Annotated in this window: 73 protein-coding genes and 2 pseudogenes (1 of these 75 running past the window's edge); 37 read left to right on the forward strand and 38 right to left on the reverse strand. The window is 30.8% G+C overall.

Annotation, left to right across the window (positions count from 1 at the left end; genetic code table 11):
• Both HA146_RS05315 and HA146_RS05320 read right to left on the reverse strand, forming a co-directional pair.
• A pseudogene (locus HA146_RS05315) lies at nt 1-335 on the reverse strand (cell surface protein); the annotation flags it as partial.
• 47 nt (nt 336-382) lie between these two features.
• On the reverse strand, nt 383-775 hold the full coding sequence (locus HA146_RS05320) for a hypothetical protein (RefSeq protein ID WP_209108544.1): 393 nt from the start codon (nt 773-775) through the stop codon (nt 383-385).
• A 175-nt stretch (nt 776-950) separates the two neighbouring features.
• Between HA146_RS05320 and dusB the strand changes: the two genes are divergently transcribed.
• Together dusB and HA146_RS05330 are read left to right on the forward strand one after the other, a co-directional pair.
• Nucleotides 951-1,958, forward strand: coding sequence for a tRNA dihydrouridine synthase DusB (gene dusB / locus HA146_RS05325; RefSeq protein ID WP_209108545.1), 1,008 nt, complete (start codon nt 951-953; stop codon nt 1,956-1,958).
• An 18-nt stretch (nt 1,959-1,976) separates the two neighbouring features.
• Nucleotides 1,977-2,231: a DUF2470 domain-containing protein gene (locus tag HA146_RS05330; protein ID WP_209108546.1), complete on the forward strand. Its 255-nt coding sequence runs from the start codon at nt 1,977-1,979 to the stop codon at nt 2,229-2,231.
• A 26-nt stretch (nt 2,232-2,257) separates the two neighbouring features.
• On the opposite strand, the gene HA146_RS05335 is transcribed toward HA146_RS05330, so the two are convergent.
• Both HA146_RS05335 and HA146_RS05340 read right to left on the reverse strand, forming a co-directional pair.
• Nucleotides 2,258-2,479: a hypothetical protein gene (locus HA146_RS05335; protein ID WP_209108703.1), complete on the reverse strand. Its 222-nt coding sequence runs from the start codon at nt 2,477-2,479 to the stop codon at nt 2,258-2,260.
• Nucleotides 2,466-2,705: a hypothetical protein gene (locus tag HA146_RS05340; RefSeq protein ID WP_209108547.1), complete on the reverse strand. Its 240-nt coding sequence runs from the start codon at nt 2,703-2,705 to the stop codon at nt 2,466-2,468. Before HA146_RS05340 ends, HA146_RS05335 begins: the two co-directional genes overlap by 14 nt.
• A 445-nt stretch (nt 2,706-3,150) precedes the next feature.
• Between HA146_RS05340 and HA146_RS05345 the strand changes: the two genes are divergently transcribed.
• From HA146_RS05345 to HA146_RS05360, 4 genes are read left to right on the forward strand one after another with little or no spacing between them, the layout of a single operon-like run.
• Entirely contained in the window at nt 3,151-3,570 is a 420-nt protein-coding gene (locus HA146_RS05345) for an acyl-CoA thioesterase (protein ID WP_209108548.1), read from the forward strand.
• 42 nt (nt 3,571-3,612) lie between these two features.
• The gene (locus HA146_RS05350) at nt 3,613-3,810 is read left to right on the forward strand and encodes a hypothetical protein (protein ID WP_012007830.1); all 198 of its coding nucleotides are present in this window, start codon (nt 3,613-3,615) and stop codon (nt 3,808-3,810) included.
• A gap of 40 nt (nt 3,811-3,850) precedes the next feature.
• On the forward strand, nt 3,851-4,102 hold the full coding sequence (locus tag HA146_RS05355) for a hypothetical protein (protein ID WP_011818540.1): 252 nt from the start codon (nt 3,851-3,853) through the stop codon (nt 4,100-4,102).
• Nucleotides 4,103-4,122: 20 nt separating this feature from the next.
• Entirely contained in the window at nt 4,123-4,992 is an 870-nt protein-coding gene (locus tag HA146_RS05360) for a restriction endonuclease (RefSeq protein WP_209108549.1), read from the forward strand.
• Nucleotides 4,993-4,997: 5 nt separating this feature from the next.
• On the opposite strand, the gene HA146_RS05365 is transcribed toward HA146_RS05360, so the two are convergent.
• On the reverse strand, nt 4,998-5,402 hold the full coding sequence (locus HA146_RS05365) for an MAPEG family protein (RefSeq protein ID WP_209108550.1): 405 nt from the start codon (nt 5,400-5,402) through the stop codon (nt 4,998-5,000).
• Nucleotides 5,403-6,296: 894 nt separating this feature from the next.
• Between HA146_RS05365 and HA146_RS05370 the strand changes: the two genes are divergently transcribed.
• On the forward strand, nt 6,297-6,677 hold the full coding sequence (locus tag HA146_RS05370; protein WP_374027179.1) for a DUF1330 domain-containing protein: 381 nt from the start codon (nt 6,297-6,299) through the stop codon (nt 6,675-6,677).
• 136 nt (nt 6,678-6,813) lie between these two features.
• Nucleotides 6,814-6,993, forward strand: a complete 180-nt coding sequence (locus HA146_RS05375; protein WP_209108551.1) for a hypothetical protein — start codon at nt 6,814-6,816, stop codon at nt 6,991-6,993.
• A 4-nt stretch (nt 6,994-6,997) separates the two neighbouring features.
• Here the strand turns inward: HA146_RS05375 and HA146_RS05380 are convergent, their stop codons facing one another.
• The 4 genes from HA146_RS05380 to HA146_RS05390 all read right to left on the reverse strand — a co-directional run bounded on the left by HA146_RS05380 (nt 6,998) and on the right by HA146_RS05390 (nt 8,244).
• Nucleotides 6,998-7,177 (reverse strand): hypothetical protein, encoded by a 180-nt coding sequence (locus HA146_RS05380; protein ID WP_011818547.1) that lies wholly within the window; start codon nt 7,175-7,177, stop codon nt 6,998-7,000.
• Nucleotides 7,178-7,262: 85 nt separating this feature from the next.
• On the reverse strand, nt 7,263-7,397 hold the full coding sequence (locus tag HA146_RS09645) for a hypothetical protein (protein WP_257469857.1): 135 nt from the start codon (nt 7,395-7,397) through the stop codon (nt 7,263-7,265).
• A gap of 384 nt (nt 7,398-7,781) precedes the next feature.
• Nucleotides 7,782-7,967 (reverse strand): hypothetical protein, encoded by a 186-nt coding sequence (locus HA146_RS05385; protein ID WP_209108552.1) that lies wholly within the window; start codon nt 7,965-7,967, stop codon nt 7,782-7,784.
• A 76-nt stretch (nt 7,968-8,043) separates the two neighbouring features.
• Complete coding sequence (locus HA146_RS05390; RefSeq protein WP_209108704.1) at nt 8,044-8,244, reverse strand: hypothetical protein; 201 nt, start codon at nt 8,242-8,244, stop codon at nt 8,044-8,046.
• A gap of 213 nt (nt 8,245-8,457) precedes the next feature.
• Between HA146_RS05390 and HA146_RS05395 the strand changes: the two genes are divergently transcribed.
• The 3 genes from HA146_RS05395 (at nt 8,458) to HA146_RS05405 (ending at nt 9,948) form a co-directional block, all read left to right on the forward strand.
• Nucleotides 8,458-8,640, forward strand: a complete 183-nt coding sequence (locus HA146_RS05395; RefSeq protein ID WP_209108553.1) for a Nif11 family protein — start codon at nt 8,458-8,460, stop codon at nt 8,638-8,640.
• Between the two features lie 86 nt (nt 8,641-8,726).
• Nucleotides 8,727-9,497, forward strand: a complete 771-nt coding sequence (locus tag HA146_RS05400) for a PAP/fibrillin family protein (protein WP_209108554.1) — start codon at nt 8,727-8,729, stop codon at nt 9,495-9,497.
• Nucleotides 9,498-9,633: 136 nt separating this feature from the next.
• Nucleotides 9,634-9,948, forward strand: coding sequence for a hypothetical protein (locus HA146_RS05405; RefSeq protein ID WP_209108555.1), 315 nt, complete (start codon nt 9,634-9,636; stop codon nt 9,946-9,948).
• Nucleotides 9,949-9,966: 18 nt separating this feature from the next.
• Here the strand turns inward: HA146_RS05405 and HA146_RS05410 are convergent, their stop codons facing one another.
• A complete protein-coding gene (locus HA146_RS05410; RefSeq protein WP_209108556.1) occupies nt 9,967-10,128 on the reverse strand; it encodes a hypothetical protein in 162 nt (53 codons plus the stop codon).
• Nucleotides 10,129-10,224: 96 nt separating this feature from the next.
• Nucleotides 10,225-10,599 carry a hypothetical protein gene (locus HA146_RS05415; protein ID WP_209108557.1) on the reverse strand — a complete coding sequence of 125 codons (375 nt, stop codon included), beginning with the start codon at nt 10,597-10,599 and terminating at the stop codon, nt 10,225-10,227.
• A 179-nt stretch (nt 10,600-10,778) separates the two neighbouring features.
• Between HA146_RS05415 and HA146_RS05420 the strand changes: the two genes are divergently transcribed.
• The 3 genes from HA146_RS05420 to HA146_RS05430 all read left to right on the forward strand — a co-directional run bounded on the left by HA146_RS05420 (nt 10,779) and on the right by HA146_RS05430 (nt 12,046).
• Nucleotides 10,779-10,985, forward strand: a complete 207-nt coding sequence (locus HA146_RS05420) for a hypothetical protein (RefSeq protein ID WP_209108558.1) — start codon at nt 10,779-10,781, stop codon at nt 10,983-10,985.
• A gap of 282 nt (nt 10,986-11,267) precedes the next feature.
• Nucleotides 11,268-11,510, forward strand: coding sequence for a hypothetical protein (locus HA146_RS05425; protein WP_209108559.1), 243 nt, complete (start codon nt 11,268-11,270; stop codon nt 11,508-11,510).
• A gap of 128 nt (nt 11,511-11,638) precedes the next feature.
• On the forward strand, nt 11,639-12,046 hold the full coding sequence (locus tag HA146_RS05430) for an OsmC family protein (protein WP_209108560.1): 408 nt from the start codon (nt 11,639-11,641) through the stop codon (nt 12,044-12,046).
• A 638-nt stretch (nt 12,047-12,684) separates the two neighbouring features.
• Here HA146_RS05430 and HA146_RS05435 read toward each other — a convergent pair.
• Complete coding sequence (locus HA146_RS05435) at nt 12,685-13,068, reverse strand: DUF1499 domain-containing protein (RefSeq protein WP_209108561.1); 384 nt, start codon at nt 13,066-13,068, stop codon at nt 12,685-12,687.
• A 702-nt stretch (nt 13,069-13,770) separates the two neighbouring features.
• On the opposite strand from HA146_RS05435, the gene HA146_RS05440 reads away from it, so the two are divergent.
• The 3 genes from HA146_RS05440 to HA146_RS05450 all read left to right on the forward strand — a co-directional run bounded on the left by HA146_RS05440 (nt 13,771) and on the right by HA146_RS05450 (nt 14,405).
• The gene (locus tag HA146_RS05440) at nt 13,771-13,914 is read left to right on the forward strand and encodes a hypothetical protein (RefSeq protein ID WP_209108562.1); all 144 of its coding nucleotides are present in this window, start codon (nt 13,771-13,773) and stop codon (nt 13,912-13,914) included.
• Between the two features lie 9 nt (nt 13,915-13,923).
• Nucleotides 13,924-14,172, forward strand: a complete 249-nt coding sequence (locus tag HA146_RS05445) for a hypothetical protein (protein ID WP_025952871.1) — start codon at nt 13,924-13,926, stop codon at nt 14,170-14,172.
• Nucleotides 14,173-14,258: 86 nt separating this feature from the next.
• A complete protein-coding gene (locus HA146_RS05450; RefSeq protein WP_209108563.1) occupies nt 14,259-14,405 on the forward strand; it encodes a hypothetical protein in 147 nt (48 codons plus the stop codon).
• Here HA146_RS05450 and HA146_RS05455 read toward each other — a convergent pair whose 3' ends face one another.
• Nucleotides 14,406-15,191, reverse strand: a complete 786-nt coding sequence (locus HA146_RS05455) for a metal ABC transporter permease (RefSeq protein WP_209108564.1) — start codon at nt 15,189-15,191, stop codon at nt 14,406-14,408.
• A 17-nt stretch (nt 15,192-15,208) separates the two neighbouring features.
• Between HA146_RS05455 and HA146_RS05460 the strand changes: the two genes are divergently transcribed.
• A complete protein-coding gene (locus HA146_RS05460) occupies nt 15,209-15,643 on the forward strand; it encodes a Fur family transcriptional regulator (protein WP_209108565.1) in 435 nt (144 codons plus the stop codon).
• Nucleotides 15,644-15,657: 14 nt separating this feature from the next.
• On the opposite strand, the gene HA146_RS05465 is transcribed toward HA146_RS05460, so the two are convergent.
• Nucleotides 15,658-16,428 (reverse strand): ABC transporter ATP-binding protein, encoded by a 771-nt coding sequence (locus tag HA146_RS05465; protein WP_209108566.1) that lies wholly within the window; start codon nt 16,426-16,428, stop codon nt 15,658-15,660.
• A gap of 135 nt (nt 16,429-16,563) precedes the next feature.
• Here HA146_RS05465 and HA146_RS05470 point away from each other — a divergent pair, with 135 nt between their 5' ends.
• The 3 genes from HA146_RS05470 (at nt 16,564) to HA146_RS05480 (ending at nt 20,512) form a co-directional block, all read left to right on the forward strand.
• Entirely contained in the window at nt 16,564-18,024 is a 1,461-nt protein-coding gene (locus HA146_RS05470) for a metal ABC transporter solute-binding protein, Zn/Mn family (RefSeq protein ID WP_209108567.1), read from the forward strand.
• 77 nt (nt 18,025-18,101) lie between these two features.
• Nucleotides 18,102-19,451, forward strand: a complete 1,350-nt coding sequence (locus tag HA146_RS05475; RefSeq protein ID WP_209108568.1) for a CobW family GTP-binding protein — start codon at nt 18,102-18,104, stop codon at nt 19,449-19,451.
• On the forward strand, nt 19,439-20,512 hold the full coding sequence (locus HA146_RS05480) for a WD40 repeat domain-containing protein (RefSeq protein ID WP_209108569.1): 1,074 nt from the start codon (nt 19,439-19,441) through the stop codon (nt 20,510-20,512). The genes HA146_RS05475 and HA146_RS05480 overlap by 13 nt, the downstream gene beginning before the upstream one ends.
• An 18-nt stretch (nt 20,513-20,530) precedes the next feature.
• Here the strand turns inward: HA146_RS05480 and HA146_RS05485 are convergent, their stop codons facing one another.
• Nucleotides 20,531-20,686: a hypothetical protein gene (locus tag HA146_RS05485; protein WP_209108570.1), complete on the reverse strand. Its 156-nt coding sequence runs from the start codon at nt 20,684-20,686 to the stop codon at nt 20,531-20,533.
• A gap of 566 nt (nt 20,687-21,252) precedes the next feature.
• Here HA146_RS05485 and HA146_RS05490 point away from each other — a divergent pair.
• Entirely contained in the window at nt 21,253-21,528 is a 276-nt protein-coding gene (locus tag HA146_RS05490; RefSeq protein ID WP_209108571.1) for a DNA gyrase, read from the forward strand.
• 25 nt (nt 21,529-21,553) lie between these two features.
• On the opposite strand, the gene HA146_RS05495 is transcribed toward HA146_RS05490, so the two are convergent.
• Nucleotides 21,554-21,787, reverse strand: coding sequence for a hypothetical protein (locus HA146_RS05495; RefSeq protein ID WP_209108572.1), 234 nt, complete (start codon nt 21,785-21,787; stop codon nt 21,554-21,556).
• A gap of 31 nt (nt 21,788-21,818) precedes the next feature.
• Nucleotides 21,819-22,055 carry a hypothetical protein gene (locus tag HA146_RS05500; protein WP_209108573.1) on the reverse strand — a complete coding sequence of 79 codons (237 nt, stop codon included), beginning with the start codon at nt 22,053-22,055 and terminating at the stop codon, nt 21,819-21,821.
• 127 nt (nt 22,056-22,182) lie between these two features.
• On the opposite strand from HA146_RS05500, the gene HA146_RS05505 reads away from it, so the two are divergent.
• The 5 genes from HA146_RS05505 to HA146_RS05525 all read left to right on the forward strand — a co-directional run bounded on the left by HA146_RS05505 (nt 22,183) and on the right by HA146_RS05525 (nt 26,699).
• Nucleotides 22,183-23,625, forward strand: coding sequence for a circularly permuted type 2 ATP-grasp protein (locus HA146_RS05505; RefSeq protein ID WP_209108574.1), 1,443 nt, complete (start codon nt 22,183-22,185; stop codon nt 23,623-23,625).
• 1 nt (nt 23,626) lies between these two features.
• Nucleotides 23,627-24,568: an alpha-E domain-containing protein gene (locus HA146_RS05510; RefSeq protein WP_209108575.1), complete on the forward strand. Its 942-nt coding sequence runs from the start codon at nt 23,627-23,629 to the stop codon at nt 24,566-24,568.
• Nucleotides 24,569-24,579: 11 nt separating this feature from the next.
• Nucleotides 24,580-25,437, forward strand: coding sequence for a transglutaminase family protein (locus HA146_RS05515; RefSeq protein WP_209108576.1), 858 nt, complete (start codon nt 24,580-24,582; stop codon nt 25,435-25,437).
• A 186-nt stretch (nt 25,438-25,623) separates the two neighbouring features.
• Entirely contained in the window at nt 25,624-26,097 is a 474-nt protein-coding gene (locus HA146_RS05520; protein ID WP_209108698.1) for an HNH endonuclease, read from the forward strand.
• An 83-nt stretch (nt 26,098-26,180) separates the two neighbouring features.
• On the forward strand, nt 26,181-26,699 hold the full coding sequence (locus HA146_RS05525; protein WP_209108577.1) for a pentapeptide repeat-containing protein: 519 nt from the start codon (nt 26,181-26,183) through the stop codon (nt 26,697-26,699).
• A 10-nt stretch (nt 26,700-26,709) separates the two neighbouring features.
• Here the strand turns inward: HA146_RS05525 and HA146_RS05530 are convergent, their stop codons facing one another.
• The 3 genes from HA146_RS05530 to HA146_RS05540 are packed head-to-tail and all read right to left on the reverse strand — an operon-like array spanning nt 26,710 to nt 28,145.
• On the reverse strand, nt 26,710-27,063 hold the full coding sequence (locus HA146_RS05530; RefSeq protein WP_209108578.1) for a hypothetical protein: 354 nt from the start codon (nt 27,061-27,063) through the stop codon (nt 26,710-26,712).
• A 4-nt stretch (nt 27,064-27,067) separates the two neighbouring features.
• Complete coding sequence (locus tag HA146_RS05535; protein WP_209108579.1) at nt 27,068-27,259, reverse strand: hypothetical protein; 192 nt, start codon at nt 27,257-27,259, stop codon at nt 27,068-27,070.
• Nucleotides 27,260-27,275: 16 nt separating this feature from the next.
• Nucleotides 27,276-28,145, reverse strand: a complete 870-nt coding sequence (locus HA146_RS05540; RefSeq protein ID WP_209108580.1) for a carbohydrate kinase family protein — start codon at nt 28,143-28,145, stop codon at nt 27,276-27,278.
• 41 nt (nt 28,146-28,186) lie between these two features.
• Here HA146_RS05540 and HA146_RS05545 point away from each other — a divergent pair, with 41 nt between their 5' ends.
• Complete coding sequence (locus HA146_RS05545; protein ID WP_209108581.1) at nt 28,187-28,555, forward strand: DUF2834 domain-containing protein; 369 nt, start codon at nt 28,187-28,189, stop codon at nt 28,553-28,555.
• Nucleotides 28,556-28,570: 15 nt separating this feature from the next.
• Here the strand turns inward: HA146_RS05545 and HA146_RS05550 are convergent, their stop codons facing one another.
• Nucleotides 28,571-29,800, reverse strand: coding sequence for an MFS transporter (locus HA146_RS05550; protein ID WP_209108582.1), 1,230 nt, complete (start codon nt 29,798-29,800; stop codon nt 28,571-28,573).
• A gap of 2 nt (nt 29,801-29,802) precedes the next feature.
• Here HA146_RS05550 and HA146_RS05555 point away from each other — a divergent pair, with 2 nt between their 5' ends.
• Nucleotides 29,803-31,353 (forward strand): alpha/beta fold hydrolase, encoded by a 1,551-nt coding sequence (locus HA146_RS05555; protein ID WP_209108583.1) that lies wholly within the window; start codon nt 29,803-29,805, stop codon nt 31,351-31,353.
• On the opposite strand, the gene HA146_RS05560 is transcribed toward HA146_RS05555, so the two are convergent.
• From HA146_RS05560 to HA146_RS05605, 10 genes are all read right to left on the reverse strand, one after another.
• On the reverse strand, nt 31,350-32,372 hold the full coding sequence (locus HA146_RS05560) for an ABC transporter permease (protein WP_209108584.1): 1,023 nt from the start codon (nt 32,370-32,372) through the stop codon (nt 31,350-31,352). The two genes, HA146_RS05555 and HA146_RS05560, sit on opposite strands and share 4 nt — an antisense overlap.
• Entirely contained in the window at nt 32,365-33,936 is a 1,572-nt protein-coding gene (locus tag HA146_RS05565; RefSeq protein WP_209108585.1) for an ABC transporter substrate-binding protein, read from the reverse strand. Before HA146_RS05565 ends, HA146_RS05560 begins: the two co-directional genes overlap by 8 nt.
• 17 nt (nt 33,937-33,953) lie before the next feature.
• Nucleotides 33,954-34,205 (reverse strand): hypothetical protein, encoded by a 252-nt coding sequence (locus tag HA146_RS05570; RefSeq protein ID WP_209108586.1) that lies wholly within the window; start codon nt 34,203-34,205, stop codon nt 33,954-33,956.
• 69 nt (nt 34,206-34,274) lie between these two features.
• The gene (locus HA146_RS05575) at nt 34,275-35,576 is read right to left on the reverse strand and encodes a homoserine dehydrogenase (protein WP_209108587.1); all 1,302 of its coding nucleotides are present in this window, start codon (nt 35,574-35,576) and stop codon (nt 34,275-34,277) included.
• Nucleotides 35,577-35,620: 44 nt separating this feature from the next.
• Nucleotides 35,621-36,040: a SufE family protein gene (locus HA146_RS05580; RefSeq protein ID WP_209108588.1), complete on the reverse strand. Its 420-nt coding sequence runs from the start codon at nt 36,038-36,040 to the stop codon at nt 35,621-35,623.
• A gap of 38 nt (nt 36,041-36,078) precedes the next feature.
• Entirely contained in the window at nt 36,079-36,636 is a 558-nt protein-coding gene (locus HA146_RS05585; RefSeq protein WP_209108589.1) for a 5-formyltetrahydrofolate cyclo-ligase, read from the reverse strand.
• A 9-nt stretch (nt 36,637-36,645) separates the two neighbouring features.
• Entirely contained in the window at nt 36,646-37,119 is a 474-nt protein-coding gene (gene ruvC / locus HA146_RS05590; protein WP_209108590.1) for a crossover junction endodeoxyribonuclease RuvC, read from the reverse strand.
• A gap of 5 nt (nt 37,120-37,124) precedes the next feature.
• A complete protein-coding gene (gene bchI / locus HA146_RS05595) occupies nt 37,125-38,213 on the reverse strand; it encodes a magnesium chelatase ATPase subunit I (protein WP_209108591.1) in 1,089 nt (362 codons plus the stop codon).
• A 116-nt stretch (nt 38,214-38,329) separates the two neighbouring features.
• A complete protein-coding gene (locus HA146_RS05600) occupies nt 38,330-39,082 on the reverse strand; it encodes an RNA methyltransferase (RefSeq protein WP_209108592.1) in 753 nt (250 codons plus the stop codon).
• On the reverse strand, nt 39,079-39,465 hold the full coding sequence (locus HA146_RS05605; protein ID WP_209108593.1) for a c-type cytochrome: 387 nt from the start codon (nt 39,463-39,465) through the stop codon (nt 39,079-39,081). Before HA146_RS05605 ends, HA146_RS05600 begins: the two co-directional genes overlap by 4 nt.
• A gap of 55 nt (nt 39,466-39,520) precedes the next feature.
• Here HA146_RS05605 and petG point away from each other — a divergent pair, with 55 nt between their 5' ends.
• Entirely contained in the window at nt 39,521-39,640 is a 120-nt protein-coding gene (gene petG, locus HA146_RS05610; protein ID WP_209108594.1) for a cytochrome b6-f complex subunit V, read from the forward strand.
• On the opposite strand, the pseudogene rsmD reads toward petG, so the two are convergent.
• From rsmD to HA146_RS05630, 4 genes and pseudogenes are all read right to left on the reverse strand, one after another.
• Nucleotides 39,623-40,216 (reverse strand): annotated as a pseudogene (gene rsmD, locus HA146_RS05615) (16S rRNA (guanine(966)-N(2))-methyltransferase RsmD); the annotation flags it as partial. The gene petG and the pseudogene rsmD overlap by 18 nt on opposite strands.
• A 13-nt stretch (nt 40,217-40,229) precedes the next feature.
• Nucleotides 40,230-40,847 (reverse strand): imidazole glycerol phosphate synthase subunit HisH, encoded by a 618-nt coding sequence (hisH, locus tag HA146_RS05620; RefSeq protein WP_209108596.1) that lies wholly within the window; start codon nt 40,845-40,847, stop codon nt 40,230-40,232.
• A gap of 10 nt (nt 40,848-40,857) precedes the next feature.
• Nucleotides 40,858-41,181 (reverse strand): thioredoxin, encoded by a 324-nt coding sequence (gene trxA, locus HA146_RS05625; protein WP_011376622.1) that lies wholly within the window; start codon nt 41,179-41,181, stop codon nt 40,858-40,860.
• A gap of 230 nt (nt 41,182-41,411) precedes the next feature.
• The gene (locus HA146_RS05630; protein ID WP_209108699.1) at nt 41,412-42,575 is read right to left on the reverse strand and encodes a GuaB3 family IMP dehydrogenase-related protein; all 1,164 of its coding nucleotides are present in this window, start codon (nt 42,573-42,575) and stop codon (nt 41,412-41,414) included.
• A 179-nt stretch (nt 42,576-42,754) separates the two neighbouring features.
• On the opposite strand from HA146_RS05630, the gene gyrA reads away from it, so the two are divergent.
• Complete coding sequence (gene gyrA, locus HA146_RS05635; RefSeq protein ID WP_209108597.1) at nt 42,755-45,367, forward strand: DNA gyrase subunit A; 2,613 nt, start codon at nt 42,755-42,757, stop codon at nt 45,365-45,367.
• 9 nt (nt 45,368-45,376) lie between these two features.
• Nucleotides 45,377-46,588 carry a lycopene beta cyclase gene (crtL, locus tag HA146_RS05640; RefSeq protein WP_209108598.1) on the forward strand — a complete coding sequence of 404 codons (1,212 nt, stop codon included), beginning with the start codon at nt 45,377-45,379 and terminating at the stop codon, nt 46,586-46,588.
• Between the two features lie 5 nt (nt 46,589-46,593).
• On the opposite strand, the gene HA146_RS05645 is transcribed toward crtL, so the two are convergent.
• The gene (locus HA146_RS05645; RefSeq protein WP_209108599.1) at nt 46,594-48,177 is read right to left on the reverse strand and encodes a glycoside hydrolase family 57 protein; all 1,584 of its coding nucleotides are present in this window, start codon (nt 48,175-48,177) and stop codon (nt 46,594-46,596) included.
• A 227-nt stretch (nt 48,178-48,404) separates the two neighbouring features.
• Between HA146_RS05645 and HA146_RS05650 the strand changes: the two genes are divergently transcribed.
• Nucleotides 48,405-50,045 carry a 2-isopropylmalate synthase gene (locus tag HA146_RS05650; protein ID WP_209108600.1) on the forward strand — a complete coding sequence of 547 codons (1,641 nt, stop codon included), beginning with the start codon at nt 48,405-48,407 and terminating at the stop codon, nt 50,043-50,045.
• Nucleotides 50,046-50,126: 81 nt separating this feature from the next.
• On the forward strand, nt 50,127-50,522 hold the full coding sequence (locus tag HA146_RS05655; RefSeq protein ID WP_209108601.1) for a hypothetical protein: 396 nt from the start codon (nt 50,127-50,129) through the stop codon (nt 50,520-50,522).
• A 12-nt stretch (nt 50,523-50,534) separates the two neighbouring features.
• On the opposite strand, the gene HA146_RS05660 is transcribed toward HA146_RS05655, so the two are convergent.
• Nucleotides 50,535-52,007, reverse strand: coding sequence for an HDIG domain-containing metalloprotein (locus HA146_RS05660; RefSeq protein WP_209108602.1), 1,473 nt, complete (start codon nt 52,005-52,007; stop codon nt 50,535-50,537).
• Between the two features lie 74 nt (nt 52,008-52,081).
• Between HA146_RS05660 and folD the strand changes: the two genes are divergently transcribed.
• The 3 genes from folD to HA146_RS05675 are packed head-to-tail and all read left to right on the forward strand — an operon-like array spanning nt 52,082 to nt 54,412.
• Complete coding sequence (gene folD, locus HA146_RS05665; protein WP_209108603.1) at nt 52,082-52,978, forward strand: bifunctional methylenetetrahydrofolate dehydrogenase/methenyltetrahydrofolate cyclohydrolase FolD; 897 nt, start codon at nt 52,082-52,084, stop codon at nt 52,976-52,978.
• 37 nt (nt 52,979-53,015) lie between these two features.
• Nucleotides 53,016-53,918, forward strand: a complete 903-nt coding sequence (gene crtE, locus HA146_RS05670) for a geranylgeranyl diphosphate synthase CrtE (RefSeq protein WP_209108604.1) — start codon at nt 53,016-53,018, stop codon at nt 53,916-53,918.
• 14 nt (nt 53,919-53,932) lie between these two features.
• On the forward strand, nt 53,933-54,412 hold the full coding sequence (locus tag HA146_RS05675; RefSeq protein ID WP_209108605.1) for a divergent PAP2 family protein: 480 nt from the start codon (nt 53,933-53,935) through the stop codon (nt 54,410-54,412).
• On the opposite strand, the gene HA146_RS05680 is transcribed toward HA146_RS05675, so the two are convergent.
• Nucleotides 54,409-55,361 carry the 3' portion of a cobyrinate a,c-diamide synthase gene (locus tag HA146_RS05680; protein WP_209108606.1) on the reverse strand. Its footprint extends 439 nt past the window's final position, so the window shows 953 of its 1,392 coding nt (coding positions 440-1,392); the start codon falls outside the window, past its right edge — the gene reads right to left on this strand; it ends in the stop codon at nt 54,409-54,411. The genes HA146_RS05675 and HA146_RS05680 overlap by 4 nt on opposite strands.

Here is a 55,361-nt window from a genome sequence, read left to right on the forward strand (position 1 = left end):
TCTAATTTTGCCTCTTCTTCTTTTGTTTCTTCTTTAACTTCACTTTTTTTGGGTTCCTCTAATTTTGCCTCTGCTTCTTTTGTTTCTTCTTTAACTTCATCTTTTTCTGGTTCCTCTAATTTTGCCTCTGCTTCTTTTGTTTCTTCTTTAACTTCATCTTTTTCTGGTTCCTCTAATTTTGCCTCTGCTTCTTTTGTTTCTTCTTCACTTAAAAGGAATTTTAGTAATTTTTTTAATAATAATAAACCTTTTTCAATTCTTTGCGGACCTAAAATTGAGAGCAAAACAATTAAAATTATGAATATTTCTGGTGAATTTAAACCAAATAGTTTCATTATTTTTTACATTCTCATTATATTTTAGTACATGTTTAATATTAAATCTAATTATTCTCAAAAGTTGGTAAATAAAGATCTCTATTTGATGCAATTACGCCCTCCTCTTTAAAAAATATTTCTAATTCTTTTAAATCATTTATATCTACAAATTCTCCACAATTATTTATTATATTGTTATGAGTAAATTCCCACAGATTGTCCAAATATTCATCATCATCTGGAAAAGCTGCAAATTTTAAATATGTATTATTTAAAGCATATTCACTAGCAAATTCAGAATCTAATCCTTCTCTTTTAGCATCACAATAAACATTAGCAAATCTTTTACCTACGGATGTCTGAGCACTTGATAAATCCAAATTAACTTGGATTGCTTTTACATTTATTGGAACAATAAAAATGATTATTGGAAGGATAATATATATTAAATTAAACAAGTAATAATTTCCTTTTTTAGAATATGAATTAAATATAAACTAGCAAAAAAAGTAATGAATTAGGTTTATTTAAATAAATGCACTTATTAAAATTTAAATAAATAAAGTCATAAATATAAAGTCAACTCTTTAACAGAATTTATATTAAATTAAGATATTATAAATCTAAAATTATATGTCTTCAAATATAAAGCTAAAAGGAAAAGGTATTACCAGGATAATTAAAAGTAAGGTAATGCTATCGCCTCTAGCAGGCGTTACAGATAACATTTTTAGGCGACTTGTTCGTAAATGGGCACCTAACTCTTTACTTTTTACAGAAATGATAAATGCTACAAGTCTTAAAAAAGGATTTGGCACAAAAAAACTCAATCAAATAGTTTTAGAAGAAGGTCCAGTAGGAGTACAAATATTTGATAATAGACCACATGCTGTTTCCGAAGCTGCAAAACAAGCTGAAGACTTTGGAGCTTTTTTAATTGATATAAATATGGGATGTCCAGTAAAAAAGATTGCAAAGAAAGGAGGAGGCAGTGCTTTAATTAAAGATCGTAAACTAGCAATAGAATTAGTAAAAAAAGTAGTAAAGGCTGTCAAAATCCCGGTAACAGTAAAAACACGGCTCGGATGGGATAGTAAAGAAGAAAATATAGAGGATTTTTTATTTAAGCTTCAAGATGCAGGAGCAACGATGATCACACTACATGGAAGAACTAGAAAGCAGGGATTTTCAGGTAAGTCAGATTGGGAAATGATCGGACGACTTAAGAATTTATTGGAAATTCCAGTAATTGCTAATGGAGATATCAAAAATCCAGAAGATGCTATTAATTGCTTAAAAAAAACAAATGCTGATGGTGTAATGATTGGACGAGGGATTTTAGGATCCCCATGGAAATTAGGAGAAATAGATTATGCAATTAGACAAATTAAAAATTTCAAAGAACCAAACCTAGAGCAAAAACTATATTTAATTATTGAGCATCTTGATGAGTTAATCAAAGAAAAAGGAGATCACGGCTTGTTAATAGCTAGGAAACATATTTCTTGGACATGCAAAGATTTTAAAGGTGCTTCAAATTTACGAAACAATTTGGTTAGAGCTGTTGATAAAAATGAAGTTAAAAATTTAATAAATAAAATGATTAAAACTTTGAATAATGAGAAAAATACATTAACTTAAAATAAATTCATTCTCCAAATGAAAATAATTAGTAAAGAAACAAGTAAAAGAGTTTGTGATCATATGAACAATGATCATCTTGATTCGGTTCACAAATATCTTATTCATTATGGGAAGATATCAAACTTTGAGAATGCTCATATGGAAGAAATTAATAACATTTATATTAAAATCAAATACGATGGGCAATCAGCAATTATAAATTTTAAAAATGAAATATCTGAAGAAGAGATTCATTCAACTTTAGTATCAATGATTAAAGAGATTAAATAACAAGAAATATTTTTATAAGAAAAAATCTAATTATTATTTTCATAATAATTAGTAATTTTTTTGCATTCTTCAAATGAAAGCATACTTAATCTAGAAGATGCTTTAAATTTTAAAATTGCACATACGGCTAATAAATCAGAACTATCAATATTAAGTGCTTCAGAAAGCTCTAGAACCCTAAGACCTTTCATTAGTAAGAAAAAAAGTTTTTTTACATCATAAAGAACTTTGAAGTCAATGGGCTGCATTTTTTCCTAAACCTGCAACGAATGGAAATGTTTGTTCATCACCAAATATATCTTCTGCAGAAGAATTAGAAATATTAATTTTTTTATTATTATCAGGCTTAATGACTTCAATTTCATTAGAAATATCATCTTTAATGTTATTTCCAATTTCTTTTGCTAATAAATTATTCGTATTAGAAAATATTGAAAAAACTAATACAAATAAAAACAAAATAATTCTTTTCATAAAAATAATTTATCTAATACTATCCTCTTATGCCAATAAAGTTATTTAGAAAAAAATGATTTTTTCAAAACAAATCTAAATAAATCAAGGTGAAAAATATTCATCTGCCCAACTTATTTCTATTTTTGAATCTAATTAAAAAATAAAGACCTACTAATAAAAGAATTGCTAAGGAGTACTGATTAAGAAAAACATAAACTATATAAACGAGAAATGGGAATAAGCAGGCCCTCTTGAAATTTAATTTCTGGTCTTTTGTCATTTTTTTCCAATTTAAATATTCTTCCCATTGAAAAATCTTCTTCATTTTTCTACCCCTATTATTACGATTAAACATAAATTTATAAATATAGTTTTGGTGATTCTTATATTAATAAAGAATAATAATCTACGATATCAGAATTAGCTTTTTTTTCATTGATTAAAAATATTTTTTAAATAAAAAATGAACTCAAAACCATCTTGGAAAATAGAAAAAATTGTTTTACCTCAACATGCAGACCATGCAGGAGTAATGTGGCACGGTACATATTTTAATTGGCTTGAAGAAAGCCGAATAAATGCACTTTTAGAAGTAGGTATAAGTTATTTCGAACTAACTAAAAAAGGCTTAGATTTACCTTTAATCAATACTTCAATAAAATATAAATCTCCATTATTTCTTGGTGAAAAAATAACACTCGAGAGTGAATTCAATATTGAAAAAAGTCCTAGGATAAATGTAATTTCAAAATTTCTTAGCAAGGAAAATGAAATCTTAACCATTGCTGAAGTCAATTTAGTCTTAATAAATAAACTGAATTTTTCTATAATAAGAAAAAGACCAGATTTCCTATCTGAAGCCTTTAATAAATTAAACGGTTGAAATTATTATTCGCTACTTGAACGATTTATTAAATTATTAATTATGAATATATTTCAAGTTATTGACTCTTACCAATATGAAATGGAATCAAGATATCAAGAAAAATCAATGCTTACAAATCTTTTTACAGAGCACAAATTCATAGGCTGGTTAGGATTGTTTATAGTGTTTTTCTCTATCTTTTCAATTTTTGTTTTTCAATTTCTTGAGTGGGAAAGTAATGACAATAATAAAAGTTAGGAAGATTTAATGCTTATAATTCAACTGAAAGACTTAAAAAATGGCTATCTACTTAAAAATAACAAATCCTACAGAGGTTGTTAAAAAAAAGACCTCAAAATGGCTGACAGACATCACACCTGAAAGGATTGATAGAAAATTGGTCGAAGATGAAGTAATAAAAGGCATTATCGAGCAATTAACATTAGAGGGTATAAAAGGAGAAATATCAGCAATTAATGGTTTTGAAGTAAATGAATCTTCAGTAATAACAAAAAATAATTTTGTTATAAGAAAAACAAAAACTTTTTAGATCGAGAATAAAAATCTTTAATGAAATTTTTTTTTATTTTAATTATTTTTATCATTTTTTTAATTTTTATAATTGCAAGGGATTGTCAAATTAAAAAGAAAAGGTTTAGATTAAATAATGCCTTAAATTCAAATTTCTTTATTCAAACAATTAATAATTTAATAGAAGAAAACAAATACAATTTATTAGAGGAAAGGATTAGATTAAGGGAAATAGATGCTTACGGTAACGAGGATTATAAAAAATGGATTGGCAATCCACCTCTTGATGAGAAAGCTATAGAGATCAATATATATAATGGTTCCAAGCGATTTAAAGAGGGTATACCATACTTTTGGGAAAAAATAATTTTAAAAAAATTTGGAAGTATGGAATTATTTTTCGAAAAGTGGAGATCTTATTGTGATGAGAATCCTACTATTGATGATGAGATAATTGGATCCATTAGAAATCTTGAAAATGAAGATTGGTTTGTATTCATAGCAAGTCAAATAGAGAAATCATGCCTAAACCTAATAGAAAATGATTATTCAAAAAAAATTAACGAAAGCTATAAAAAAGGTATTAAATTTGAAAATCATTGCATGAAAATCCTCAAACAATATGGCTGGGAAGTTAAAGAAACCCCTAATACTGGAGATCAAGGGGTTGACTTAATTGCGTCAATAAATGATTTAAGAATATGTATTCAATGCAAAGATCATGAAAAAGCTATTGGAAATAAAGCAGTGCAGGAAATTTCAGCTGGTAAATTATTTTGGAAAGGTACACATGCAATAATAGTCTCAAAATCTGGCTTTACAAAGTCTGCCCATCAACTAGCAAAATCAAATAAAGTAAAACTAATCAATGAATATCAATTGAAAGATATAGAAAAGTTTATTCTTTAAACACTCTACAACAATTGTGTTAAGCCCTCTTTGTACAGCAAAAGTGTAGTAAAAATCCCTGAGGCCCACATTAAACCTCTAGCTGTTGGGATATTAAATATATAGGCACCAATATATAAAAAACGGAAAATAGGATGGATCAATGCTGCAATTATTGAAATATTAGAGTCAGTTAAAGTAATCAAACAAAGAAGACATGCCGGAGCATGTAGGGAAATACTTTCCCAACAATTTTGATGACACCAAACTGCTCTTTTACCAAAAGAAGGTAATTCGTCGAATAAGGCCCTTGGAGCAGACATATTTTCAATAGAATATCCTGCTTTAACTCTCCCTAAAGTTAATGGAATAATAGATAATAAAACAACACCAACTGATAGACAAAGACTCCAGGCAAAAGCTACTTGCATATGATTTAAATAATATTTATTAGCTTAATTATTGCAGCAAGTTATCGTGATAAATGAAAAATCATTACCATAGATAAAACTTCGCAAAAAATGCTGTAATTTATATTAAAAAAAATCATTTATGGATATTTCAAAGATAGTTTTAATTTTTGGCACAAGTTTACTAATATATTTTGCTTTTCTGTTTTTAGGATTTTTTCTTAAGAATAAAAATTTAAAAGCACAGAATCTAAAAAAAGAAGAATAGATTATTAATTCCACAAAAATTTAATATTTTTCTCTATATTTTTATATCTTTTTGGATATATTTGATGGAAATAAAATTTGATCCAAATAATAATTAGTGATAATAGAAATTTCATGAAAGAGTTGCTGATACATGAAAAAATTTTATAAATTTCTTAAAAGTTTTCTATTTATATCATTTTGGCTTATTTTATCCTCATTTTTAACCCAATATTGGAATACCTTTCATTGGGAATATATTTACTTAAACTTCAGAATTATATTTGATAAAGAATTTTGGTTTATTGTAGAAAAAATTCTTTTAGGATTTGATATTGGTTACTGGTTAGAAGATGCACTAAAATTCTTAAGTTATGAAATACCTAAAGAATCTTTTAAATATTTTCCAATTTATTTCTTTTTAAAGTCTATTTGGATAAATAATTAATTTATATTTCTAAAAGATTTTAATAAATTGCTTAAAATTCTTGAATCAAGTCGATGATTTTATTTTTCTTAAAGTAAATAAAGTACCTTCATCAAGTCTGTAGATTAAATGTATTTATAGTTAAGAAAGTTGTTTCTAACCACCCTTTTTTTAATTACTAATCTCATTCATAACACAAATCTTATCTGCACTTTTTAGATATAAAGAATCAAATTTAATAATTGATCTTCGAATTCCATTTAATAAACGCCAAGTATAAAGCTAAGGATAAATACTCACCTCCATATGCTATATTCTACCCAGAATATGTTGATTTGATGACAAAGAGCTATTGGCTAAAGAAAATTTCAATCCCAAATGCTGAATTATTTCTGGAATATATAAGAACAGTTTTGCCATGGATTAAATCTGTGGGAGGAGTAATAGTAAAAAGAGATTTAATCCAAGAATCAACCTCAAATGAATGGGATGGAGGGCAGCTTGGATTAGTAATAGAATTCGAATCAAAATTTGCTGCTAAAAAAGCATTTTATTCTGAAGTATTTCAGAAATATCTCCAGTCGAGAGATTTAATGGAACTTGTTACTATAAGCACTCTTTAAAAAATCAAACATGCTGATCACAGAAAAACATCTTATAAGTATTTATTACTATTAAATTATTTATGTAATATTTATAACTTCATTACCAATTGGATATTTTGCAAAATTGTTAGTGTAAAAGCAATTAGTTAATCAAATGAACTACTCAACAGAAAAAGATGATTATTTGATGACAACTCCATATACAAAAAAAATTCAACAGAAATTTGAAAAGGTTAAGTCTTTTTTAGAGCAAAATGGATTTAACCCTTCATCAGAGAGCTTAATTCAAGATATTGTTAGTTCAGAAGAATATATTGCTAAAAATGGTTTGTAGAAAATCAAAAGATATTTAGAGTCCTTAAGTAATAAAAACCGCCTATTAAAAAAGGTAATAATATTCCAATAAATAAAAATATAGATTTCTTTGATTCGCCTTCTGATATGGGATTAATTTCTGGCTCTATTGCAAAACCATTCTGTCTACCACCGCTTTCGGTTGTATAACCTTTTTTATTCATAAGAAAAATAATATATGCAGATTATCTCATGTAAAAACTTATTTAAAAAAATTTTTTACATTTAGAATTATACAAATTTCTATATCTAATAATTGATTTCTATCTGAGATTTCAATTTAGCAGCTTTTTTTAAAAGCCCAACAACTTCCTTACGGCCAGTAGCAAATTCAGCCTTATTGAGTAACTCACTATATTTTTTTGTGATTTCTCTATGATTCATTTTTAGTATTAACTTAAATTAATTATAAAGTTACTAAAAATATTTTTTGTATAAAAGATATCAAAATAGATTTCTAATAGCTATATCTATTTAAAGCAACCTTTCTTCTTTGGTTTAATCTCTTCTTTAATAACTTCTTTTTCCCTCACAAATAATCCCTTTTTTTTACTGGTTAATTCTCCTCAACAGGTTTTGATTTTCTATTAAATAAACCTTTATTAGACTCTTTTTTAATTGATTATTTTGTGTCGGAAATCTTTGTTTGTTTAGGATTTAATTTTGAATTTTTGTTTTTTTTCTGAGAATAAAGATTGAAAAAATAAAACCAAAAACAACAAAGAAGACTAATGCCTGTACTAAAGCAATTCCAAGATTATCAAAAATTTAAGCCTCAACTTTATATAGTAATTCATTTTCTTTCGCATCTATACATTTTTTATCATCAGACAAGCATTCAATTTCTGCCTTCTTCTCTGTATGAGAACTGCAGCCACCTGCATTAGCAGTAAATATTGGAAACAAAGATAGTGAGCCTAAAATTAAGGCACATGAGGTATTAAAAGGTTTCATAAATTTTTATTATGGAAAAATAATTTCGCAATTGCGAAAATAATCTTTTCTTCAAAAATTGAATCCTTTTTTATGACTATTTGTAGTAGTTCACTAAGTCAGTAATCAATATTGCTAATAATGAAAAACCTAAAATAAATGGTAAATATGGATATTTACTCAATATTTCATTAAATTTATTTTTCGATGTTTTTTCCTTTTTCTTTTCTCTAGGCGGCAAGCCTAACTCTTCTCTTCTCTTAGCTTCTCCCATAATTTTAATAGTATTTAAAACCATTTTAAACGTTTAAAAATAGTAATGTATTATCTGAGATTTGAATTATTAATGGTTAATTAAATATATATTTTGGATATATTTAAATTAAATAAAAACAAAAAATGATAGAAGTTGTTTGGTCAGTAAATATAATGATTGCAATTCTGATTATCGGAGTTGCTTGGATTCTTTACTACATATTCACTTATGATCAGAAATTCAGTTCCTAGATAAATGTCACATAAAGATCTAAGTAATTTTTTAAAAAAGATAGAACAACTTAATCAAATTGCTGAGCTTATTAAAAATAATCCAAGTAAAAAGTTATCCCTTTCAAAATGCAAGAATCATGATGAGGTAATTAGATTAACCTCTGCATGGGGTTTTGATATTGGTAAAAGGTGGGGAGAATATTAATTGAATTTTTTTTACCAGCATTATTAAAATTGTCATCAAATTCAAATTAAATTCCTAAGATTAATGAGTATTCTTCTATTGGAGTTATGAGAGAAATTGAAGAAATAAAAACAAATATATATAAGATAGCTGCTGTTACAGATAGAGGGCAACGACTAAATAAATTAGTTGCACCTATTTATGAGGAAAAAGCAAATGAAATTGAGGATTTGATTGAATCTCTTAAAAGTTTTAATTTCGAAATATCAGAACAATCATTGTCTGGGGAATGGGAATTGATTTTTTCTAATGTTGAATTATTCCGTAGTTCTCCTTTCTTCCTTGCTATTGAAAAGGCATTAAATGATGAATTTAAAAGTAATCTTTTTTTTAAATTGCATCAATTGCAAGTTGGGTCCTTTGGAATATCTACTATTGGGAGAATTGCTCAAAAGATTGATTTTGATAAAAAAGAATTCACATCCACCTTTGACACTATAATATTTGGGCTTACAACAATTCCCATATTAGGTTGGTTCAAACTTTTACCTACTTTTGGTGGAAGAGTAATAACCCTAGCAAATGATTTGGTTTTAAAAAATAATTTGCTTGATATGAACTTACAAAAGACAAAAGTTTCCAAAGTTGATGGACTTAATAAGATTCCATTCTTTAGTAAATTATTGATGGATAGATGGTATCCAGTAAAAGAAGTATGGAATAAGTTACCTTGGAATAAAGAATCACCAAATTGTCAGGTCTCAATTATATATTTAGACGAAGAAATGAGAATTATGCAGGATATTTATGGGTCTATTTTTATTTATATAAGGCCTTCAATTTCTTTATTGAGTCCAGATAAATTATCAAATAATTAATTTAAAAGACTGACTAATATTCTTAGTGATTTTTAGAGTAAATCTATAAAAAATATTTATCTTAAAGATTAATTAATAAAGACATCTCGCATGTCAAACAAGAATAGGTTATGTTCATAGTGAACAATTTTTTATTATGCTTAGGAATCAAGAAAAAAACTCACTCGTTAGAGGAATATTTTTAATAGGTGGATGGGGCTTAGGCTTAGACAGATTCTATGAAGGAGATAAAAAAGGTGGTTTTTTATCAATCATAGGATGGAGTATCACATTTTTTAGCTTTCTCTTTCTTAAATGTTCAGGATATAAATATGTTGATGGAGCAAAAAGTTATTCAGAATATTCCCCTAATCCTTTAATAGTATTACCTTTAATTGCAGGAGCATATGGTGGCTTTCTAATAATTAAGAAGGCATTTAGATTAGCAAAGCAATTTGAGAATGCTGAATAAAACTACTAGTAGATAAATTCAAGATAATAATCCAGTCCCTTTCAAATAAAATTTAAATAAAAGAATTACTAAAATATTTAATATTGCTAAAGCTAATAAACCATTTCTATTCTTTACATCTAACTTTTTAACCAAATTAGAAAGATAAATAACTGGATTTTCAGGCTCTTTATTATCCAAATTTTTTTTAGAAATTAATTTAAAAAGAAAATATCACAGTTTCATTTTAAGAGTCAAAATTGTAAAGATGAACATACAAAAAGAAATAAATAATTTCTAACCCAATATTCCTGCATTTCTTAAAAACGCTTTACCAATATTACCGATCGCTAGAAATACAGACAAATTAATTAAAAGGATTATTAATAATGCCAACATTTTATGGTTTGGATTAGTAGAAATGCCATCAAATCCTTTATTAAGAATTCTCATAAAAAGTGAGTCATCTTTTTTTATTTTTTGTTTATCGGAATCAAGCTTTACTTTTTCTTCTAAAGAATCTTGATTACTCGCTGTCTCTAGAAATTCTTTAAATGCCTTAACATTCTCTTCTTTTTTATTCTCTTCATTAAGATCTGTATTGTCTTCAGTCAAATTTGGGCCCTTTTCGATTGAATTATTTTCCTCAGGATTAAGTTTTGAGTCTTCCAAAATAATAGTAAATGCTAGAAGTATATTACACCATTAAAAAAACCCACTCGATTAATGGAAGAGAGGGTTAGCTAAGGTTAAAGCTCTTATCTTAATAATAATTTATTTTAATTAAATTTGCGGTAGTAGCATAATGAAGTTTTAATTTAGTTTATATTCAAGGTGATTTTTTATTACATATGTTAGATGCGAATACTAAAAAAGCCTGTAAAGATGATCCCTCAATAAGAGAAATTAAAATTAGAAATATAGAACACGCTATTGAACAATCAGAATTAATGATAAAAGAATCAAAAATGAGCCAAGAAGAATTAATCTTCTTAAAAAGAAAAATATCAGACTCAAGACAGGATTTAGAGATACTTTATTTAATGAAAATTCAATGAATATAATATTTTTTAATCTTTAAAAAGCATTGATTTTTGCTAAGAAAATTAATTTGAATATTTGAAGACTTATAAAGTTTAAAGGTAATATAGGAATTTTTATAAAGGTACTTGTAATGTCTAAAAATAATTTATATATTCCTTTAAAGGTTGTTCCATCCATCTTTATTTCAATTACTGCTAGTGCAATAACAGCAGCTACATATGTAATTACCTAGCTCTATCTGTTATATGAAGTTTTTAGATATTAAATAAATTAAAATATTTGTAATAACTAATTATATGAATAAAGTCAAAATAGCAATTTTTACAATATCAATAATTATATTTTCCCTTATTGGGATTAAAAAATTAATTTATATAAATCAAGTTAAGGATTTAAAAAATCAAGAAGAAATAATCTTAAATAAAACCATAGGTGTTTTAAATGAATGCTTCGATCTAGAAAATAAAAATAAAAGAACTCTTAATAAATCAATTGAATTAATTGAGTATTGCTTAGATGAATATGGATATAAAAACTGATTTCAAAACTTGAATGATTACTTTCCTTAATACTCCACTAATATTTAAATAAAAATTTTTTGATCAATAAACTTGTTATGTTCCAAAATTTTTTTATTAATAATATTTTCCTAATTTAATTTTTTCAAATGACTAAAGTGAAATGTTCTTATTTAGGAAATTTAAACTGTGAAGCTATTCATCTACAATCTGGAAGTTTTATTAGAACGGATGCACCTTTAGATCACTGTGGCAAAGGTGAAAGTTTTTCCCCTACTGATTTATTAGCAACATCTCTAGGTACTTGCCTGCTAACCATTATGGCAATCAAAGCTAAATCGAAAGGATTTGATTTGAAAGGTATATATTTAAATATTGAAAAAATAATGACACAAAATAGCGAGAGGAAGATAAAAGAACTAATAATAGATATTTTTATACCAGAGCGCACTTCTAATGAAACTATTGATTTTTTGAAAAAAGCTTCCAAAGAATGTCCAGTTACAAGAAATTTATCTCAAGAAATATATATTAAAATAAGTTGGCATATTGAATAAGTCTCAGAAATAGTAATTACATAAAAAATAATGAAATACTTTATTGGAATAATCATTTTGTTATTTGGAATATATATAATGACAGTTTTGGCATTAAAGACTAGATATACAAGAAAAAGACTTTCCAAAGGAAAAAAGTAAATCTTTTAAATTTTTATTGAATATCAAGGAAATAGATTTATTTTTTACTAAAAAATTAGGGGCTTATTTTAGTTATATTTTTTCACTATATTTTGATCAACCAAACTAATTAATGGCATCATGAAATTTACATTTATCCCAACAGTGCACCATGCATAAATAATAAGAAAAATTATTTTAATATATAAATTAGGGGGTAAGGTGAAAAATATTTTGAAAAACCCTCCAATGAATAATACCAATATTCCAATTTGCAAAAGACCTTTGATGATCCATATAAGTCCATTTTTTTTAATGTTTATATAAAACCAGAAAAAAACAAAACTAGTTAAAAATAAATATATAAGATTTATGATCATCTTTTTAAAGAAAATCTAATAAATTTGCCATTATCAAGGCATAATGGTAATTATCACTTTTTTATCTGCGAATTTTTATTTAAAATGGAAAAATTATACAAAAAACAATAAAATAAAAGTTGTTTTTAACTTTTTATCCTAAAACATTTTCGATTTTAGTAAATCAACTCTTTTTTGATTAACTCCTAAATCACTTTCTCCAACTCTTGATTCAGATCTTATTGATAAGATGTTTGATTTAGGTAAAAAGAATACTTCTAAGTCGTCTACATACTTCATCCATTTACTGGTTGCCTCAGCATGAAGATAATCGCCATCAATTTCTACAATCTCAGTTCGTGGAGTGTTTTCTATAAATGTTTTAATCTCTTCAAAAGGTTCCTCTATATTGTTAACCTCCCATTCCTCTCGTACACAATGAGCAATCTCTACACAAGGTTTTAGTTCTACATGTGAGGCAAATGATGAAGAAGGGAATAAAAAGCTTGAACTAATTAAAATTGCTAAAAAAAGTATTTTCATTAACAAAAGATTTAACAAGACATAATCTAACTAATCAAATTACTAATTTGTAATGATGTTTCTCATTATTTTTGAAAAAATATCTATTTTTTTATATTCAGGATTTAATATGTATTTCTAATAATCCAAAAAAAAAAGATCCCTCAGAGAGAGATCTTTTTAAAATTGATTTATATCAAGTGTTTCCTTGTTTCCACTGAAATAAATCAATTCCTCCTACACACAAATTTAATATCACACCTAAATTCAAAATATGTAATACCTAATAGACCTCTATCTTAACTGTCACATCGCATAAAATACAAAAAGTACTCAGACATTGCTGTCGAGTACTTTTAAAGTTATCAGAAAAAAGTGTGTGAGGAGTTTCTGATGTATTTAATCTACTTCGTAGGTAATTTAAAAGGCTACAGTATAAATTACTAATTATTTAAATCTTTCAGAAAAATTTGTCGTTGATGAAAAAAATATTCATAAAAATAAAAAATCCATGAAAAACATTTACAAAAAAATCATTTTTATTATTTCGGTAATTGCTCTTTTTTCATTAATAGTGGGTGTTGTCAAATATTCTCTTACTTATATTGAAAATAATCCAGAAAAATACTTACCTACACAAAAGCAAGACAAAAATTAAGTATAAATTCACTTCTAAAAATCTATAAAGTGTCTTAAATATGTTTTACATAGACAGCTTGAGTCATGAAAATCAAAAATACTTCAGTTCTTAAACAGAATAATATTCATTTAATTCAATTGAAAAATAAGCATAAATATCAAATACTTGAGAATTACTGGAAGAAAAGAAAGAAAGAATGTGAAAAAAATCTTTCAAAATTTTGCTAACCAAAAATTATGAATTTTATTTTATCTTTTTTATTAGCTTCTGTAATGTGGGTGCAAGTTCCTCAATGGGAAGCTGACTGGTCAAAATGTGCTGTAGATGTTCCCGATTCATCATGTCACTGGTACGTAGCTGCTCCCGATAATACCTTTGGGGAAGGATTTAATTGGGAAAATGCTCCTTGGTTTGATGCTAACGGATTGCAGGATGTAGCTAAGATTGAGAAAGAATCTGTAGTAGAAAAGCTTCAAAATAACTAAAGTTTCTATTTCATCAATTAACTTTTAAAAGTATTTAAATCTAGCTGCTTAGTCGTTAACTTTTGATTAATTGAAAAAATTTTTTTATGCGTTTCAAAGTAAGTCTCAAAAAAAATGGAAAAGTATTTGATGAAGTTGTTATAGCTAATAATAAAAAAGAGGCTATGGAAGTAGCTTTAAAAAACAATCCAGAAGCTCAAGCATTAAACTCTGACTGGACATTTAAGATTTAATTATTTGCGAAGTTTAGGAATCAAAAGAGATGCGACACAAATAACACTAATTGCAGGCCCAGGCGACAAATTAAAGACTATAGAGAGAATAAACCCCAGAAGTGAGATGCATAATCCAAAAAATGAAGACCTCATCATTGCAATTCTTAAACTATGAGCCTTATTTAGCCCTAACAAAGTTGGGGTAGAAAGGAGAGCAATTACAAGAATTACTCCCACTGCTGACATTGAACTAACAATTACTAATGCCGTTGTAAAACTCAAAGCAAGATTTAATAAAGAAACGTTTATACCACTCGCGGATGCACCTTCTGGATCCAATCCCACATAAACAACCTTTTCATATCCAAAAGTCATTAAAAGTATAAATACTAAAAAAGCAATTATTGTTCTAAGTAAATCTCCAAAATTTGCTGTCAATAAATCGCCAAATAATACTGCCTCCAAATCAATCCTTATTCCGAGTAGAGGGATAATAAGGACTCCAAACCCAAGCATTCCGGCTAATATTGTATTCATTATTGCTTCATAGTTTTCACTATTTTTATTAGTTAAACTTTCCGCAATTACAGAACCTAAAAGACCACTGATAACCCCACCAATTGAAGGATGAATTCCAAGCGCTAAGGCTAAAGCAAGTCCTGGTAAAACGCAGTGAGAAATTAAATTTACTTGAAGTAATCTCCTATGTGTTATTAATACAGTTCCCATCGCTGGACATAGAATTCCTGAAAAAATAGTTATTATTAAAGGAACAAGCCACCAACTGCTATTAATAAAAGACATTAATCTAAAGATTCGGTATGATCAAAAATACGGGACAAAAAAAGATTTCGGAAACAATGGTAACTAAGCCTGACATTACCAAAAGACAAGAGCAACTTCTTGAAGAACTTAATAAATGTGATGATGAACTGAGCGGTCAAGAGTTGCATAGACAATTGATTGAAAGCGGAAAAGCTATGGGACTGACAACTGTTTACAGGAATCTTCAAGTTCTTATAAAGCATGGTTTAATACGTTCTAGACATCTCCCAACAGGAGAGGTTCTTTACACTCCCGTAGATAGAGACATTCATCATTTGACTTGTGTTCAATGTGGTGAGACATCAAAAATGAAAGGGTGCCCTGTAAAAGATATTCATACACCCAAAACAAATCCAAAGAAATTCCAATTGTTGTTTCATACCCTGGAGTATTTCGGACTTTGCCAGAACTGCTATCAAGCACAAAGTTAAAACTAAATATTTTTTTAATCACAACAATTATTATCCTCAATTGAGCTGATATTTATATCATCTAATTTATCTTTTATAGAAGCAGGGCTTCCAGAGGCCAATACAGCTTTATCCAAAACAATAACTTGATCATAACTATTTAACGAGGAACCCCAATCATGACTGCTTACCATTAAAGAAAGACCCGCATCTGCAAGTTGACGAACAATTTTTAGAAAATCGTCCTTTGCAGGTGGATCTAAAGCTGCACAAGGTTCATCAAGAAGGTAAATTTTTGCTGGAGACATTAATGTTTTGGCTAATAAAGCTCTTTGTTGTTGTCCACCAGATAAAGAATCAAGCCTTCTGTTAGCAATATTTGCAATGCCGACTCTTTGCATTGTGGCCTCCAATTCACAACATTTATTAATCCATGCATTAGGGTTGGCAAGAAGAGCTTTTATTTGAAAAGGACTACTACTTTTTGATTTTGAGTATTTTATTTGTCCTAATGAAACTAGTTTTTCTACAGTTATTGGAAATTTCCAATTCATAGAGCTTCTTTGTGGCATAAGTGAGACTTGAGATCTTTGTCTAATTAACTTCTCCCCGTCAATTGTTATCTGGCCATTATCCGGAATACATTGTCCCTGCAATATTCTTAAAAGAGTAGATTTGCCAGCTCCATTTGGACCAACTAGCGCTGTTAGAGTTCCAGGTTTAATCTCAACCGATACCTTACTTAAAACTGGCTTATTTTTTTTTGTGTATGAATAGGTTAAATTTTCAGCGACTAAAGTAGCCATTAATTAATCTTTAAAAAAGTCACTTTTTAAGCTTACCAATAATACAAGTTTCATATTGTTTTCACAACATTTGATGACTTAACTTGCTTTAAATAATGAAAATGATTATCATTTCAAAGTATTTAATAATTTTTTATGTCAATTTTGAAAAGACTTTTAACAAATAAAACAAGTTCAAGTAATTCAATTATCAAAAATTCCGTGATAGCAGGAACAATAATATTTTCTGGTTTTGGGCAGGATGTTTTGGCTAAAGGAAAGTCATACGTAGCAGTAGAACCACTAGTTTGTGATTTAGTTAAATCAATTGCATTACCCTCTGACGAAGTTACATGCTTAGTAGATAGAAAGCAGGATGTTCATGACTTTAAGATCAATCCAAGACAAGCTCAATTACTTAACAACGCCGATAAAGTATTCACTCTTGGTAAAGAAATGACTCCAAGTATGAGGAATTGGGAAAGCAAAAAGCAAACTGTTGTTGTAGGTGTTAGTGCAATAGATGTAGATGACCACTCTGATCATGGAGGTCACGACGATCACTCTGATCATGGAGGACATGATGATCACGCTGAAGGAGCTTTCGAGTGGGCAGGTAAATTCCAGTTATCTAAAGGGTCCTATAAATGGTCATTTGAAAAAGTCGATGGCGAATATGCAGATCCTGCAATGAAGATGGTGATTCTCAAATCTAATGATATAGAAGGGTCTGAAGATTTAGCTAAAGAATTATTAGGATCTAAAGACTCAATAAGCAAGAAAAATAATGATACTTTGATCGTAAGTAATAAAGCTTTTATTCTTAACTTTGATCAAAGAAAAGAAAGCACTGTTTTTAACGTGGATATCAAAGAAGATGGTCAATATATATTTTTTACTGAACACATGCCTTTTGAGTTTGAATCAACTCAACACTTTTTTAAAGACGTTTTAAATAGTGATGTCGAACCAATAGCACAATTACCAGATGAAGGTGAGGGGCATCATCACCATCATGACCATGGAGGTCTAGATCCACATGTATGGCATGATCCACATAACATCATAAAAATGGGAGATGTTATAAGCAAAAGTTTAAAGAAAGATATTTCTGTTTTTAATAGAGGGGACAGAAAACTAATTAATGAAAGATTTGAAAAGGCTGATTCTATCTTGGAAGACTTGGATAGTTGGATCGTCGAACAAGTAGGCTCTATTCCTGAGGAGAACAGAGTAATTGTGTCTAAACACAAGGCGATGGAATACTACGGTGATGCTTTTGGTTTTGAAACCATTAGTTTACTTGACTTTCTTGGAGACTCCTCAAGCTTAAGGCCAGAAAATATAAAGTCTGTACTTAAAGAACTTAAAGAAGATAATGTTTTGGCTCTTTTCCCAGAGCAAAAACCTGCTTCCAAACTGTTAAGAAATCTAAGCAGACAAAGTTCTATTCCTATTTCTTCTGATCAAATATTTGTTGATGGATTGATGATGGATGGGAATACTGTTTCAGTAGCTGTACACAACACTTGTACAATTGTTGATTCATTAGGTGGAAGCTGTGATAAAGAATCTGGCTCCAATCTTGAGTCTGAATGGTACAAGCTTTCAGATTAAAATTTTCTAATAAAAACGGTTTTCATTTCTTATTATTACTATTATTAAAATATTGTTTATTTAGTAAAAATCAGTAAATGAGTATCAATGATAAAGTTCCCGTTACTATTCTCACTGGATTTTTAGGTTCAGGGAAGACTACTTTGCTTAATAGAATATTGAGTGAAGAGCACGGGAAAAGAATAGCCGTAATTGAGAATGAATACGGTGAAGTAGGTATAGATCAAGGGCTCGTAATTAATGCCGATGAAGAAGTGTTTGAGATGTCAAACGGGTGCATTTGTTGTACTGTTCGCGGCGATTTAATAAGAGTCCTTGGCAACCTTATGAAAAGAAGAGATAAGTTTGACTATGTTTTAGTAGAAACGACAGGATTAGCAGATCCTGGACCAGTTGCTCAGACATTTTTCATGGATGAAGAAATTAGTTCTGAATTTACTCTTGATGGAATTGTAACTTTAGTTGATGCTGCTCATATTGATCAGCAGCTAGGAAGGAGTGATGAAAGTTCAGAACAAGTAGCATTTGCAGATGTTCTGGTCCTTAATAAAACTGATTTAGTCTCTGATGATGCACTAGATACTCTTGAATCGAGATTGAGAGATATGAACCGAATGACTCGAATTATTCGAGCCGAGAATGCCAAAGTGCCAATTGAAACAGTCTTAAATCTAAGTGCATTTGATCTCGATCAGATCCTTAAACGCAGACCAACATTTCTTGAACCAGAATATCCTTTTGAATGGACAGGTGTTTACGATCTTGATGCAGGTAAATATGAATTAATGCTAGAAGAAGGACCAGATCCAGAAATGTCCCTAGTAGCTCTCGCTAACCAAGGCGAGAGTGAGGAGGAACTTAAAGATGGTGCTGAATCCTCCGTAAGACTTTATGCAGAAAAAGCTAATACTCTAGAACCTGGAAATACTATCCCATATGGAGAACATATAAATCTCAAATTGGAGGATAAAGGAAATAAATCCTTCATCCTGAACATAGAAAAGCCATTAAAAATAGGTTTGTTTACACAGCACACTGCAGAAGAATTCAATATGAAAGTCATTAAAAGTGACGAAAATAAAGAGATTCCATTTAATACTGAAAGGTTCTGGCAAGCAGAGCATGAACATGATGATGAAGTAGGGTCAATTGCTATAGAGCGTTTTGGAGATGTTGACCCAGAAAAACTAAATACTTGGATGGGAAGGCTTCTCTCAGAAAAAGGAGTTGATATATTCAGAACTAAAGGTTTCATAAGTTACTCAGGTAACCCAAGGCGAATAGTTTTCCAGGGAGTACACATGTTATTTACTGCACAACCTGATAAAGAATGGGGTAACGAAACTCGTAGAAATCAACTTGTTTTTATCGGTAGAAATCTAAATGAGAAAGAGATGCAAGAAGGCTTTGATAAATGCCTGATATAGAACCATTTAGCCCGAGAGGCATGTTCCACGAGGGATGGACAGCTGAAGTTAGTGATTATGCCATAGCATGTGGCTGGTCTCTTAAAGGGAAACAATTTATTGTTGGCGACGTGGCAGGTGGTATTTTTGCTTTCGAAGGAGATACTGGAAAAATTATTTGGGAAAAAGAAAATACTCACTCTGGTGGTCTACTAGCAATGGCAATTCATCCAGAGGGTGAAATTTTTGCAACATCAGGTCAGGATGGAAATGTTCAAATTTGTAATTGCCATGAAGGTAAAGTTATTAAAACACTTGATCTTGGCAAAGGTTGGGTAGAACACCTCAAGTGGTCTAATGACGGTTTATTTCTAGCGATAGCTTCCTCAAAAAAAGTATATGTTTTTAATGAAATTGGTGAAGAGAAATGGATCTCAGAAGACCATCCAAGCACAGTAAGTGCAATAACATGGTCAAATAGAAATGAGCTAGCAACTGCTTGCTATGGAAGAGTGACATTCTTTGACATAGTTAATAATAAAACTAATCAAAAACTCGAATGGCAAGGATCATTGGTATCTATGGAATTAAGTCCTGATGGAGATATAGTTGCCTGCGGTAGTCAAGACAATTCAGTTCATTTTTGGAGAAGATCAACAGGAATGGATGCTGAAATGACGGGGTATCCTGGGAAACCAAGTCACCTTTCTTTTGATGACAGTGGAAAATTACTAGCAACTAGTGGAAGTGAAAGAATTACAGTATGGAGCTTTATAGGAAATGGTCCAGAGGGGACTATGCCAGGAGAGCTATGTCACCATACAGAACCCATTTCGAGCCTAGCCTTTTCAAATAAAGGTATGCTTGTAGCCTCAGGATCTAGAGATGGTTCTGTTGTCGCAAGTTTTCTAAAAAAAGACGGTAATGGAGACCCTGTTGGGGCTGCATTCGCGGGAGATTTAGTAGGGGCAATATCCTGGAGACCTGATGATTGTGCACTTGCAGCAGTTAATGCAAAAGGTGTTGTAAATGTATGGAAATTTAAAGTTCGTACAAACCTTTTTTCTAAGGGATTTAAATAAAAGGACAAATTTATAAAATTACCAATAGTTAGCTTTTAAATGTCTCTCCATACAAATTACCTCACAGTCATTATCTATCCCTTTTGGGTGAATATCGCAATATGAAAGGCATTGAAAATATTCATCTATTGGATTTGATTTTTCAGTTTTGATATCTTCTTTTGAATTTCTCATAAAAGATTTCCTCAATTATTTAAAATTAAGATAGACGAATTGAATAACAAAAGAAATAAGCAAAACTTACTAAAAACATTGCAAAAAAATTAACGAGATTGATTACCACTTTCGGACATTTTTAATTAAAAAGCAATGCGTATAAAAACGGATTGAATTTAGAGAAATATTTTATTAATTTTATATTGTTGAGTTCTAGGAGGTCTTTCAAAATGATCGATAGCCTGCCTGAAATTTCGGAATAAACCGAACTAATTTAATTAACTGCTCCAATTATTTTTTATTAATGCCTAAGCTTCCTTCTTCTGCATCGTTTAGGTGCCCTTTAAGAAACAAGCTTAATTCTAGAGTTTTTGCCCCAGTTAAAGACAATTAGTTAATTTTGTTGAGCATTAGCTTAATAGTAGTTATTAACAAGGATCCATGATTTAGGTGCGTTATTAACTTCATAAGAAAAAATAAGTAAAAGATAAAAGAGGGCTTATTAAAGCCCTCTTTTTTTATAAAAAATTAGATGACATTATTCTTTTTTTACAGATAATGATTAAAAAGACAAAATTAAAAATATGGTTAGATATTATTGCCCCTATTGCAATCCTAAATATCAATTTCAAAAACAATCCTCAAATGGCACTTTGATTTGTGGCTTGTGTGGAGAGGATCTTGTAAAAAAACCATTTATTAGGTTAAATCAGATAATTGCTTTAGTTGCTGCTTCTTCATTACTTCTTCCATTAATATATACTTTTATTTTTTTAATTAAAAATCAAATCAATCCCCCTAATAAAAATTATCAAGCAAATAAGAAATCTTTGATAATCATCAAAGATAAAATTTCATAAAGCAAGTTGAAATAATTTCAGGAGGTCAACCTCTACAAAGAGACTTATTTAAACATGAATTTTTACTCTCAATATCCATTTGATCGTTGAAATTATTTAAAATTTTTTCATTATTAATTACGTGAACTTTTTGTCCACAATGTTCCTTGCAACCACCGTTAAATAAATTGTGTGCATATAAAGTAGGAATATTTGTTATTAGTACAAGAAAAATTAATTTAAACAATTGATAAAAATTAGATTTTATTTTTAATATCATTTTTCCAAAATTAGTATGTAAATAATACCAGTTAACTCCAAGGAGTGTTTATAAGACCCCAAATATCGAAGAAGAAAAATAAAACTGCAATAACTACAAGATCCCAAGCTCTTTCCCTAAAAGCCCAAGGCGCAATAAAAACTTCCCCAAGTCCATGAAGTGCCGCTCCTACGGGTAAATGATCAAGGACCAGCAAACTATGAGAGAGAATAAAAAGAAAGCTTGCGAAATATCTAAAAAAAACAAATTGCCAATTACCAGAACTCATAGTTTTAGATTTTTAAGAAATATACTTCAATGAACAAAATAATGAAATAGATCAACTTAAGAAATATTTTTTTTTGTAGCTATAAATACGAATTAAGATTCGAAGCTAAAGTAAAAGTTATAAAACGATGAAATATATGTTTTCAAGTTATCGTCCTAAAAATAGTTTTGATGAATACTTTAAGGACAATGTTAATTCTGCTAGAGAAATATTAATTCCACTTCTGTCTTCTTTAGATAATATGGGTCTCGAAGAATTAAATAGAAATCATTCAGCAGCAAAAAAATTATTATTAAGACATGGTGCAACTTTCAGACTAAACGATACTGGTTTAAAAGGTACGGAGAGAATATTACCTTTTGATCCACTTCCAAGAATAATAAGTAAAGATGATTGGTTAATATTAGAAAAAGGTCTTAAACAAAGGCTTGAGGCAATTGATTTATTTCTTGATGATATTTATAATTCCCAAAATATTATTAATGACGGAATAATACCAAGAGAGTTAATAGAGAGTTCTGATGGTTGGCGGCCGCAGATGATAGGTTTCAAGCCTCCATTGAATAAATGGTGTCAGATTTCAGGACTTGATTTAATAAGGGACAGAAAAGGTGATTGGCATGTTTTAGAAGATAATTTAAGGTGTCCTTCTGGGGTTGCTTATTTCTTAGAAAATAGATTAGTTATGAAAAATATTTTCCCTAATCTTTTCTCTGGAAGAATAGTAAAGCCAATTGATGAATATCCATCATATCTTTTAAAAACTCTTCAAGAGCTAGCTGTTTGGACAGACACACCTAAGATAGTTCTACTAACTCCAGGAATTTTTAACAGTGCTTATTTTGAACATAGTTATTTAGCTCAAGAAATGGGTATACAACTAGTTCAGGGTCATGACTTAGTTTGTAATGATGATTATGTATATTTAAAAACTACATCTGGGTTAAAAAGGGTGGATGTCATTTACAGACGAATTGATGATGATTTCTTAGATCCTTTAAATTTTAGAAAAGATTCCTGCCTTGGTGTGAGCGGATTACTTAATGTTTTCAAGGCAGGTCATGTTGCTTTAGCAAACGCCCCCGGTACAGGCATAGCAGATGACAAAATGATTTATTCTTTTGTTCCAAAAATGATTAAATATTATCTTGATGAAGAAATTATTATTAAAAATGTAGAAACATATATTTGTCATTACCAAAAGGATCAAGAATATGTTCTAGAAAATTTACCAAAACTTGTTGTTAAGTCTGTTTCTGAAGCTGGCGGCTATGGAATGTTAATTGGGCCTCAATCTACAAGCAGTGAGATAGAAGAATTCGCTAATAAAATTAGAAAAAATCCTAGAAATTTCATAGCCCAACCAACATTAGAATTATCTACTGTTCCATCTTTATGTGATGGAGAACTATATCCATGTCATGTTGATTTAAGACCATATATATTGAGAGGTAAAGATTCATGGGTTAGCCCAGGTGGGCTTACGAGAGTAGCATTAAAAAAAGGATCATTAGTCGTCAACTCTTCTCAAGGTGGGGGATGCAAAGATACATGGGTTGTAGGAAAATAATATGCTTTTAAGTCGTGTAGCAGAATCTCTTTATTGGATCAATCGTTATTTAGAACGTGCCGAAAATATATCTCGTTTCGTGGAAGTAAGTGAAGCTATGTCATTAGATTGTCCACCAGGAAGTGCAGAACCTTGGCTCCCATTAATAGATGCTTCAAGTGACAGAGAATCGTTTGATAAAAGATTCCCGGAGAAAAAACCTGATGACGTTATTAATTTTTTAATAAGAGATCGTTTAAATCCAAACAGCATAATTTCTTGCATTCAATTGGCAAGAGAAAACGCACGACAAATAAGAGATGTAATGACCTCAGAAATGTGGGAACAAATTAATATTTTATACTGGAATATGCAAGAAGGAGAAACAATATGGAATAAGCCAAGACAAGAACAATTAAGTGAAATAAGGAGGGAATGTCAGCTTTTTTATGGAATTACAGATGCGACTCTAAGCAAAGACCTTTCTTGGAGATTTAGCATTCTTGGAAGATTAATAGAAAGAGCTGACAAAACGTCTAGGATTTTAGATGTGAAATATTATTTACTTCTTCCCAGCTTAGATAAACTTGGAGGAGTTCTTGATGAGTTGCAATGGATTGCTCTTTTACGCTCAGCTGGTGCTTATCAAATGTTTAGGAAAGCAGAGCAAAATTCTATAAAGCCTAATTCAGTTGCAAGATTTCTTTTACTTGATCCAATTTTCCCTAGATCAGTAAGATACTGTTTAGACGGGATTAGCAATACTCTTAAAATGATAGATTCGGCTCCACCTCCTGAAAACCCTTCTGAATTAGAGTGCATGAGAGGTTTGCTAAAAGCAAAATGGAGTTATATCAGAATTGAAGATATAATCAATGATGGTTTACATGAGGCAATCGATTCATTGCAAATTGATTTAAATAAATTAAATGATCTCATTCAAGAAAAATATTTTATTAATTAAGAATTTTATTAATGAGAATTAAATACATTCACAAACTTGAATATAAATATGAAGCCCCTGTTCAATTAGGCGAGCATAGATTGTGTATAAAGCCGAGGTCAAATGGATTTCAAAAGTTGAAAAATTTTGAATTAACAATTACCCCAGAACCAGAAATTATTTATCCATTACTTGCTGCCAGTGGCGAAGAGATTAATCGAATTAGATTCAACGGATTAACAGATAAATTAATTATTGAATCCATTAGCGAAGTTGAAACTATTAAACATCCAAACATTATTGATGGGGTTAAAGATAGAGATTTAACATTACCTTTTTGTAGGAGCATTATTAACAGAGATTTACAGGGTGCATTAGAAGGGTGGATGCCAAATGGACAACATGATCCTTCTGCCGTTGAACTCGCCCAAGAAGCTTTAGCAGGAAGTATCAATAACGCATTATCATTTACTTACCAACTAATAGAGATAATTCAAGATCGGGTTAAATATACCAAAAGACATACAGGTCCAGCATGGCCAGCGAGCAGAACAATTAGGGAGCGTATAGGTTCATGCAGAGATTTAGCAATGTTGATGGTTGAATCTTGTAGGTCAATTGGTATACCAAGTAGGTTTGTAAGTGGTTATCATTTTGAAGAGCCTTTACCTTCTGATTTAGATCTTCATGCTTGGGCTGAATTATATATTCCAGGTGCGGGTTGGAGAGGTTTTGATCCAAGCGGCAAGGGATTAATAGATGAAAGATATTTAACATTGGTATCCTCTTCCAAATCTAATTTAACTTCTGTAGTAACAGGTAATTTTATAGGAAAAAATAATCTAGAAAATACATTGTCATGGGAAATTAAACCTATTGAGCTCAAATAAACCTTTAAACATATATTTAATTTCACCTTCTAAAAATTAGAAAAAAAAGATAATTAAAAATATGTTTCTTTTTTAGTGTAAGTTGATACGTTCAAGGATATATATATCTGTTTTCATTTGTTTAATCTTTAAAGTAAATTGAACTCAAGTTTAGAAATTCCAGTTATCAAACCAAACAAATCCAAAATGTTTGACTTGATAAGTTATGAAAAATTTCGTGATACAAAGGATGTCAGATTTTTTGATATTAGTATTAATGAATCAAATTATAGAGATCTAGTTATTCATAGTGGTCCCGCAGTTAGTCCCCCAAATGAGAGCAAATTTAATAATTGGCAATTTTACATACATCACAATCAAGAAGATAATCTATTGGCTATCTCTGGGGGAAGAACATTTTTTCTTGTTAATTTTGGGTGGGACTATCCTTTTTATAAAGTTAGATTAGAATCTTGCGGGTATATTTTAAGAATACCTAGAGGAACTTTTCATAGATCAGTATCTGATGAAAACGGTTCCATAGTTTTAAATCAAGCTATAAGAGATAAAGGCGGCACTGTAGAATCTGAATTCAAGGTTACGAATAGTAAAGACAACAAAAAACTACTTGATTGTATAACTAACTTAGAACCAAGATTTAAAATCTATAGTGTTAAATAATCTTAAAAAGGACTTCCAAATTTAAACGTCAATTAAAATAATTATCTAATTGTTATAAAATAAAATTATTGAAATAATTTGGTATGAAATTTTCTAGTTTTTTAAAATATTTTTTATGCATAACTTTTTCTTTATTAGTTTTATCTTCTCCAGTTTATGCCGGGGCAAATGTTGCTGTTAAAGGAGAGGGAGATGAAGTTCCAAGTTATGTAAGATCCGATATTACAGGATATGATTTCCATGGAGAGGATCTTCATTTGTCCTCCATAGCTGGAGCCGTTGCGAGAGACGCAGATTTTAGTGACGTTGATTTACATGGTACTACATTAACCCTATCTGATTTAAAAGGTTCCAATTTAAATGGAATTAACCTTACAGATACTCTTTCTGATCGAGTTAACTTCCAAAAAACAGACCTTAGAAATTCTGTCTTAGTGAATATGATTGCATCAGGTAGCAGTTTTGCAGGGGCTCAAATAGAAGGCGCAGATTTTTCTTATGCGATTCTTGACAGCGAAGATCAAAGAAATCTTTGTAAAATTGCCGATGGTGTTAATCCAACTACAGGCGTTTCAACAAGAGAAAGTCTTGAGTGTAGTTAGAAAGTTAAAATCATAAATAAACTCTCTTACCGTTATTAAATTTATAAATTTTTTGTTCATCGTCTTGAAATATCATTTCACCATTTAACTTAGACTTTCTAAATTTCGTAAGTCTTGCTCTATGTATATTGGATTTTCTATTTATATTATCTTCGTTATCATGAATTCCAATATAAATATTTATATTCGGGTCTGAGAAGGTTTTTTCTTCCTCCCTTAAAAAAATTCTTTCAATATTTGATTGAGTACTCTGCAGTTTATTTTTAAATTTGTTTAATTTTATGTTTTTTGTTTTCTTAGTATTAATTTTTTTATAGACCAAAAATATAATTACAAAAATTAAAAAAACTAAAACTTTGTTCATTCAACTATTTAATTTTTATTTTTATATCTACGCCTAAGTTACTTTTAGTAGTTAATATTTCTTTTTTTAAGATTCCATAAGTAAAAATTTTTGATAAAGTTTTCAAAGATTTAAAAACTATAAAAACAGTAACTAAAAAGAAAACAATAAGGTTATCTATAAGAATATTTTTATTTTTATTTTCTAAGTTGCTCATGAAAGTGTTAATTCAATTATTTATCATCATTATTTGCATATGGGCCAAAAAATTCACTGGCGTCTCTTCCCATTACTTTAGCAAGATTTAAACTTTTATCTATATCCCAATTAGATGCCATTCCATAAAGAATACCCGCAGCAAAAGAATCGCCACATCCATAAGAATCAACCTTTAATCTTTTGTTTTTAAGAGCCTTATATCTTCCTCCAGGAAATATTATGCCTCCATTCTCACCCTCGGTTTTGATAGTATATTTGGGTTTTAAGGATAATTCAGAAAAAGAAAAAACTTCCCCTGGATCAAGATTACTGCCTATTAATCCATCTAAAAGGACATTTGATTTATTAATTGTATTTAATCCCACCCTTGGTGTTGTACATAGTTTTGAAGCTGATCTAGCCATTTTAAAAATCTCTGAATCAGATGCAGTAATAAAAATTCCGTCCATTTTTTGTAAAATCTTCCATTCTAACTTGTCTTTATGAGTTGGAGCTAACCTTTCTCCAATAACTGTTATTGCTCTTTCACCTTGTGAGTCAATTAAACTAAATCCTCTTCTAGTTGGTTTATCACGCCAGGCTACATGCAACTTAATTCCCATATTTGAGAGAATTTTGAAACACTTATCTCCATAATCATCATTACCTAATGAAGTAAAAAAATGAATTTGATTTAAAGTTAAATCAGAAAGTATTTTCGCGATAATAGAGCCACCACCAGCTGGATATTCAATAGACTTTTTAGAATGAGAGATAATTCCTGGCTTCGGCAATTTATCGACTCTTAAGAAATTTATCCACTCAATATGGCCAACTACCGCAAAATTCAAATTCCCTTTTTTAGATTTATATTCTTCAATTTTATTATTCTTTTCAACAGCCATAAGCCTTTAAATACTATTATTAAAAGAAATCTTTTTGACAAGTGAATTCATTTAACATTTTAAAAGATAATAAACAGATACTATCTTATCTTTACCTTTTTCTATCATTTTTAGGAGCTATCCTTCCAATGATGGCAAATTTCGAATTTGCTAGGGAATATGGAAATAGTTTTGATATCAATAACTTCATTTCTTTAGCGAATGCCAACCCGGCAGCTCAGTCAATTTCTAGAGACTTATTAGTAGGTGCAAGCGCAATTTTTATATGGATAGTAAATGAATCAAAAAAACTAAACATGAAAAATATGTGGGTTGTTTACATTGGAACTTTTCTTATTGCATTTGCATTCTCAGCACCTTTTTTCTTATTTCTAAGAGAGCGAAGAATTATTGAATTAGAACAAATTTAAATTTTTAAAGATTAATTAAAATAATCTCTTAAATAGGACTGTAAAGATTATAAAGCAAGCAAATGAAATAGATAGCCAAATTACTGAAGCATAACCAAATAGATCTAATATACGTCCCGAAATAAATGGTCCAATAAAATACCCCATAGCGAAACATTGTGATAATAGAGCAAGTGCAAAACCTTTTTTGTTTGAAGGAGCTATTCTGAAAACTACATCTGTTGATGTTGGAAGAAATGAAGCAGTGCCCAAACTAACTAATATCAATGAAAAAGAAATCAAAAATAAAGCTGGAATATTGAAATAACTAGAAATAAATAATAAAAATGAAGCAAAAGAGAAGTTTATCAAACTAAATTTCAACCCAAATAATCTACCTTTTTTTGATATCCAAGACCCAATAGGCCATTGTAAAAACAACAATAAAATTAACTGAATAGAAATTATAAGACTAATAATTTCTTTGCTTAATGCATTGCGATATACTCCACCTTTAACAAGATCCAGTGGCAAAGTTACTTGAATCAAAGCTAAAGAGGTAGTTATCAATAAAATAGAAAAAATTATTATTGTTGAATTTTTATTCCATTTCAATTGTTCCTGGTTAACTGGATCTACTAATTTTTTTTGGAAATTTTCTAAGTTTCTTTTAATAGAAGAACTATTTCTAGATATTAAATATGTGATAACTAACATGCAAAATATATCATTTATAAAAACCGATTTGGAGTATAAAAGATTAGTCATAACCCCCCCTAAGAATACCCCTAGAAATATTCCTAAAGCCTCCGAACTTCTAACAAGAGCATATGCTTTGCGTGTTTCGATAGGATGGCAAAAATATGGCACCCCGAACTCGGCAGCAGGCCAATATATTCCTGCAGAAGCGCCAACAAATGATTGTCCAATTATGTACAAAAAAGTATCTCTTGAAAAAATGAGGCATAAACTAGCGGCAATACTTAGTATGGAAGAACTAACTATTGGAAATTGTATTTTCCCTGTTTTGTTAAGATAATTACCTGTAAAGACTCTTGTTACGGTTCCAATTATTGCTGAAATGGTAAACCCCAAGCCAATATCTGTTGCTGATAATCCTATGTTATTAAAAATAAGTGATGTTAAATAAATAACACCTCCTGCTCCAAATGCGGCGTAAAATCTTATCTTGGTTATTAACCTCAAATGATATGGAAATTGAATCCACCAATTTTTGCTAATTTGTAAACTATTTAAACTAATCACAAGTGAAATACATTTTTATAATTTTTTTTAGTTTTTGTGGTTTATTTTTTAATAATGGTTTAAAGGCTGCTGAAAAGATAAATATTAAGTTTGAAGAGATGGAAATCCCTCTTACTATAGAACAATTATCAAAATTAGAAAAATACAAAGATGATTCAACAGAATTGGTAGATTGGCTAAAAAAAAATGGATTAGTAAGAGTTTTTGAATTATCAAAATTTTTAGAATTTCCAGTTTTCAAGGAAGAGGGATTGAATAGAGAAATATTAAGAAGTTGGATAGGGCGTAAAATTCTTACAGAATTAAGCAAAAGCATTAAAGTCCCAAATGACAATAATGGGACAGAAATTTATAACACTATAGAAATTTTGTTAGATCAAAAAAAAGAAGTTTCAACTTTAGAAATCATAAAGGCATTACCATCAGATGAAATTTCACTAGATATTGATAATTTAATTTTAATAATTTCATCATGGAAAAATGAATTATCAATGCAACAAGAACTTTTATCCAAATTAAATAAACTTGAAAGAACGAACCAAAATGCTTTTAAAAATACTGAAATAAAATCAACTAAAGATCTAATAAAAATTGATAAAAAAATTTATGCCCCTCACCGAGTGAAACCTGTTGAAATTGAAATATGGAAAAGCAATAAAATAAATAATGATAAAGAACTGATAATTTTTATGCCAGGACTTGGAGGTGAAATTAATAATTTCAAATGGATAGGCAACGAATTGGCTAGAAGAGGTTGGCCAATATTATTTATTGATCATAGAGGGAGTAATTTAGAATCATTTATAGAAGTACTCGAAGGTAAGGAAACAATCCCAGGAAGTGCAGACTTTTTCTTATATAGAATTAAAGATTTAGATGCTGTATTAAAAGCTCATGAAAATGGAGAATTTGGTTTACCTAATAATTCTTATATTTTAATGGGGCATTCACTTGGTGCTCTAATAGCACTTTTATATGAAGGCAATAAACCTTCTTATCAACTAGAGGACAAATGTGATTCAGCATTAAAAGACTTTGCGGTAACAAATTTATCTAAATTACTTCAATGTCAGTTGAGCGAAATGCCATTCCCTAAGAAAAATAACACTAATAAGGCCAGTGCGATAATAGGTTTTAATTCATTTGGCAGTTTATTATGGCCAAAAGAAAATAGTACAGGCATTAAAACACCAACTCTTCTAATAGGTGGTACCTATGACCTTATTACACCGTTAATGAATGAACAATTTAGAGTTTTTTCTGCTTTAAATAATCCATCAAATAGATTTCTAATTATTGAAGGAGCAAGTCATTTCTCTCCAATAAGAATTAATAAAAGTTATGAAGGAAATAATGACGTTTTCAAAATAAGTGAATCTTTTATTGGTTCAGAGCCAATATTAGTACAAGATTTATCTGCGAAATTTATAGTTGAATTTTTAAAAAATATTAAAGACCAAAAGATTCCTTCTGTAGTTAAAAACCAAAGAGATTTGGGACTTGATTTCCATCTTTTAGATCTTGAGACAATAAAAGAAATTTCCGAAAATTAGTACTCTATTCGTGGATCTAAATATGCGATTAAAATATCCACAAAGAGATTTAAAGAGACTATAAGCATAGAGGTAAAAATTACAATGCCTTGAACTAAGGTATAGTCTCTTTGAGAAATAGCTTCATGTAATCTTAAAGCTATACCTGGCCATGAAAAAGTTACCTCAAACAATAGAGCACCTCCTGCTAATGAGGCCATAGTCAAGCCAGAAATAGTGACAATTGGCAACAGAGCATTAGGCAATGCATGGTTTAAAAATATTTTTTTCCTTGATATTCCTCTACATATAGCAGCATTTACATAATCACTTTTTAATGTCTTATCCAAATTTACTCTTAATGAGCGGCTGAATATACCACTTAATAAAAAGCCAAGTGTAATCGAAGGAAGTGCGAGATGATAAAGACTATCTTTCAAAGCAATAATATTATTTGAAAGAATACTATCTAAAACTAGAAAACCTGTAATTTGAGGTTGTTGCTGAAATATTGGAAATCTACCTCCAATTGGGGAAATACTAAAAAATACAGAAAATAATAATTGCGCTAACATTGCACCCCAAAAAGGAGGGATCGCATAGGTAGCAATTCCTAATATTCTCGCAATATAATCAGTCTTTTTCCCTCTATTTCTTAAGCCAATTAATCCCAATGGGAATCCTATTAGTGTGGCACTTAATATTGAAAAGAATCCAAGCTCAAGACTTGCAGGCAATGATTTAATAATAATATTTAGGACTGGCTCTTGGGTACTAAGAGATTGGCCAAAATCTAAGTGCAATATATTTTTAATATATGAAAAATATTGATTTATTAAAGGTTCATTTAGCCCCAATTTATTTCTTAGAAATTCCCTAGAGATCTCATCTGCACCAGATCCAAGTATGGCATCGACAGGATCGCCAGGAGCTACTCTTAATAAAATAAAAACTAATGAAGAAATTATCCATAACATTATCGGTATTAATGAAATTTTTAATAAGGAATAATTTAGTAGTTTATTTAAATTTCTACTCATCAATTAACTCAAGATCACTCAAGGAAATTATTCCTGCACCATTAAAAATAGGTTTTGATATTTTATTTTGAGACCATGCTTTTTGAGAGGATATCCAAATAGGAATATAAGGTATTGAACTTGCTGCTGTTTTTTCAATTTCAACAAGATTTTCTAATCTTTTAATTCCACTTGTTTTTTCACTCTCAAGAAATAAACTTTCCACTTTATTAGATCCCCAAAAACTACCGCTGTACAATGATTCTCCCTTTTTACATATGCCATCAACTATTTCATTACAACTTAAAAGAGGGGTGAGATAGGCCTCTGGATCTGAATAAGCCCCAGTCCAATCGAGAAGAACTGCTGTATAAATTCCTAAACTTAGATTCTTATAAACTGTTGTAGATTCCACCCCATTTAGTTCAATATCAATACAATCTTTCAAAGAACTTTTAATTTCTTCTTGCCATGTCAGGGCAATAAGCTTGTCAGCTGGTACATTCGATCTATAAGTAAGAGGTATTTTCAGAATATTTCCATTACAATAATTTTCTTTTTGCAATAACCTTCTCGCTTCTAAATAATTATATTTAGGCCATAGTTCATGATTCTCTTTTTTTAATATCGGAGGAATAATTGATCTAGATGGCTTCCTTAATCCATAACTTACTTTCTCACTAATTAATTTTCTATTAAGACTTTTTGCCAAAGCCAGTCTTAAATTAAGGTTACTTAAGGGATAAGAACTCGTTTTGAGGCTTATAAAACTTAATTCAGTGAAAGGGCTATTACCTTCTTTAAACTGTTTCTTTTTACTTAAAGTATTAAGACTGTTTCTCTGACTATCATCAATAGAATTTGATAATAGCACGTCAATTTGTTTACTTTTTAAAGCCCCAAACAGAGAAGATGAATTTGAATATCCCACAAATTTAATGCCCTTATTTAATGGCTTGTCACCCCAATAATTCAAATTTGGATCAATTGATTGAACTTCATTAGAAAAGCTAGTCAGCACATACTTGCCAGTACCAACGAATTTTTCATTTAGAAACTTATCAGAATATTCTTTGTAAAATGTAGGAGATATTGGAGTTAAATTTACTGATGTAAGTAAACCATTTAAAGAACTTGATGGTTTATTCAAATTTATTATGACTGAATATTCACTTGGCGTTTCTATTGATTTAATCTTATTTCCTAAGATATAATTCATCGTTCCAATTCTTTTGAATCTATCAAAAGTAAACTTTATTGCATTTGAATTAAATGGAGTTCCATCGTGAAAAAAAACATTTTTTCTTAAATTGATAATTATTTGAAGTCTATCCTTTGAAATAATTGGCATCCCCGATGCCAATTCAGGTATTAATTCACCCTTAGAATTTAATTCATATAATGTGTCTCCCAGAGAACTAATTAATTGAATTGCTTTAAGAGTATTAGCTCTAGCTGGATCTAAAGATTCAATTTTTCCAGAACTTGCTACTATAATTTTTTTAGATATTCTTTTTGAGCCGCAAGAAGTCTGTAAAAAAGAAATTAAAATAATAAATATTGATAAAACAACTTTTTTTCTCATATTTCTTAAGTACTTAATTATTCTGAAGAATTATTTGAGCAAAAAATTTGTAAGGTTATTTGACTTATTTCTACAGCAAACGTTTTTTTAGAATTACAGGCAAAAGGCCACTCTCTCACCCAACAAATTTCTTTACCAATATTTATACCAATTACTTGAAAAGTCTTATTGCTATTTTTAATTTTTACACAAGCGCCTTTGTAAAGTTTTTCAGAACAAATTAAATTATTTTTTTTATTTTTATTGTCTAATAGTTTTGAATAAATCATTAAGGTCCAAAATCATACACTTACTTTCTTCGGTTTAACAAGCTATAAAGAAATTTGCAAACTATTTTTTTAAATACAACTTAATTGACTTGCAATAATTATTACTTCATTTAGCGAATTTATTTCATCTTTAGATTTCTCAAAATCTCCATTATTCACCTCATGAGTAATAACGACAATTTCAGCTTTGTCCTCACTTGCATCTAGTTGAACAATCGATTCAATGGATACATTATTTTTTCCAAAAATATCTCCAATCTTTCCTATTACACCTGGACTATCAAGACAAATTATTCTAAGGTAATTTTTTTTATTTATTTGCGAAGATCCAATGATATGACATTTTCTCCAGAAATCGAAAGATAATAATGGATCGATTGAATTATTATTTTTTACTGAGGCGGCATGCAGATTTAATATATCTGATACTACAGATGCAGCAGTTGGGCCACTCCCTGCACCTGGACCATACAACATTATCTCTCCAAGAGGATAAGCCTCTATTAATAAAGCATTATTAACTCCCTTTACTGTTGCCAATGGATGAGATTTTGGAATTAAAGAGGGTCCTACCCAAATATTTAAAGCAAGTGATTTATTATTATTAATCTGTCCCCTTTCGGAGAGCGCTAAAAGTTTTATTTCAAATCCTAATTTATTGGCATATTCGATATCCTTGAGATTAATTTTACTTATGCCTTCAGTATTTATCTCATCTCTTTGAATTTTCCCACCAAATGCAAGTTCACTAAGAATTGAAATCTTATCAGCCGCATCATGGCCCTCAACATCTGCAGTTGGATCAAATTCTGCATAACCAAGGCTTTGGGCCAATTTCAAGGTTTCCCTATAATCAGCTTTCTCATTTGTCATCTTAGAAAGAATAAAATTTGTTGTTCCATTTATTATCCCAACCATTTTTTTTATGCTATTACTTTTTAATGATCTTTTTAAGGGTTCAATTATGGGAATTCCACCACAAACTGCCGCCTCTGACAATATATAAACTCCTTCTTTAGATGCAGTTTTATATATTTCTTCGCCATATCTTGCAATGACTGCTTTATTTGCGGTAACAACAGATTTACCTAACTTTAATGATTGCAGAATAATATCTTTTGCCAAATCAACCCCACCCATTACTTCAACAATTACATCTATAGAGGGGTCATTAATTAATTTAAATGGATCATCAGTTAATAAATTATTATCCAGCTCAATATCCCTTTTTTTATTAAGATCTTTAACTGCTATTTTTGCAATTTCTATTTCCTTTAAAATTGGATGTGAATCAACTTCAGAACTTAATATTTTATAAATCCCTGAACCTACAGTTCCAAAACCTACAATCCCAATTCTGCATTTTCTCATTTTTTATTTCTTTTAACTTTGAGTTTAATTTTATATTATTAGACCTACAAAAATTGATTTGCTAGAGACTGCATTTTCAAAAATATATTTAAAAAACCATTTGATCGTGAAGGTGTTAAGCTTGCTTTCAAACCAGTATCTTCAATAAATTTCTTATCTATTTTAATAACTTCTTTTGGGGTTAATTCATTTAAACCAGTAATTAAAAATGCCAATAAACCCTTTGTTATTAGGGCATCAGAATATCCTTCCCAAAATAATTTACCGCTTTTAATATTTGCCTTAACAAAAACTTCTGAAACGCATCCCTTAACTTTATTTTCTTCAACAAGGATTTCACTATCTGGTTCTTTCAATTTTTTGCCTAACCACAAAATGTATTCATATTTTCTTTTTGGATCTTCTGATTTCTTCAACTTTTCTACTAATTTTGATAAATTATTGTATTTTTCCTGATTTTCCATTTTTAAAACTATAAATTAATCACTTTGTTAATTTCCTATTATACAAATATTTCTTTTTCTGTGATAAATCCCGATAAAGGAATATCCCACTCAGCTCTGGTTAATGGAATCGTACTTACACAATTAGAAGTTAATACTCCAATGCATGGAACATTTCTCCAATCATTATTTCTCCTTAATTTATCAAAATAACCTCCTCCATAACCTAATCTTGTTAAATTTTTATCAACGGAAAGACAAGGAACAAGTATCATGGTTATCTGCAAATGACTTAATGGGGAAGAGTTATTTGGACTTAGTATCCCCTCAGAATCTTTGGTAAGGGGCTTTTCATCCCATGGATAAAATAACAACTCTTTTTTACCTTTACATCTAGGCAAAGCTAAAGTAAATTTTTTCTTGAGACTTCTTATATCTACTTCATTTTTCAGAGGCCAATATATTGCTATATAACCAATATTTTTATATCCCTTAACAAATGAATCAACAAATAATCTTACATTCTTTTTTACATTTTCTCTTTGATTAAGAGAAATCCCATCTCTTAGTTTCCTAAACGAATCCCTCTCCAATTTCTTATTTTCAAAGATCGTCATATTAAATTCTCAGTTAAAGCCATCCTCATTTAGTTTTGTGAGTGCTATAGCCAATGCATCTGCTGAATCATCAGGTTTGGGAGGTTTGTTAAGCTCTAAGTTATACATAACAGCATCAAGAATATCTTTCTTAGATGCCTTTCCAGACCCAGCAATTGTTAATTTTATCTGAGCAGGTGAATATTCACTAACATGAATTTTTTTAGAGGCTAATACCATCATAATCACGCCTCTAGCCTGCACCACACTAATGGTGGTGCTTGACCTGTAAAAGAAAAATTTTTCTACCGCCGCTGCAGTTGGATTCCAATGATTTATTAGTTCATTAAGATCTTGGAATATCTCATAAAGTCTATCTTCTTCTTTTTTATCTTTAGCTGTCTCAATAACGCCGCAATCTAATAATATCTTTCTTTCATTTTCTATTTCAATTATTCCATAACCAACTCTAGCTAATCCAGGGTCGATCCCAATTATTCTCACTTTTATTAAGCTTCAGCAGACAATTGAAATTTTGAAAGATTTTCTTTTTCATCTAAATCGAATACTTTACAAAAAGCTTGGATGACTCTTTCACCTGAATCAACTTGTTCTAGAGGATCTTTTCTTAGTCTATGTCTTAAAGAACAAGAAATAACTCTTGCTATGTCATCTTCTTGCACTTCAGTTCTGCCCTCAAAGGCTGCAATTGCCCTTGCAGATCTATTTGTAACAATATCTCCACGTAAACCATCAACATCTAGTTCTCCGCAAATAGCAGATATATTCAATCTTAGGTCATCGTCCATTTGAACAGAATTTAATATTTCTTGTGCTTTAATTACCTTTTGTTGAAGTTCATCCTGTTGTTTCTCAACACTCAATGAAAACTCATCAGGATTATCGTCAAAAGAAGTTCTTTGATCTACTACTTGAACTCTTAATTCAGCATCTCTAACTGTCTTAACCTCAACACTCATTCCAAACCTATCCAATAGTTGAGGCCTTAATTCACCTTCTTCTGGATTGCCTGAACCAATAAGGACAAACCTCGCAGGATGTCGAACTGACACTCCTTCCCTTTCAACTGTATTCCATCCGGAAGCAGCCGAATCTAGAAGTACATCAACCAAATGATCATCAAGTAAATTCACTTCATCAACGTATAGTAAACCCCTATTAGCTTTAGCCAACAATCCTGGTTCGAATGCCTTAACACCTTCACTCAAAGCTTTCTCTATATCAATAGTTCCACAAAGCCTGTCTTCAGTAGCTCCTAAAGGTAAATCAACCATAGGTACTTGTTTTTGTATACTCTCTAGATTTTCTCCTTGAACAATTTTTTCAAAAACTTCTTTACTCTGCAAATCAGGATCGATCAAAGAACTATTATATTGATCGTCTTTAACAACTTCTATTGCTGGCAACAAATCGGCTAAAGCTCTAATTGTAGTAGACTTTCCAGTCCCTCTATCACCCATTATCATAACTCCTCCAATTCTTGGATCAATAACATTTAACAAGAGTGCTAATTTCATTTCTTCCTGACCAATTACAGCTGTAAAAGGGAAAACTCTTCTTTTCTTTGTTGTAGTCACAGTTTTAGTATTCTTTGATATTCAAATAATCAATAGATGTTACTTCAGAAAATGTTTTTAGTAAATATCCCATCGAATTAAAGCAACAAGTTAACAATAACTAATCAAATTTATACCTACTTATTTTTTTTTGAATTGTTCAAAAACCAGTTTATTTGATGGACAATTCCTCTTAAAACATTTATTTCGTGAATTGATGTATTTGCCCTATAAATATAATTCTTAAATTTACCTATTTTTGCTTTAGAGGTATGCTTAAGAAGATAACCAACTCCCAGAAGCATTTCCTCTATCTCCACAAATGAATCATGTATTTGTTTTGATGATGCAAGATTAAAAACTTCTAATTCCTTATTGATGTTTCCTTTGGAGGATTTATTAAATTCATACAAAACTATTGAAACTGCGTGTGAGAGATTCAAAGAAGGGTAATTCTGAGAAGTAGGGATATTGAAAGTCTTATTTGCCAGAAGTAATTCATCATTAGTTAAACCTCTATCTTCTCTTCCAAATATAATTGCTAAATTATTTATCTTTTTATAAGATAAAACCCAATTAAATATATCTTCAGAAGATGCAAACCCCGAATCTTTACTTACATCAATCCTTCCACAAGATGCGAGGACTAAATCACAATCAAAAATTGCTTTTTTAAGATCATCAAAAATCTTACAATTATAAAGATATTTTTTACCTTTAAGGGCCATTTTTTTTGCTTCTGAAGAAAAAATATCGCATTTTGGAGAAACAATTCTTAATTCTTCAACTTCAAAGTTGGAGCATAATCTTGCAACACTCCCAACATTTAAAGGACCATTTGGTTCAACTAATATGACCTTTAAATTAAAAAGATTTTTCTGCAAAATCATTCAAGGCTATGAAGGTATTTTAATAAATTAGACATATTTTCAGGATCAATTTCAAAACTTGGCATTGGAGGAGTAAGGCCACCAGTAACTTGTTTTATTATCTCTTTATCATTCAAACGTTGTGTTATTGAGTGTAAGTCTGGTCCCACTAATCCTCTTGCTGTAATTCCATGACATCCGACACAATTTGTCTTAAAAAGAGCATCTCCTTCCTTAGCAGAGCCATTAATTTGGAGAGTTTCAAGCATATATTTATTATCTTCATGATGATTCAAGAAAAATATCAAGAAACATATAAATAAAACAACAAAAACAATAAAAATCTTTTTCAAGAATTCTCTTTTATGATCTCTTTCTGCTGCAGATGATGAAGATGTTGACACAAAAAATAGTCTCTATGTAACAATTGTGAATAAGAAATTTAAAAAAAGCAAAAAAATGATCGAGCCTCTTCTATGTGGGATTGTTTTGGGGTTAGTTCCAATAACTCTTCTTGGATTATTCGTAAGTGCATGGAATCAATACAGGAGAGGTTCTGGAATGTTGGACCTTGATTAAAAATGTTAATCTTGACTGTCCATAATCTCTAACATCTATAATTTCCCATAAAGTACTTTTTTTAATATACAGGTTTGGAGAATGTTCACAAATAACTATTGAATCTTTTTTCAAAAAATTACAATTAAATATTTGAATTAAAACTAATTCATGGAAATTGACATCATATGGCGGGTCTAAATAAACAAAATCAAATTTTAATTTATTTAAATCCATAATTTTTGATGATAAGTTTCTCTCGTAATTTGGTTTTGTCCAGTTCAAAACATCTTTACAAATAACATCAATATCATTTTTTCTTACTTCGATATCTTGCAACGAAAGTAGATTTTTTAAACAAATTTTTGAGTTGTTTTTGTTTTTTTCAATTGCAATAATTTTTCTTGCACCATGATTATATGCTTCACAAGATATGGCCCCAGTTCCACTAAATAAATCTAACCAGTTACTATTTTCAACTCTATTATTCAATATATTAAATATAGCCTCCCTAACTCTTAAAGTTGTAGGTCTTGTGGAAATATTTTTTGGACTTTGGAGTCTTTTACCTCCAATTAATCTTAAGTTTGTCTTCATCAGTAATTATCAGTTATTGAATATTACTAAGCCATCTTCTCAAAAGTTTTTCTCCGGTTTTACCAGATTTTTCTGGATGAAATTGACAGGCCAATAAATTATCATTCTCAATAATCGCTGTTAATTTTTCAGAACCATAATTAACCTGAGCTGCAATAATATTGAAGTCATCTGGGATTGCATGATAGGAATGTACAAAATAGACCCAATTATTTAGTTCTTCTAGCTCTAATAAAGTATTTGTTTTTGTAGGTAAAAGTTTGCACCAACCCATGTGAGGGATTCTTTGATTGATGATATAAGGTATTTTTTGTATTTTTCCGTTTAAAATTCCAAGTCCTTGAACTTTTCCTTCATCACTAGATTCAAAAAGGAGTTGAAGACCTAAACAAATTCCTAAAAAAGACTTCCCAGTATTAATCCAGTTTTTCAAATCAGTTATCAAATCCGTATTTATAAGATTAATCATTGCAGGATCAAATGCTCCAACTCCGGGAAGTATTATCGCCTTACAATCCTTTGATTCATTAAAGTTTTTAATTAATAGTATTTCTTCTCCAAGACTTTCTAGAGATTTTGTTACGGAATGAATGTTACCCATCCCGTAGTCTATAAGTCCAATTTTATGCAAAGCTCTTTATTTATAAATGCTTAGTTAAAGTGCTGGAAAGAGTTGCTTTTGGGACAGCTCCAACAACAGTATCAACCTTTTGACCTCCTTTAAAGATCATTAATGTTGGAATACTTCTAATTCCATATTGACTCGCAACATTTGGGTTTTCATCTGTATTTAATTTAAAAACTTTAATTTTCCCTTCAAAGTCTTTTGAGATTTCTTCTACAACTGGTGCAACCATCCTACATGGGCCACACCATGGTGCCCAAAAATCAACCAATACTGGTAGATCACTTTGCAGTACATCCTTGTCAAATGAAGAATCAGTTACGGCTGGAGCTGATGACATAATTTACGTATTCCTTTTAGAAAATTTAGCAGGCAAATCTTTTAAGTGATGATTTCATTACAGATAAAATAAGATAAGTAACAAAATATCTAAAAAAGCCCGACTAATCGGGCGATTTAGTGTGTGAGGAGTATGGGGTTTCCCCCATCGTTTAATAATAACTCCTAATGCGAAAATTGTTCAATTAAATGCTTAATTAACTAAGTTTTTATAATTTTACTCAAAATAAACTATTTACCCATCCCAATCTGCTGAGCTTTTTGATAAACCTTACCCTCTGTTAGAAGAGATGGTGCAATAACTATTTCAACCTCTTGCATTTCTTTAATGTTTTTAGCCCCAAGGGTACTCATTGAAGTTCTAATAGCACCTAATAAATTATGTGTACCATCATCAAGTAAGGCAGGTCCTTTAATTATCCTTTCTAATGATCCTGTAGACCCAACTTCTATTCTTGTACCCCTTGGCAATAAAGGACTGGGAGTAGCCATACCCCAGTGAAATCCTTTACCTGGAGCATTTGAGGATTTAGCTATTGGCGAGCCAATCATTACAGCATCTGCACCACATGCTAAACATTTACAAATATCTCCTCCGGTCACAATTCCTCCATCCCCGATAATAGGAATATAACGACCACTTTCTCTAAAATAATCATCTCTTGCAGAACTACAATCAGCAATTGCAGTTGCTTGAGGGATTCCAATACCCAATACACCTCTTGAAGTACATGCTGCTCCAGGGCCTATACCAACCATTAATCCTGCTACTCCAGCATGCATAAGAAGTTTGGCAACTTCATAAGTAACACAATTGCCAGCTACAACTGGGACTTTCATAGATTTACAGAGATCTTTGATATTTAAGGTTTCTTTACCTTCCATACCAAGATGCTCAGTAGAAACGACGGTTCCTTGAAGGAAAAATAAATCTATATTGGAATTATTAAGGGTTTCTTTAAATTTAATGGCCGCCTGGGGAGTCCCACTAAAGGCAGCAATACCTCCTTTTTCTTTAACCTCATTTATTCTTTTTAAAATCAATTCCTCCTTAACGGATTCACTGTATATCCTCTGCATTAATGGAACAAAATCATTTTTCCCGACTGATGCTATTTGATTTAATATTTTATCAGGATTTTCATATCGTGTTTGTATGCCCTCCATATTAATAACACCAAGGGCACCTAATTTGGTAAGTTCTACAGCCGTATTAACATCAACGACGCTGTCCATAGCACTAGCCACAATTGGAACTTCTCTCTTTAAATCACCTAAGAACCATGAAGGATCAGTCAAATCGTAATCAAGTGTTCTTTCTCCAGGGACTAAAGCTATTTCATCAATGCCATAAGCCCTTCTGACTTTTTTGTTTAAACCAAGTTCAATATTCACGGAATTTTTCATTTATTCTGATTAAATTAACAACTAAAGGGGTAATAAGCCAAGGTTTATTCAAAAACAACAGTTTTTTTTTTTATTTGTGTGTAAATGTGAGTATTTGGGAATTAAATATATCTTTTTTTTTATTCATTCTGACAATCAGCGATTATTATTAAATAAAGGTTTTTTGTATGTCTGATATTGTAGATTCCGGGAACTCTGGATTAAGCGAAGATAACGATCGAATTATTCAGACCGACTTGAGAAATGAGATGTCTCGCTCTTATCTAGAGTATGCAATGAGCGTCATAGTTGGTCGTGCGCTTCCAGATGCAAGGGATGGATTAAAGCCTGTTCATAGAAGAATTCTTTATGCAATGTATGAACTTGGGTTAACTAGCGGCAGGCCTTACAGAAAATGTGCAAGAGTTGTTGGGGAAGTACTTGGCAAATACCACCCCCATGGTGACACTGCTGTTTATGATGCTTTGGTTAGGATGGCTCAGGATTTTTCTATGAGGATGCCACTTATAGATGGTCATGGAAATTTTGGTTCGGTAGATAACGACCCTCCCGCAGCCATGAGATATACAGAATCTCGTCTACAGTCTCTTACAGATGAAAGTTTATTAGAGGATATTGAATCTGAAACTGTAGATTTTGCTGATAACTTTGATGGTTCTCAACAAGAGCCTACAGTTTTACCTGCAAGAATCCCTCAACTACTTTTAAATGGGTCATCTGGAATAGCCGTAGGAATGGCAACTAATATTCCACCACATAATTTAGGAGAAGTAATCAATGGGCTCAAATCAATAATCAAAACTCCTTCGATTGAAGATAAAGAACTTTTTGAAATAATTAAGGGTCCTGATTTTCCCACTGGAGGTCAAATCTTAGGAAGAGATGGCATCAGAGAAACTTTCAAAACAGGAAGAGGTTCAATAACTATGAGAGGTGTAGCAAATATTGAGCAAATCAAATCAGCTGGTAGAGCTGAAAAAGATGCAGTAATAATTACGGAACTCCCCTTTCAAACTAACAAAGCGGGTTTGATAGAAAGAATTGCAGATATGGTTAATGAAAAAAGATTAGAAGGGATTTCTGATATTAGAGATGAAAGTGATCGAGATGGCATGAGAATTGTTATCGAGTTAAAAAGAGATGCCTATCCACAAGTAGTATTAAATAATTTATTTAAGTTAACCCCGCTACAAAATAACTTTAGTGCGAATATTCTAGCTCTCGTTAATGGAGAGCCCTCGACGCTCTCACTTAGAAAAATGTTAGATGTATTTCTAGATTTTAGAGTAGAGACAATAAGGCGAAGAACGCGATTTTTATTAAAAAAGGCAGAAGAAAGAGATCATATTGTGAAGGGTCTTTTATTAGCTTTAGGTGTGCTAGATGAAATTATCAATCTAATAAGATCAGCGAAAGATTCAACTTCAGCTCGAGAACAATTACAAACTGATCATGAATTATCTTCCATACAAGCAGACGCAATTTTACAAATGCAGTTAAGAAGATTAACAGCTCTTGAGGCCGATAAAATCAAATCAGAACATGATGAATTAACAAAAAAAATCGAACAATATCAGCAAATATTAAATAGTAATGAAAGAATTTTTGAAATTATTCTTGAAGAACTTAATAAAATAGATGAAAGATTCTCATCTCCCAGGAAAACAGAGATATTAGATCTAGGCGGTGGATTAGATGATATTGATCTCATAGCTAATGACAGATCAGTAGTTCTATTAACTGAAGCAGGTTATTTAAAGAGGATGCCTATTAATGAGTTTGAATCTACCAGTCGTGGTTCAAGGGGTAAAGCTGGCACAAAAACCCAAGAAGATGATGACGTGAAACTATTTATAAGCTGTAACGATCATGATACTCTTTTGCTTTTCAGTGATAGAGGAGTAGCTTATGCTCTCCCAGCATATAGAGTCCCTATGAGCAGCAGAACAGCAAAAGGTACTCCATCTGTTCAACTTCTTCCAATCCCTAGAGAAGAAAAGATAACTTCACTAGTTGCTGTGGATTCTTTTGTCGACGATAGTTATTTATTAATGTTAACCAAGGCTGGCTTTATTAAAAGAACTGCACTTTCTGCTTTCTCAAAAATTCGATCAAATGGATTAATAGCAATTAATCTTGAGGATGGAGATGCCCTAACTTGGGTCAGATTATCAAAAGAAGGTGATAGTGTTTTAATTGGATCAAAAACAGGAATGGCAATTCATTTCAGACTAGATATCAATGAATTAAGGCCACTTGGTAGGACAGCAAGAGGGGTTAAATCAATGAACTTGAGAGAAAGAGACAATCTAGTTTCCATGGACGTTTTAACATCTGATTTAGTTGATCAATTGGCTAAGATTGAGGATCTGACTAAAGAAACTGATGAAAATCTTGAAGTTAATTCTTCAGATGGTCCCTGGGTATTAATAGCCAGTGCATTTGGACTAGGAAAGAGAGTACCTGTAACTCAGTTTAGATTACAAAAAAGAGCAGGCATGGGCTTAAGAGCGATAAAATTCAGAATTAATGATGATGTACTGGTCTGTTTGAAGGTACTTGGCGAGGGAGAAGAATTACTTCTCGTAACCGAAAAAGGTGTAATAGTTAGAACAAACGCAGATAAAATTTCTCAGCAATCCAGAGCGGCTACTGGAGTAAAATTGCAAAGACTAGATGAAGGTGATCATTTATCAGAAGTGGTATTAGTTCCTCGTGAACAAATAGAGGAAACAGACCAACTTAGCTCAGATGAAGAGAATGAAAAGACCAATGGCTAATTAAATAATATGGAAATACTTGATATTTTAATTTTAGGTTCTGGTCCTGCAGCATTATGTTTAGCTTCAGAATTAGCCAGACAGGATCTAAATATAAAGGGAATATCAACTAAATCTCCAAATGAAAAATGGGAAAATACATATGGTATATGGGCATCTGAATTAGAGGAATTAGGATTAGAGTCTTTGTTATCTCACAGATGGTGTAAAACAGTTAGTTTTTTTGGGAATGGAGAAAATAAAAAGGGTGATACTCCGACAAAACATAACTACGATTATGGTTTAATAAATCAAGACGCCTTTCAAAATGAACTTTTGAAAAAATGTAAAGGAATTGAATGGTTAAATGAAACAGCAAAAGAAATTAGAGAAAAAAATAAACTATCTGAGGTAATTTGTTTATCAGGTCTAAGAATAAAGGCGAGATTAGTTATTGACGCAAGTGGTCATAAAAGTAATTTTGTAAAAAGACCAGTTCAAAATGAAATCGCTCAACAAGCTGCATATGGGATTGTGGGTAAATTTTCATCGCCACCAGTTAATAAAGAACAGTTTGTTTTAATGGATTTTCGTCCAAATCATTTAAATAATGAAGAAAAATTATCTTCTCCTTCCTTTCTTTATGCAATGGATCTAGGAAATGGAACTTTTTTTGTTGAAGAAACATCATTAGCTAGTTATCCGGCATTATCGCAAGAAAATCTAAAAGAAAGACTTTTCAAAAGACTGAATAGTAAGGGTATTAAGGTAAATGAAATTTTTCATGAAGAGAAATGCCTTTTCCCAATGAATTTACCCCTCCCATTTAAAAAACAGTTTGTACTTGGTTTTGGAGGGGCCGCAAGTATGGTGCATCCTGCATCAGGCTACATGATCGGATCTTTATTAAGAAGGGCTCCACTCCTTGCAGAAAAATTGGCGATCTTTTTAAAAGAACCTCATCTAAGTTCTCTAGAGCTAGCAACAAAAGGTTGGGATATCCTATGGCCTTACGAGTTAACACAAAGGCATAAACTTTACCAATATGGTCTAAGAAGATTAATGAGTTTTGACGAAAGTAGATTAAGAAGCTTTTTTTCAAATTTCTTTAGATTATCTACGAATGAATGGGTGGGTTTTCTTACTAATACACTTCCACTTCCAAAACTAATTTACGTAATGAGTAAGATGTTTATAAATTCACCTTTAAAAGTAAAACTAGGAATGCTTAAGTTAAATTAGTATTTTTATTTTCGCCAATCATCAATATTAATATCTGGGAAAACATTATCCTCTTCCTCAATATCTTCAAGAAATTTTAAATTAATATTGGAATGATTTTTAATCATTCCAATTAATTTCCAGAACCTGAACAAGTGTCTTTCTATCCTTTCCTTTGCAAGTTCAGTTGTAGTTCCAGCTCTTAGGATAAAACTCCAATCAGAGGACTCAGAGAGAAGTAATTCTCTTGCTGCTTGCTTGAAAAATCTTTGAGATAAGTCATCATCAAAATTTATCGAGCATAAATCAACAAAAGTAGAGCCTGCTTTTGTGATTTCGGGAACGATCCATGCATTTGCATCATTAATCCAGTAATCATGGTAACCACCTTGGCCCCAGCTTGATGGAGATGGATCACAAATTTGAAGATTTGGCTTTTGAAGTAAAAATTCTTTTAAATTTGTAAGCTTAATTGAATATTTACTGGAGTTCATTAAAATATTTTTAATAAAAAAAGGGCCCTCATACCACCAATGACCAAATAACTCTGCATCAAATGGAGCTACCAATAAGGGATTAAAGGAAGAAGATAAAGTTAATTTTTCTAATTGTTTGGATCTCGCAAGAAGATAAGCATCAGCATGTTCTGCCGCCTTCTTTTTGGCTTGATTTTCTAAGTAAAACTCCTTTTCCCCTAATGGCACGTTTTCATCAGTAATCTTATGAAACTTTAAACCCAAAGGTCTTTTAGTTGAGATACCTTTCTTTTGGAGCTTAGAGATAGGTAATTCCCAACCCAAATCTTTATGAAATTCCCTGTAAACTTTATCGCCTGGGAATCCTTCCTTAGCAGACCAAACGGGCAAGGTTGACTCACTATCTCTACCGAAGAATGCAACTCCTTTTTTAGAACATATTGGGGCATATACACCATACCTAGGTCTTGGAGCAGCATTTAGGATCCCATGACCGTCTAAGATTGCATATCTAATTCCAGAATTAAATAATATTTCATCTAAATTTTCATAATATGCACATTCAGGCAACCAAATACCTAAGGGCTTAGTTCCAAAAATATTTTCATGGCTCTTAATGGCTGTTTTAATTTGTCCGTTAACAGTTTCAGGATTCTCTCTTAATATTGGTAAATATCCATGTGTAGCGGCACAAGTAAGAATATCTAAATTTCCAGATTTATTTAAAGCATTAAACTTCTCAATTAAGTTTCCAGAACATTCTTGCCAATATAAGTATTTCTCATCGAGATTCTTAGTTAAAAATGCTGAGGCATTTTTTTCCTTACCTTCTAAATCATTCAAGAAATCATTCCTTGTTTTAATCCAGATTGGGAAAGTGTCTTGAATTTGTTTATTATCTAGAAGTGATAATAATGTTGGAGACAAACTAATAGTAAGTTTTGTATTTAGAGGATTTTCTTTTTTAGAGGATTCTATTGCTTGAAGGAGTGGTATATAGCATTCCAAAATGGCCTGAAATAACCAATCCTCTTCTAAAGAGTTTTTTTCATTTTTCCTTACATAAGGAAGATGAGCATGTAAAACTATCGCTAACTGACCTAAGATATTTTTGTTTGGGTATTGCCCATTCATATTTTTTATAATTTATGCCTAAAATTCTATAAAAAATCAAGATTAACCTTTTATAAAAGGGAAGCTTAATTCTTAATAAGAATACTTTAATAAAATAAATATTTTATTTTTTTTTCAATATTTTAACCAATATTGTTAAGTAATAATCCTATTGCAAATTTTAATTGAATAAAAATCTAGTCAATTTTTTTTAATTAGCTTAATATAAGTTTAAGTAATTACTGTTTATGTCCAAAGATCCTGGAAGAATTTTGATCTTTGATACAACTCTTCGAGATGGAGAGCAATCTCCTGGTGCCAGTTTAAATCTTGAAGAAAAACTTGCTATCGCCCATCAATTAGCAAGATTGGGAGTAGATGTTATTGAGGCTGGATTCCCTTTTGCAAGTCCCGGAGATTTTAAAGCTGTTAATAAAATTGCTGGTGCTGTAGGGAAAGAAAATGGTCCCATAATATGTGGTTTAGCTAGAGCTTCAAAGGGCGACATAAAAGCATGTTATGAAGCAGTGAGTCCAGCTCCCATGAAAAGAATACATACTTTTATTGCAACAAGTGATATCCATCTAAAACATAAACTTAAAAAATCCAGAAAAGATGTTCTTCAAATAGTTCCAGAAATGGTTAATTATGCAAAATCATTGGTAGATGATATTGAGTTTTCTTGTGAAGATGCCTCAAGGAGTGATCCTGATTTTTTATATGAAGTAATTCAACTAGCAATCTCTGCAGGAGCGACAACCATAAATATCCCAGATACTGTTGGATTTACAACCCCTACTGAATTTGGTAAATTAATTGCCGATATAAATAAAAATGTTCCAAATATTGATGAGGCAGTAATATCTGTTCATGGTCATAATGATTTAGGTTTAGCAGTTGCCAATTTTCTAGAGGCAGTAAAAAATGGAGCAAGACAATTAGAATGTACGATTAATGGAATTGGAGAAAGAGCAGGAAATGCCTCTCTAGAAGAATTAGTAATGGCATTGCATGTAAGGAAAAGCTTTTTTAATAGTTTTTTCAAAAGAAATCCAGATTCACCAACGCCTCTTACAGCTATAAGAACAAAAGAGATAACAAAAACCTCTAGGCTCGTTTCCAACCTAACTGGAATGACAGTTCAACCTAATAAAGCAATTGTGGGAGCTAACGCTTTTGCACATGAATCAGGAATTCATCAGGATGGAGTCTTAAAAAATAGACTAACTTACGAAATTATCGATGCAAAAACTGTAGGTTTGAGTGACAACAAAATATCCTTGGGAAAACTTAGTGGAAGAAGTGCAGTAAGAGCAAGATTAGAAGAGATGGGATATGACTTAAATAGGGAGGATTTGAATGACGCTTTTGCTCGTTTTAAGGATTTAGCTGATAGGAAAAGAGAAATTACTGATAGAGACTTAGAAGCAATTGTTAGTGAACAAGTACAGCTTCCAGAAGCTAAATTTCAATTAAGTCTTGTACAAGTAAGTTGCGGTAACGCATCTAAACCTACAGCCACCATCACTCTTCTAAACACTGAAGATAATACTGAGGATACTGCTGTATCAATAGGGACTGGACCTGTTGATGCTGTATGCAAGGCTTTAAATAAATTAGCTAAAGTTCCTAATGAATTAATTGAATTTTCTGTAAAGTCGGTAACAGAAGGTATTGATGCGTTGGGCGAAGTAACAATAAGAATAAGAAGGGATAATAAGATATATTCTGGTCATTCTGCGGACACGGATGTTGTTGTTGCAGCTGCAACTGCTTACGTTAATGCTATAAATAGGCTTGTATTTTCTGAGAAAAAAAATTCAATTCACCCACAGTTTGATAATTTAGAAAATTCCGAAAAAACATTTATATCTAATCCTGCAAATTAAAATATTTCTTAGGATTATTAAGTAGCTTTAAAAACAGTCTCGTCATACTGTAGATTAATCAAATAGTTAAAGCAGTAAATAATGAGGGAAAGGGTAATTGGATATTGGACTTTAGCCTGGTTAGGATTGATTTCCAACATAATTGCTCTACCATTCATAACTTTAATCATTATATACGTACCTCCACTGAGAGCTGCCAACATTACGTTAGCCAGTAGCCTTGGCTGGCCTGCAGCGATAGTTGGGATAGTTGCATCTTCTGCTCTATTAGCAGAGAGAAAATGGGGTGTTACATTGACACTAGTATCACTATCAATGGTGATTGCTGGAACGGCACCATATTCTATTGTTAGATTAATAAGGCTAAAAGAAGGTATTTTTGGAATTGGTAGTTTTACCTTTTTAATTACTTTGCTTAGCATCATGGCCCTCTTATATTGGTGTAACCCAAAACATAGAAGAACTATTAGGCTATAGAATAAAAATTAACTAAGAAAAAGTATTATTCTTGCTAGTTGGATACTGAATTCTTCTATGTCTAATTCTTCTCCACACATTCAAGAATGCCCTTTTTATTAAAAAAATTTCTCCTTTCGATAAATTACTATCGTCTAATTGCCCATCTTTCTGACGCGAGTAGATAATATTAGATATTGTTTCCAAAGCTTCTTTATCCGATGCATTAATATTCATAGCTCTTAGTGCTGCTTCACATCCATCTGCAAGCATTAAAATAGCTGTTTCTTTTGACTGAGGAATAGGGCCTTTGTATCTAAAATAATATTCATCAATGTTGAGATTTTTTTCTTTAGCTTTTTGAAAAAAATATCCCATTTTTAAGGTACCTTGATGTTCAGGGATAAAATTAGTTATCAGTTTAGGTAGTCTATTTTTTCTTGCAAATTTCAATCCTTCATCAACGTGTGCCTGTAATACTTCTGCACTTTTAATCGGATCATCTAATTCGTCATGCGGATTTTTTGAACCATCCTGATTTTCGATAAACCAATTAGGTGCATGTAATTTACCAACATCATGATATAAAGCGCCAGTTTTAATTAGATCAATATCACCACCAATCATTCTTGTTGCTTCCTCTGCTAAACCACATATAAGTAAGGTATGTTCAAAAGTACCAGGAGCTTCAAGAGACAATCTTCTAATTAGAGGTTTCTCCTTATCAGCCAATTCGAGTAATCTTGCTTTAGTTAATAATCCGAATATTGATTCAAAAATAGGAATAAATAAAATAGTAAAAAGCATTACTATTGCCAATAATAAGGAATCAGAAAATAAATTTCCTTTTGCTAAAACAAAATCTTGCTTATTAATAAGAGATATTTCATCTTTACCAATCAATATCCATTGACTCAAGAACGATCCTATGGGGACAAAAATTGATAGCTGAAGTAACTGAGCTCTACTTCTTATTCTTCCTCCAAGTAGAGATACTACTGAAGCGCAAACTAATAAAATAAAAAATATATTATTATTTATAGCAAATGCTGGGTCTGGCCAACTAAAGCTTGCTATTGATACCCAAGCTAATGCTGTTATGCTTCCCATTCCTTGAGATATTATTAATGCAGGTGGAATTATAATAGCTAATGGACTTACGGTTGAAGCAAAGGCTAATTTCGTGGCTTGTACTGCTAAAAGAAGAGTAATGATCAAGAAGATCTGTCTTGAAGAAATTGTGGGATTCTCTTTTTTTGAAACTAATATCAAAATTCCTGAACTAAAAAGTATTTCAGTAAAGGTCAAAAGCCAAGAAAAAATATCTGCGGAATTTAAAGGCGAGATAAGAAGTAGTTTATAAGAAGAAATTATTGAAATTAAAATGCATACTAAAAAAATTATGAGATTATCTATTCTTGTAATTTTAATTGGTTGTTTTACAGGAAATTGACTTCGCCTCCAAAGATAAAACAGTTTCTTTAATGTAGTTGTGATGTTTTGCACAGAATATAAATAAATCTATTTGAATAATTTAAAATTATAGGCATGCTAGGTGTAAAAAGGAGATGTTTTTCTAAATGTCATTAAAATTAGACGGTAAAAAATTATCTCTTGAAATTGAAGAAAGATTATTTGATTATATCTCTAGTAATAAAAAAATTGCAAAAAGAGCTCCAGGTTTAGCTGTAATAAGAATAGGTGAAGACCCTGCTAGTGGTGTTTACGTTAATAACAAGGAAAAAGCATGTTCAAGGATTGGAATAAAGAGCTTTATCTTTCATCTAAAAGATAGTGTAGAGCAAAAAGAAGTTGAACAATTGATAATCAAACTTAATTCTGATAAGGATATTGATGGAATGTTGCTACAACTTCCCATCCCAAAGAAGTTTGATGAGCAAAAACTGATCAGTCATATTAATCCAGGCAAAGATGTAGATGGATTAAATGAGATGAACATCGGCAAATTAGTGAAAAATGAGCCTGCGATGAGATCATGCACACCAGCAGGAATTATTAACTTATTAAGATCCCAAAATATTACAATTGAAGGTAAGAAAATTGTTGTTATCGGAAGAAGTTTGCTTGTTGGAAAACCCCTATCGCTTATGTTGTTGAATCTAAATGGCACGGTAACAATGACTCATTCAAAAACATTAAATTTGAATAAAGTCTGTAGAGAAGCCGATATTCTAATTGCGGCCGCAGGAAAACCCAATCTTGTAGATTCGAGTTTTGTGAAAGAAGGAGCAGTAATTATTGATGTTGGAATACATAGATTAAAAAGTTCCGATAAAAATCAAACCAGATTATGTGGAGATGTATTATTAGAAGATGTCATTTCTAAAGTATTTGCTTATACACCTGTACCAGGAGGTGTTGGACCAATGACAGTAACAATGTTACTTGTAAATACTATTTTTAGCTGGCAAAAACAATTTGGTTTATCATCAACTCTTAATGACCTTTTGCCATAAACTCCAAGATGAAAATTTTCTTTACTAAAGGTATAAAATGACTGAAGTTGTAAGTAGTATTTCTGATTTTGAAAAATATCTTAAAAACACAAAAAAGGTTGTAGAAGAAGCACTTGATTTTTCCTTGGGCCCTGAGAATCCAGAAATTTTAAGAGAATCAATGAGATATTCCCTTTTAGCTGGAGGGAAAAGAATACGTCCAATTTTATGTTTAGCATCTTGCTCACTCGCTGGAGGAGAACCCTCTCTTGCTGTTCCTACTGCAGTAGCAATAGAAATGATACATACAATGTCCTTGATTCATGATGATCTGCCCGCGATGGATAATGATGACCTGAGGAGAGGTAGGCCGACAAATCATAAAGTATATGGAGATGCAATAGCTATTCTTGCAGGCGATGCTTTATTAACCAGGGCCTTTGAAATGGTCTCTTTAAGAAGCCCTGGAGTAGATCCAAATAGATTATTAAATGTAATTGGCGAATTATCCCTAGTAGCTGGTGCACCAGGCCTAGTCGGGGGGCAAGTTGTTGATTTGGAATGCGAAGGCAAAGAAGTCGACCTTAAAACTCTCGAATATATTCATCTTCATAAGACTGGGGCATTATTAAAGGCTTGCGTAAGAACAGGCGCGATGATAGCAGGCGCTAACGAAAAACTATTACAAGCTCTAACAACATATGCAGAGGGAATTGGTTTAGCCTTCCAAATAATAGATGATATTCTTGATTTAACTTCAAGCAGTGAAAAGCTTGGTAAAACTGCAGGCAAAGATCTTTTAGCTGACAAAACTACTTACCCTAAATTACTTGGAATGGAGGAGTCAAAGAAAAGAGCATTTGACTTAGTTGAAAAAGCAAAAAAAGCAATTGAACCTTGGGGTGCAGATGCAAATTATTTAATATCGTTAGCCGACTTTATTACAAATAGAGACAGATAATTAGTTTTAATTTTATGTCTGATTTCTTTTCCTTTTTTAATAATTCAGTTCTTTTCTGGAGCTTATTATCCTGTTTACTAGCTCAATTTTTTAAAATTTTATTCAATTTCTTTTCAACTGGAGAGATAAGGTTTGGGATTATGTTCGAAACGGGTGGTATGCCTTCTAGTCATTCCGCCTTAATAACTGGTGCTGCATCTGGGATAGGTTATGAATTGGGATTTGATAGCTCAATATTCGCATTATCAGTTGCTGTAGCACTAATAGTTATGTATGACGCCAGTGGTGTTAGAAAATCAGCTGGGATTCAAGCTGCAGAAATCAATAAACTATCAAAAAAACTAGACCCTAAATCTGAATTACTCTTAAAAGAAACCCTGGGCCATACAAAAATTGAGGTCATGGTGGGGAGTTTTTTAGGACCATTAATTACTTTGCCTGGAATGTTTTTTTTAGGTTCTCCTCTCAAAATATTTAATTTGATAATAAATTAGGAATCCTTTGAAAAACTAAGTTGGGTTGCATCTATAAAGTTTTTTGCGACTTCCGGAGAACTTGGTAAATGTAAGTGAATCCAACTTGCATGTAATTTTTCATCAAAATAACCTTCATTTTTGTATTCAGTTTTCCAAGATTTAATTTTCCATGGAGAAGAAAGTTTCTTATGATGCTCAGCTTTTCCTAAATCAAGTTCAGATAAATTATTCTCAATTTCCCAATAATGAAATTCATGTCCTCTAATTAATTGATTTTGTTTAATGATCGGAGTATCTTTTAAACCCTCAATGTATCTATAACCTACTGAAAGTTTACTTTTTTTTGATCTAAAAGGCAGGATGCCACTCATTTTATGATAATTACCATTTTCATCTTTTATAAAGTCTCCTAAAATCATCATCCCTCCGCACTCTGCATATATAAATCTATTTTTGCGGAATTTCCTTAACGAATTTAAGCTTTTTTTAGAATTACTTATATGATCAGCATATTTTTCAGGAAAACCTCCCGGAATAATTAAAGAAGAAGCCTCATTAGGGATTTCTTCATCATCATAAATACTCCATGAAATCAATGGTATGCCTATTTCACTCAAAAACTCCTTGGTTTCGGGGTATTGAAAATGAAAGATTTTATCTTCTGCAATGGCGATGGGTTTACTTTTGTCTATTATAAAATCTTCAAAACTGACAGAATTAAATATTTTCTTTTGAGGAGATTTTAGGAATTTAATAAGAGAAAACACATTAAGATTTCTTGCGGCAAAATTTGCAAAATATTCAACATCAATTTCTTTATCATTATCCAATGGAGATATCAAACCTAAATTAGCTTTGTTTAAAGTTATTTTTGAATCAGATGGTAAAAAACCAAGAATTTCGAAATCTTCATTTTTAAAAACTTCTTTGATTAATTTTTTATGTCTATCTGAATTAACGTTGTTAA

Source organism: Prochlorococcus marinus CUG1416, from assembly GCF_017695965.1.
Lineage (GTDB): Bacteria > Cyanobacteriota > Cyanobacteriia > PCC-6307 > Cyanobiaceae > Prochlorococcus_A.

Coding starts and splice junctions, on each gene's coding strand:
- dusB (WP_209108545.1), top strand. CDS start 951: ATGTCTTCAAATATAAAGCTAAAAGGAAAAGGTATTACCAGGATAATT.
- HA146_RS05330 (WP_209108546.1), top strand. CDS start 1,977: ATGAAAATAATTAGTAAAGAAACAAGTAAAAGAGTTTGTGATCATATG.
- HA146_RS05335 (WP_209108703.1), bottom strand. CDS start 2,479: ATGCAGCCCATTGACTTCAAAGTTCTTTATGATGTAAAAAAACTTTTT.
- HA146_RS05340 (WP_209108547.1), bottom strand. CDS start 2,705: ATGAAAAGAATTATTTTGTTTTTATTTGTATTAGTTTTTTCAATATTT.
- HA146_RS05345 (WP_209108548.1), top strand. CDS start 3,151: ATGAACTCAAAACCATCTTGGAAAATAGAAAAAATTGTTTTACCTCAA.
- HA146_RS05350 (WP_012007830.1), top strand. CDS start 3,613: ATGAATATATTTCAAGTTATTGACTCTTACCAATATGAAATGGAATCA.
- HA146_RS05355 (WP_011818540.1), top strand. CDS start 3,851: ATGGCTATCTACTTAAAAATAACAAATCCTACAGAGGTTGTTAAAAAA.
- HA146_RS05360 (WP_209108549.1), top strand. CDS start 4,123: ATGAAATTTTTTTTTATTTTAATTATTTTTATCATTTTTTTAATTTTT.
- HA146_RS05365 (WP_209108550.1), bottom strand. CDS start 5,402: ATGCAAGTAGCTTTTGCCTGGAGTCTTTGTCTATCAGTTGGTGTTGTT.
- HA146_RS05375 (WP_209108551.1), top strand. CDS start 6,814: ATGAACTACTCAACAGAAAAAGATGATTATTTGATGACAACTCCATAT.
- HA146_RS05380 (WP_011818547.1), bottom strand. CDS start 7,177: ATGAATAAAAAAGGTTATACAACCGAAAGCGGTGGTAGACAGAATGGT.
- HA146_RS09645 (WP_257469857.1), bottom strand. CDS start 7,397: ATGAATCATAGAGAAATCACAAAAAAATATAGTGAGTTACTCAATAAG.
- HA146_RS05385 (WP_209108552.1), bottom strand. CDS start 7,967: ATGAAACCTTTTAATACCTCATGTGCCTTAATTTTAGGCTCACTATCT.
- HA146_RS05390 (WP_209108704.1), bottom strand. CDS start 8,244: ATGGTTTTAAATACTATTAAAATTATGGGAGAAGCTAAGAGAAGAGAA.
- HA146_RS05395 (WP_209108553.1), top strand. CDS start 8,458: ATGTCACATAAAGATCTAAGTAATTTTTTAAAAAAGATAGAACAACTT.
- HA146_RS05400 (WP_209108554.1), top strand. CDS start 8,727: ATGAGAGAAATTGAAGAAATAAAAACAAATATATATAAGATAGCTGCT.
- HA146_RS05405 (WP_209108555.1), top strand. CDS start 9,634: ATGCTTAGGAATCAAGAAAAAAACTCACTCGTTAGAGGAATATTTTTA.
- HA146_RS05420 (WP_209108558.1), top strand. CDS start 10,779: ATGTTAGATGCGAATACTAAAAAAGCCTGTAAAGATGATCCCTCAATA.
- HA146_RS05425 (WP_209108559.1), top strand. CDS start 11,268: ATGAATAAAGTCAAAATAGCAATTTTTACAATATCAATAATTATATTT.
- HA146_RS05430 (WP_209108560.1), top strand. CDS start 11,639: ATGACTAAAGTGAAATGTTCTTATTTAGGAAATTTAAACTGTGAAGCT.
- HA146_RS05435 (WP_209108561.1), bottom strand. CDS start 13,068: ATGAAAATACTTTTTTTAGCAATTTTAATTAGTTCAAGCTTTTTATTC.
- HA146_RS05440 (WP_209108562.1), top strand. CDS start 13,771: ATGAAAATCAAAAATACTTCAGTTCTTAAACAGAATAATATTCATTTA.
- HA146_RS05445 (WP_025952871.1), top strand. CDS start 13,924: ATGAATTTTATTTTATCTTTTTTATTAGCTTCTGTAATGTGGGTGCAA.
- HA146_RS05450 (WP_209108563.1), top strand. CDS start 14,259: ATGCGTTTCAAAGTAAGTCTCAAAAAAAATGGAAAAGTATTTGATGAA.
- HA146_RS05455 (WP_209108564.1), bottom strand. CDS start 15,191: ATGTCTTTTATTAATAGCAGTTGGTGGCTTGTTCCTTTAATAATAACT.
- HA146_RS05460 (WP_209108565.1), top strand. CDS start 15,209: ATGATCAAAAATACGGGACAAAAAAAGATTTCGGAAACAATGGTAACT.
- HA146_RS05465 (WP_209108566.1), bottom strand. CDS start 16,428: ATGGCTACTTTAGTCGCTGAAAATTTAACCTATTCATACACAAAAAAA.
- HA146_RS05470 (WP_209108567.1), top strand. CDS start 16,564: ATGTCAATTTTGAAAAGACTTTTAACAAATAAAACAAGTTCAAGTAAT.
- HA146_RS05475 (WP_209108568.1), top strand. CDS start 18,102: ATGAGTATCAATGATAAAGTTCCCGTTACTATTCTCACTGGATTTTTA.
- HA146_RS05480 (WP_209108569.1), top strand. CDS start 19,439: ATGCCTGATATAGAACCATTTAGCCCGAGAGGCATGTTCCACGAGGGA.
- HA146_RS05485 (WP_209108570.1), bottom strand. CDS start 20,686: ATGAGAAATTCAAAAGAAGATATCAAAACTGAAAAATCAAATCCAATA.
- HA146_RS05490 (WP_209108571.1), top strand. CDS start 21,253: ATGGTTAGATATTATTGCCCCTATTGCAATCCTAAATATCAATTTCAA.
- HA146_RS05495 (WP_209108572.1), bottom strand. CDS start 21,787: ATGATATTAAAAATAAAATCTAATTTTTATCAATTGTTTAAATTAATT.
- HA146_RS05500 (WP_209108573.1), bottom strand. CDS start 22,055: ATGAGTTCTGGTAATTGGCAATTTGTTTTTTTTAGATATTTCGCAAGC.
- HA146_RS05505 (WP_209108574.1), top strand. CDS start 22,183: ATGAAATATATGTTTTCAAGTTATCGTCCTAAAAATAGTTTTGATGAA.
- HA146_RS05510 (WP_209108575.1), top strand. CDS start 23,627: ATGCTTTTAAGTCGTGTAGCAGAATCTCTTTATTGGATCAATCGTTAT.
- HA146_RS05515 (WP_209108576.1), top strand. CDS start 24,580: ATGAGAATTAAATACATTCACAAACTTGAATATAAATATGAAGCCCCT.
- HA146_RS05520 (WP_209108698.1), top strand. CDS start 25,624: ATGTTTGACTTGATAAGTTATGAAAAATTTCGTGATACAAAGGATGTC.
- HA146_RS05525 (WP_209108577.1), top strand. CDS start 26,181: ATGAAATTTTCTAGTTTTTTAAAATATTTTTTATGCATAACTTTTTCT.
- HA146_RS05530 (WP_209108578.1), bottom strand. CDS start 27,063: ATGAACAAAGTTTTAGTTTTTTTAATTTTTGTAATTATATTTTTGGTC.
- HA146_RS05535 (WP_209108579.1), bottom strand. CDS start 27,259: ATGAGCAACTTAGAAAATAAAAATAAAAATATTCTTATAGATAACCTT.
- HA146_RS05540 (WP_209108580.1), bottom strand. CDS start 28,145: ATGGCTGTTGAAAAGAATAATAAAATTGAAGAATATAAATCTAAAAAA.
- HA146_RS05560 (WP_209108584.1), bottom strand. CDS start 32,372: ATGAGTAGAAATTTAAATAAACTACTAAATTATTCCTTATTAAAAATT.
- HA146_RS05565 (WP_209108585.1), bottom strand. CDS start 33,936: ATGAGAAAAAAAGTTGTTTTATCAATATTTATTATTTTAATTTCTTTT.
- HA146_RS05570 (WP_209108586.1), bottom strand. CDS start 34,205: ATGATTTATTCAAAACTATTAGACAATAAAAATAAAAAAAATAATTTA.
- HA146_RS05575 (WP_209108587.1), bottom strand. CDS start 35,576: ATGAGAAAATGCAGAATTGGGATTGTAGGTTTTGGAACTGTAGGTTCA.
- HA146_RS05580 (WP_209108588.1), bottom strand. CDS start 36,040: ATGGAAAATCAGGAAAAATACAATAATTTATCAAAATTAGTAGAAAAG.
- HA146_RS05585 (WP_209108589.1), bottom strand. CDS start 36,636: ATGACGATCTTTGAAAATAAGAAATTGGAGAGGGATTCGTTTAGGAAA.
- HA146_RS05600 (WP_209108592.1), bottom strand. CDS start 39,082: ATGATTTTGCAGAAAAATCTTTTTAATTTAAAGGTCATATTAGTTGAA.
- petG (WP_209108594.1), top strand. CDS start 39,521: ATGATCGAGCCTCTTCTATGTGGGATTGTTTTGGGGTTAGTTCCAATA.
- trxA (WP_011376622.1), bottom strand. CDS start 41,181: ATGTCATCAGCTCCAGCCGTAACTGATTCTTCATTTGACAAGGATGTA.
- gyrA (WP_209108597.1), top strand. CDS start 42,755: ATGTCTGATATTGTAGATTCCGGGAACTCTGGATTAAGCGAAGATAAC.
- crtL (WP_209108598.1), top strand. CDS start 45,377: ATGGAAATACTTGATATTTTAATTTTAGGTTCTGGTCCTGCAGCATTA.
- HA146_RS05645 (WP_209108599.1), bottom strand. CDS start 48,177: ATGAATGGGCAATACCCAAACAAAAATATCTTAGGTCAGTTAGCGATA.
- HA146_RS05650 (WP_209108600.1), top strand. CDS start 48,405: ATGTCCAAAGATCCTGGAAGAATTTTGATCTTTGATACAACTCTTCGA.
- HA146_RS05655 (WP_209108601.1), top strand. CDS start 50,127: ATGAGGGAAAGGGTAATTGGATATTGGACTTTAGCCTGGTTAGGATTG.
- folD (WP_209108603.1), top strand. CDS start 52,082: ATGTCATTAAAATTAGACGGTAAAAAATTATCTCTTGAAATTGAAGAA.
- crtE (WP_209108604.1), top strand. CDS start 53,016: ATGACTGAAGTTGTAAGTAGTATTTCTGATTTTGAAAAATATCTTAAA.
- HA146_RS05675 (WP_209108605.1), top strand. CDS start 53,933: ATGTCTGATTTCTTTTCCTTTTTTAATAATTCAGTTCTTTTCTGGAGC.